General features: G+C 29.9%; 48 protein-coding genes, 1 pseudogene and 1 riboswitch (1 of these 50 running past the window's edge). Of the genes and pseudogenes, 20 read left to right on the top strand and 29 right to left on the bottom strand.

Features of this window, described 5'->3' with window-relative positions; translation table 11 throughout:
• Positions 1–256, bottom strand: partial view of a chorismate mutase gene (locus tag ACTF56_RS08540; RefSeq protein ID WP_438966476.1) — the 5' end (the start) only. It extends 827 nt beyond the left edge of the window; the window shows 256 of its 1,083 coding nt (coding positions 1–256); its start codon is at positions 254–256; its stop codon lies beyond the left edge, outside the window.
• A 216-nt stretch (positions 257–472) separates the two neighbouring features.
• Here ACTF56_RS08540 and ACTF56_RS08535 point away from each other — a divergent pair.
• Positions 473–1,117: pseudogene (locus ACTF56_RS08535) on the top strand (ATP-binding cassette domain-containing protein); the annotation flags it as partial.
• A gap of 54 nt (positions 1,118–1,171) precedes the next feature.
• Here ACTF56_RS08535 and ACTF56_RS08530 read toward each other — a convergent pair.
• The 5 genes from ACTF56_RS08530 to ACTF56_RS08510 all read right to left on the bottom strand — a co-directional run bounded on the left by ACTF56_RS08530 (position 1,172) and on the right by ACTF56_RS08510 (position 8,107).
• Positions 1,172–1,900 (bottom strand): head GIN domain-containing protein, encoded by a 729-nt coding sequence (locus ACTF56_RS08530; RefSeq protein WP_438966475.1) that lies wholly within the window; start codon positions 1,898–1,900, stop codon positions 1,172–1,174.
• 90 nt (positions 1,901–1,990) lie between these two features.
• Positions 1,991–3,061, bottom strand: a complete 1,071-nt coding sequence (locus tag ACTF56_RS08525) for an acyloxyacyl hydrolase (RefSeq protein ID WP_438966474.1) — start codon at positions 3,059–3,061, stop codon at positions 1,991–1,993.
• 208 nt (positions 3,062–3,269) lie between these two features.
• The gene (gene metF, locus ACTF56_RS08520) at positions 3,270–4,226 is read right to left on the bottom strand and encodes a methylenetetrahydrofolate reductase [NAD(P)H] (RefSeq protein WP_438966473.1); all 957 of its coding nucleotides are present in this window, start codon (positions 4,224–4,226) and stop codon (positions 3,270–3,272) included.
• A 98-nt stretch (positions 4,227–4,324) separates the two neighbouring features.
• Complete coding sequence (gene metH / locus ACTF56_RS08515) at positions 4,325–6,997, bottom strand: methionine synthase (protein WP_438966472.1); 2,673 nt, start codon at positions 6,995–6,997, stop codon at positions 4,325–4,327.
• A gap of 120 nt (positions 6,998–7,117) precedes the next feature.
• Positions 7,118–8,107 carry a homocysteine S-methyltransferase family protein gene (locus ACTF56_RS08510; RefSeq protein WP_438966471.1) on the bottom strand — a complete coding sequence of 330 codons (990 nt, stop codon included), beginning with the start codon at positions 8,105–8,107 and terminating at the stop codon, positions 7,118–7,120.
• A 79-nt stretch (positions 8,108–8,186) separates the two neighbouring features.
• Positions 8,187–8,323: riboswitch (SAM riboswitch) on the bottom strand.
• Positions 8,324–8,703: 380 nt separating this feature from the next.
• Here ACTF56_RS08510 and metK point away from each other — a divergent pair.
• Positions 8,704–9,954: a methionine adenosyltransferase gene (gene metK, locus ACTF56_RS08505; RefSeq protein ID WP_438966470.1), complete on the top strand. Its 1,251-nt coding sequence runs from the start codon at positions 8,704–8,706 to the stop codon at positions 9,952–9,954.
• Between the two features lie 85 nt (positions 9,955–10,039).
• On the opposite strand, the gene ACTF56_RS08500 is transcribed toward metK, so the two are convergent.
• The 3 genes from ACTF56_RS08500 to ACTF56_RS08490 all read right to left on the bottom strand — a co-directional run bounded on the left by ACTF56_RS08500 (position 10,040) and on the right by ACTF56_RS08490 (position 16,184).
• Positions 10,040–12,415, bottom strand: coding sequence for a hypothetical protein (locus tag ACTF56_RS08500; RefSeq protein ID WP_438966469.1), 2,376 nt, complete (start codon positions 12,413–12,415; stop codon positions 10,040–10,042).
• A 104-nt stretch (positions 12,416–12,519) separates the two neighbouring features.
• The gene (locus tag ACTF56_RS08495) at positions 12,520–15,255 is read right to left on the bottom strand and encodes a carboxypeptidase regulatory-like domain-containing protein (RefSeq protein WP_438966468.1); all 2,736 of its coding nucleotides are present in this window, start codon (positions 15,253–15,255) and stop codon (positions 12,520–12,522) included.
• A 2-nt stretch (positions 15,256–15,257) separates the two neighbouring features.
• Positions 15,258–16,184: a GLPGLI family protein gene (locus tag ACTF56_RS08490; RefSeq protein WP_438966467.1), complete on the bottom strand. Its 927-nt coding sequence runs from the start codon at positions 16,182–16,184 to the stop codon at positions 15,258–15,260.
• A gap of 119 nt (positions 16,185–16,303) precedes the next feature.
• Between ACTF56_RS08490 and ACTF56_RS08485 the strand changes: the two genes are divergently transcribed.
• From ACTF56_RS08485 to ACTF56_RS08475, 3 genes are all read left to right on the top strand, one after another.
• Positions 16,304–17,092 carry a hypothetical protein gene (locus ACTF56_RS08485; RefSeq protein WP_438966466.1) on the top strand — a complete coding sequence of 263 codons (789 nt, stop codon included), beginning with the start codon at positions 16,304–16,306 and terminating at the stop codon, positions 17,090–17,092.
• Between the two features lie 684 nt (positions 17,093–17,776).
• A complete protein-coding gene (locus ACTF56_RS08480; protein WP_438966465.1) occupies positions 17,777–18,391 on the top strand; it encodes a deoxynucleoside kinase in 615 nt (204 codons plus the stop codon).
• Positions 18,392–18,446: 55 nt separating this feature from the next.
• On the top strand, positions 18,447–19,037 hold the full coding sequence (locus tag ACTF56_RS08475) for a carboxymuconolactone decarboxylase family protein (RefSeq protein WP_438966464.1): 591 nt from the start codon (positions 18,447–18,449) through the stop codon (positions 19,035–19,037).
• Here ACTF56_RS08475 and ACTF56_RS08470 read toward each other — a convergent pair.
• The 8 genes from ACTF56_RS08470 to ACTF56_RS08435 all read right to left on the bottom strand — a co-directional run bounded on the left by ACTF56_RS08470 (position 19,034) and on the right by ACTF56_RS08435 (position 28,394).
• The gene (locus tag ACTF56_RS08470) at positions 19,034–21,499 is read right to left on the bottom strand and encodes a beta-mannosidase (RefSeq protein WP_438966463.1); all 2,466 of its coding nucleotides are present in this window, start codon (positions 21,497–21,499) and stop codon (positions 19,034–19,036) included. The two genes, ACTF56_RS08475 and ACTF56_RS08470, sit on opposite strands and share 4 nt — an antisense overlap.
• Positions 21,492–22,172: a copper homeostasis protein CutC gene (locus tag ACTF56_RS08465; RefSeq protein ID WP_438966462.1), complete on the bottom strand. Its 681-nt coding sequence runs from the start codon at positions 22,170–22,172 to the stop codon at positions 21,492–21,494. The genes ACTF56_RS08470 and ACTF56_RS08465 overlap by 8 nt, the downstream gene beginning before the upstream one ends.
• Before the next feature lie 68 nt (positions 22,173–22,240).
• Positions 22,241–23,233, bottom strand: coding sequence for an isoaspartyl peptidase/L-asparaginase (locus ACTF56_RS08460; RefSeq protein WP_438966461.1), 993 nt, complete (start codon positions 23,231–23,233; stop codon positions 22,241–22,243).
• A 1-nt stretch (position 23,234) separates the two neighbouring features.
• Positions 23,235–25,496 carry a beta-N-acetylhexosaminidase gene (locus tag ACTF56_RS08455; protein ID WP_438966460.1) on the bottom strand — a complete coding sequence of 754 codons (2,262 nt, stop codon included), beginning with the start codon at positions 25,494–25,496 and terminating at the stop codon, positions 23,235–23,237.
• A 267-nt stretch (positions 25,497–25,763) separates the two neighbouring features.
• Positions 25,764–26,240: a TlpA family protein disulfide reductase gene (locus tag ACTF56_RS08450; RefSeq protein ID WP_438966459.1), complete on the bottom strand. Its 477-nt coding sequence runs from the start codon at positions 26,238–26,240 to the stop codon at positions 25,764–25,766.
• The gene (locus tag ACTF56_RS08445; RefSeq protein ID WP_438966458.1) at positions 26,240–27,268 is read right to left on the bottom strand and encodes a hypothetical protein; all 1,029 of its coding nucleotides are present in this window, start codon (positions 27,266–27,268) and stop codon (positions 26,240–26,242) included. The genes ACTF56_RS08450 and ACTF56_RS08445 overlap by 1 nt, the downstream gene beginning before the upstream one ends.
• Positions 27,269–27,316: 48 nt before the next feature.
• Positions 27,317–27,610, bottom strand: a complete 294-nt coding sequence (locus ACTF56_RS08440; protein ID WP_438966457.1) for a hypothetical protein — start codon at positions 27,608–27,610, stop codon at positions 27,317–27,319.
• A gap of 520 nt (positions 27,611–28,130) precedes the next feature.
• A complete protein-coding gene (locus tag ACTF56_RS08435) occupies positions 28,131–28,394 on the bottom strand; it encodes a hypothetical protein (protein WP_438966456.1) in 264 nt (87 codons plus the stop codon).
• 104 nt (positions 28,395–28,498) lie between these two features.
• Between ACTF56_RS08435 and ACTF56_RS08430 the strand changes: the two genes are divergently transcribed.
• The 3 genes from ACTF56_RS08430 (at position 28,499) to ACTF56_RS08420 (ending at position 30,435) form a co-directional block, all read left to right on the top strand.
• Positions 28,499–28,819 (top strand): hypothetical protein, encoded by a 321-nt coding sequence (locus ACTF56_RS08430; RefSeq protein WP_438966455.1) that lies wholly within the window; start codon positions 28,499–28,501, stop codon positions 28,817–28,819.
• Positions 28,820–29,182: 363 nt separating this feature from the next.
• On the top strand, positions 29,183–29,398 hold the full coding sequence (locus ACTF56_RS08425; RefSeq protein WP_438966454.1) for a helix-turn-helix domain-containing protein: 216 nt from the start codon (positions 29,183–29,185) through the stop codon (positions 29,396–29,398).
• Positions 29,383–30,435, top strand: a complete 1,053-nt coding sequence (locus ACTF56_RS08420; RefSeq protein ID WP_438966453.1) for an HNH endonuclease — start codon at positions 29,383–29,385, stop codon at positions 30,433–30,435. Before ACTF56_RS08425 ends, ACTF56_RS08420 begins: the two co-directional genes overlap by 16 nt.
• Here ACTF56_RS08420 and ACTF56_RS08415 read toward each other — a convergent pair.
• The 5 genes from ACTF56_RS08415 to ACTF56_RS08395 all read right to left on the bottom strand — a co-directional run bounded on the left by ACTF56_RS08415 (position 30,432) and on the right by ACTF56_RS08395 (position 34,798).
• Positions 30,432–31,502, bottom strand: coding sequence for a DNA adenine methylase (locus tag ACTF56_RS08415; RefSeq protein WP_438966452.1), 1,071 nt, complete (start codon positions 31,500–31,502; stop codon positions 30,432–30,434). The two genes, ACTF56_RS08420 and ACTF56_RS08415, sit on opposite strands and share 4 nt — an antisense overlap.
• Positions 31,503–33,236, bottom strand: coding sequence for an N-6 DNA methylase (locus tag ACTF56_RS08410; RefSeq protein ID WP_438966451.1), 1,734 nt, complete (start codon positions 33,234–33,236; stop codon positions 31,503–31,505).
• A complete protein-coding gene (locus ACTF56_RS08405) occupies positions 33,233–33,523 on the bottom strand; it encodes a helix-turn-helix domain-containing protein (protein ID WP_438966450.1) in 291 nt (96 codons plus the stop codon). The genes ACTF56_RS08410 and ACTF56_RS08405 overlap by 4 nt, the downstream gene beginning before the upstream one ends.
• 295 nt (positions 33,524–33,818) lie before the next feature.
• Positions 33,819–34,226 carry a hypothetical protein gene (locus tag ACTF56_RS08400; RefSeq protein WP_438966449.1) on the bottom strand — a complete coding sequence of 136 codons (408 nt, stop codon included), beginning with the start codon at positions 34,224–34,226 and terminating at the stop codon, positions 33,819–33,821.
• A gap of 38 nt (positions 34,227–34,264) precedes the next feature.
• Positions 34,265–34,798 (bottom strand): YcxB family protein, encoded by a 534-nt coding sequence (locus ACTF56_RS08395; protein WP_438966448.1) that lies wholly within the window; start codon positions 34,796–34,798, stop codon positions 34,265–34,267.
• Between the two features lie 333 nt (positions 34,799–35,131).
• Here ACTF56_RS08395 and ACTF56_RS08390 point away from each other — a divergent pair, with 333 nt between their 5' ends.
• Complete coding sequence (locus ACTF56_RS08390) at positions 35,132–35,515, top strand: HU family DNA-binding protein (protein WP_438966447.1); 384 nt, start codon at positions 35,132–35,134, stop codon at positions 35,513–35,515.
• 119 nt (positions 35,516–35,634) lie between these two features.
• On the opposite strand, the gene ACTF56_RS08385 is transcribed toward ACTF56_RS08390, so the two are convergent.
• Both ACTF56_RS08385 and ACTF56_RS08380 read right to left on the bottom strand, forming a co-directional pair.
• Entirely contained in the window at positions 35,635–36,588 is a 954-nt protein-coding gene (locus tag ACTF56_RS08385) for a transketolase family protein (protein ID WP_438966446.1), read from the bottom strand.
• 59 nt (positions 36,589–36,647) lie between these two features.
• Positions 36,648–37,496 carry a transketolase gene (locus ACTF56_RS08380; protein WP_438966445.1) on the bottom strand — a complete coding sequence of 283 codons (849 nt, stop codon included), beginning with the start codon at positions 37,494–37,496 and terminating at the stop codon, positions 36,648–36,650.
• 191 nt (positions 37,497–37,687) lie between these two features.
• Between ACTF56_RS08380 and tgt the strand changes: the two genes are divergently transcribed.
• From tgt to ACTF56_RS08340, 8 genes are all read left to right on the top strand, one after another.
• Positions 37,688–38,818 (top strand): tRNA guanosine(34) transglycosylase Tgt, encoded by a 1,131-nt coding sequence (gene tgt / locus ACTF56_RS08375; protein WP_438966488.1) that lies wholly within the window; start codon positions 37,688–37,690, stop codon positions 38,816–38,818.
• 22 nt (positions 38,819–38,840) lie between these two features.
• Complete coding sequence (locus tag ACTF56_RS08370; RefSeq protein ID WP_438966444.1) at positions 38,841–39,932, top strand: LptF/LptG family permease; 1,092 nt, start codon at positions 38,841–38,843, stop codon at positions 39,930–39,932.
• Positions 39,919–40,806: a DMT family transporter gene (locus tag ACTF56_RS08365; protein ID WP_438966443.1), complete on the top strand. Its 888-nt coding sequence runs from the start codon at positions 39,919–39,921 to the stop codon at positions 40,804–40,806. The genes ACTF56_RS08370 and ACTF56_RS08365 overlap by 14 nt, the downstream gene beginning before the upstream one ends.
• 73 nt (positions 40,807–40,879) lie before the next feature.
• Positions 40,880–41,833, top strand: a complete 954-nt coding sequence (locus tag ACTF56_RS08360) for an acetyl-CoA carboxylase carboxyltransferase subunit alpha (protein WP_438966442.1) — start codon at positions 40,880–40,882, stop codon at positions 41,831–41,833.
• A 155-nt stretch (positions 41,834–41,988) separates the two neighbouring features.
• Positions 41,989–43,539, top strand: a complete 1,551-nt coding sequence (gene dnaB / locus ACTF56_RS08355) for a replicative DNA helicase (protein ID WP_438966441.1) — start codon at positions 41,989–41,991, stop codon at positions 43,537–43,539.
• Positions 43,540–43,644: 105 nt separating this feature from the next.
• Positions 43,645–43,971, top strand: a complete 327-nt coding sequence (locus tag ACTF56_RS08350; protein ID WP_438966440.1) for a hypothetical protein — start codon at positions 43,645–43,647, stop codon at positions 43,969–43,971.
• Between the two features lie 637 nt (positions 43,972–44,608).
• The gene (locus ACTF56_RS08345) at positions 44,609–45,394 is read left to right on the top strand and encodes a sensor histidine kinase (RefSeq protein WP_438966439.1); all 786 of its coding nucleotides are present in this window, start codon (positions 44,609–44,611) and stop codon (positions 45,392–45,394) included.
• Positions 45,395–45,396: 2 nt separating this feature from the next.
• The gene (locus ACTF56_RS08340; protein WP_438966438.1) at positions 45,397–46,083 is read left to right on the top strand and encodes a response regulator; all 687 of its coding nucleotides are present in this window, start codon (positions 45,397–45,399) and stop codon (positions 46,081–46,083) included.
• Here the strand turns inward: ACTF56_RS08340 and ACTF56_RS08335 are convergent, their stop codons facing one another.
• Positions 46,084–46,473 (bottom strand): hypothetical protein, encoded by a 390-nt coding sequence (locus ACTF56_RS08335; protein ID WP_438966437.1) that lies wholly within the window; start codon positions 46,471–46,473, stop codon positions 46,084–46,086. It abuts the gene before it with no gap.
• A gap of 206 nt (positions 46,474–46,679) precedes the next feature.
• On the opposite strand from ACTF56_RS08335, the gene ACTF56_RS08330 reads away from it, so the two are divergent.
• Entirely contained in the window at positions 46,680–47,873 is a 1,194-nt protein-coding gene (locus ACTF56_RS08330) for an asparagine synthetase B (RefSeq protein WP_438966487.1), read from the top strand.
• A 100-nt stretch (positions 47,874–47,973) separates the two neighbouring features.
• Here the strand turns inward: ACTF56_RS08330 and cphA are convergent, their stop codons facing one another.
• On the bottom strand, positions 47,974–50,598 hold the full coding sequence (cphA, locus tag ACTF56_RS08325; RefSeq protein ID WP_438966436.1) for a cyanophycin synthetase: 2,625 nt from the start codon (positions 50,596–50,598) through the stop codon (positions 47,974–47,976).
• A 370-nt stretch (positions 50,599–50,968) separates the two neighbouring features.
• Between cphA and ACTF56_RS08320 the strand changes: the two genes are divergently transcribed.
• Positions 50,969–51,841 (top strand): cyanophycinase, encoded by an 873-nt coding sequence (locus tag ACTF56_RS08320; protein ID WP_438966435.1) that lies wholly within the window; start codon positions 50,969–50,971, stop codon positions 51,839–51,841.
• Between the two features lie 74 nt (positions 51,842–51,915).
• Positions 51,916–52,758 (top strand): isoaspartyl peptidase/L-asparaginase, encoded by an 843-nt coding sequence (locus tag ACTF56_RS08315; RefSeq protein ID WP_438966434.1) that lies wholly within the window; start codon positions 51,916–51,918, stop codon positions 52,756–52,758.
• 69 nt (positions 52,759–52,827) lie between these two features.
• Here ACTF56_RS08315 and rlmF read toward each other — a convergent pair whose 3' ends face one another.
• From rlmF to ACTF56_RS08300, 3 genes are all read right to left on the bottom strand, one after another.
• Entirely contained in the window at positions 52,828–53,748 is a 921-nt protein-coding gene (gene rlmF / locus ACTF56_RS08310) for a 23S rRNA (adenine(1618)-N(6))-methyltransferase RlmF (protein ID WP_438966433.1), read from the bottom strand.
• A gap of 100 nt (positions 53,749–53,848) precedes the next feature.
• On the bottom strand, positions 53,849–56,683 hold the full coding sequence (locus ACTF56_RS08305; RefSeq protein ID WP_438966432.1) for a CHAT domain-containing protein: 2,835 nt from the start codon (positions 56,681–56,683) through the stop codon (positions 53,849–53,851).
• Positions 56,684–56,691: 8 nt separating this feature from the next.
• Positions 56,692–57,459: a hypothetical protein gene (locus ACTF56_RS08300; RefSeq protein ID WP_438966431.1), complete on the bottom strand. Its 768-nt coding sequence runs from the start codon at positions 57,457–57,459 to the stop codon at positions 56,692–56,694.
• Positions 57,460–57,671: the final 212 nt, after the last annotated feature.

Raw genomic sequence — 57,671 nt, 5'->3', positions numbered from 1 at the left:
CCATTAGCAAACCTGTTTCAGCTTTAGCTTTTTGCAACCATTTTAATCCAATTTCACCAACACCTTCAAATCCACCTGGACGAGTTCTTGGTTTCCAAATTCCAGCTCTAAAAATACTTACATCTGAATCTTTCAATTCGTGTGCAATTTTCAAAACTTGTTCTTCCGTTTCTGCACTGCATGGTCCAGCAATTACTAGAGGATGATCTAATTTAAAATCATCTAACCATGTTCTCATTTCTTTTTTATTTTCCATACGAGTAGTTTGTAAAGCTTGGATTTATGAAAGTCGAAATCATTTAAATTTAAATCGCTTTATAACTTTATTAAAGTGGTAAAATTATGAAAAACTTTAAGTAAAACATTTTCTAAAACTACATAAAAAAATAAAGTTTTGTTAATTTATTTTTTCATCATTTAACAAGCTCTAATTTCTTTAATAAATTATTACATTTGCTATAAATATAACAACATGTCAATAGAAGTTAAAAATATAACCAAAAATTATGGTGCTCAAAAAGCATTAGACAATGTTTCTTTTTCAGTTAAAAATGGAGAAATTGTAGGTTTCTTAGGTCCAAATGGTGCTGGAAAATCGACTTTGATGAAAATTTTGACGACTTATATTACATCAGATGAAGGAAGCGCTTCTGTAAATGGAAATGATGTAGTGACTTCTCAAAAAGAAGTTCAAAAATCTGTTGGTTATTTGCCAGAACATAATCCGTTGTATTTGGATTTATATGTTCGTGAATATTTGGCTTTTAATGCTGATGTTTATAAGGTTGATAAATCTCGAATTGAAGAAGTGATTCAGTTGACTGGTTTAACTCCTGAAAGTCATAAAAAAATAGGTCAATTATCAAAAGGTTACAGGCAGCGTGTTGGTTTAGCAACAGCTTTATTGCACAATCCAGAGGTTTTAATTTTGGATGAACCAACAACGGGTTTAGATCCAAATCAATTGGTGGAAATAAGACAAGTTATTAAGAATGTTGGTAAAGATAAAACGGTTTTTCTTTCTACACACATTATGCAAGAAGTAGAAGCCATTTGTGATAGAATTATTATTATCCATCATGGAAAAATTGTAGCTGACCAAAAAATTAGTGAAATTAAAGGAAGTTTGGAACAACTGTTTAGAGAGAAAACAAAATAATCAATTCTGAAATTAATCCAAAACCAACTGTCCGAGATATAACACTTGAATATCAATTATTGGTGGATTGTTTTTTAACACTACATTTCCTGTACTGTATATGGTTCCTGTAATTTTTTGTTGAGGATTTACTATTATATCGTTGGAGCTTCTTTGAAATACATGGACATTTTGAGCTACTAAATTTGTTCCATCAAAACGTACATCACCATTGTAAAAACCTACTGTTAATTCGGTTGTAGTTCCAGAAATGTTATAAAAACTTACACCATTGTCTTCAATACTTAAACTAGTGCAGTTCACATCTAAATGAAATTCTCCCGAAGCAGTGTCAGCAAATAAACCTGATTGTAAATGAAAATTATTAAAATTCAATTCGTTTTCTGAAAAAACATTGAATTGAGATGAAGAATATATTGTATGTAAATCATCCACGGAAATATAAATTTTTATAGGTTCATAGCTTTGAAAAGATTGCGAAGCATTTGTTGCATCTATAAAAAGTTGGTTATCAAGTACTGAAAAACTTACTTTATCAATCACATTTTTTCCTGCTATAATTTCAACTTTTGAAGTTATTTCATCAATTATGTGTAATTCAATTCCTTCTGAAATGTTGACCTTGTCAAAAAATCCAACTGAAATCTCCTTTGAAATTATCGCACCTGTAGATTCTAGCAACTGATTTTCATCGCAACTAATTAATACTAAAAGACTAAATACTATAATTAATTTTTTCATATGTAAATATTTATTGTTTTTTAAAGATCATATAGTATCGCTTTATTTTATTGGTGTTTGTTTGCAACAAACTTGTTGTTAATGGCGATTTCACAACTTCACTCCTATTCCAAATTCTATAGCTTCTGCTTTTCCACCATGAGTTTTTAACGAAACGGAACTAAAAACGGACTTATTCCAATGGTATTTTGTTCCTAATCTTTGATAAATTGGCCCTAAAAAATCAAAAGGTTCATACACATAATATCCTAATTGAGCCTCCAATGAAAATTTATTAATCAACAATTCGTACCCTGTAAAAAGTCCGACACGTTTAAAATCTGTTTCTGGATTTACATTTTCATTAGGAAAAGCCACAGCTTTATATTTGATGTATTCTTTCAAATAATACATAGCAAATAAATCAATTCCTAACTGCATTTTACTCTTTTTAGTGAATTGTTTATCTGCATAAAAACTCAACTCATAAAAAGGTTTTTGACCACTTCCAATGATATCACTTTCATTAATTCCTGTTCGAAAAGCAATGTTATATTTTATTGGAAAAGATACTTTTAAAGAATCAAAAGTGGCTTTAAATGTTTTGGAATCATCATTTACAACATAATTTAATCCCAATTGAAAAGACAAAGTATTTGTACTAATATTAGGTGATTTTAAATTGGCATTAGAATGATGAAAAAAAGAAAAACCAGTTTGAAATCCTATATTTCCAATAATTTGTTCTTTTCTATAATTCAATAAAAAATAAGTGGAAGGCATTAGTTTTGTACTATAAGCCAAATTTCTAAAATTCTCATTTTTATCGTATGGATTGGTATTGTAAGCAATTCCTTGACCCACACGAAATACTAAATTTCGCTTTAAAAAGTAAAAATTATAATGTCCGTAAACTCCATATAAATCCCCTAAAACTTGATTTTTATTTGCTTGATATTGCAATGAAAAACCATAATCTGGAAAATTAAAATTGGATTGCCATTCTTTTTCTCCATACGTTTTTTTATTAAAACTCAACAAAACCCCTTCTGGATGTTTGACAATTAAATGTTTTATGGATTGACTATGAGGTAAAATTTTTCCGTACAAATAGTCAACATCAACAGAAAATTGAGCATTTACTGTTGAAAAAATGAGTAAGAAAAATACAATTTGCTTCATATTGAGGGCAAATATAACAGATTTTTTTGGAGCAAATGGCTTGGTCTATATTTACTGTCCTTTTTCCTGCTGTCCATTCTATCTTTTTTTTCAAAAAAGGATGCCATTCCCATCAGGGCTAATAATTTTTGTATTGAAGTTCTAATCTGAATTTCATTTCCCAAAAGAATAAGACCTAACAGGTTTTAAAAACCTGTTAGGTCTATTGCTAAAAAACTTCTTTTGCAATAGCTTTTATATTTTCTGCTCTTCCCATCGAATAATAATGCAAACATGGAATTCCAGCTGCTACCAATTCTTTACTTTGTTGCAAACACCATTCAATTCCCACTTGTTTTACGGCGTCATTATCTTTAGCTTTCACAACAGCCATAATTAAATCATCTGGTAAATCTACCTTAAATCTGTGTGGAATTAAATTCAACTGTTTCTTAGTTGCAATGGGTTTCAATCCCGGAATAATTGGTACTGTAATTCCAGATTTTCTACATTTTTCTACAAATTCGAAGAATTTTTGATTGTCAAAAAACATTTGGGTAACAATATAATCAGCACCGTTTTTAATTTTTTGTTTTAAAAAATGAATATCGCTATCCATACTTGGTGCTTCCATATGCTTTTCTGGATAGCCTGCAACACCAATGCAAAAATCTGTACAAGAAGAATTCTGTAAATCTTCATCTAAGTAAATTCCGTTATTTAAATTCGAAATTTGTTTTACTAAATCTGAAGCAAATTCATTTCCTTCCTTTTCTGGTTTGAAATAGGTTTCGTTTTTCAAAGCATCACCACGAAGTGCTACAACATTATTGATTCCCAAAAAATCTAAATCAATTAGTAAATTTTCTGTGTCTTCTTGAGTGAATCCACCACATAAAATATGAGGAATAGCATCCACATCATATTTATTCTGAATTCCAGCACAAATTCCAACCGTTCCTGGTCGTTTTTTTACAATTTTCTTTTGCAATAAACCACTAGGTAATTCTTTGAATTCGTATTCTTCACGATGATAAGTTACATCAATAAATGGTGGATTAAATTCCATTAAAGGATCGATACTATCAAAAATAGATTGGATATTTTGTCCTTTTAAAGGTGGCAATATTTCGAAAGAGAACAAGGGTTTTCCGTTGGCTTTTTCTATATGTTGGGTTACTTTCATATTTATAAATTGTATATTGTATTGTTGTATATTGTATAATGTAATATTCTATTGAGTTATTTTCAATATACATTTTACAGTATACTATATACAGAAAATTAATCTGCTATATTTGGTGCGAGCCATTTTGTGGCAACTTCTGTTGAAATTCCTCTACGTTTGGCGTAATCTATTACTTGATCTTCTTTTATTTTCCCTAGTCCGAAATATTTACTTGCTGGATTGGCAAAATAATATCCTGAAACTGATGAAGCAGGCCACATGGCCATACTTTCCGTTAAGGTTACTCCTATTTCTTCTTCAACGTTTAATACTTTCCAAATCGTTGGTTTTTCTAAATGGTCTGGACAAGCAGGATAACCTGGTGCTGGACGAATTCCTTTATATTCTTCTTTAATTAATTCAAGGTTATTTAAATTTTCATCAGAAGCATATCCCCAAATTTCTTTTCGAACTTTTAGGTGTAAATATTCTGCAAAAGCTTCGGCTAATCTATCTGCTATTGCTTTTACCATGATGGAATTGTAGTCATCTAATTGCTCTTCATATTCTTTGGCTTTTTTATCTACTCCAAAACCTGTTGTGACACAAAAACATCCTATATAGTCTTGAATTTCTGAATCTTTTGGTGCTATAAAGTCCGCTAAAGCAATATTTGGTGCTCCAGCTGTTTTTTGAGATTGTTGTCTTAAAGTTAGTAGATGGAAGATGGAAGATGGAAGTTTAACTTCGATATCATCATCATTTACAGTATTTGCTGGAAAAATTCCGAGAATTCCTTTAGCAGTAAACCATTTTTCTGCAACTATTTTTTCTAACATGAATAAAGCATCATTGTATAAATTGGTGGCATCTGTTCCAACTACCTCATCAACTAATATTTTTGGAAACTTACCAAATAATTGCCACGATTGAAAAAACGGTGTCCAGTCGATAAAAGGAATTAATTCAGAAAGTTCGACATCGACAGTTTTTGTTCCAATGAAATTAGGCTTTAAAGGTTGGTAATTTGTCCAATCCAATTGCAATTTATTTTTTCGAGCTTGTTCAATGGTAAGATAATTTTTATCTCGACTTCTGTTCAAATACCCTTCACGAAGATTGTCGTATTCTTCACGGATTGCTTTTACGTAATTTTCTTTGGTTTCTTTTTGCAATAAGTTACTAGCCACTGTCACAGCTCTTGAAGCATCATTCACGTGAACTACAGTCTCTTTGTATTCTGGTGCAATTTTTACAGCTGTGTGTGCACGAGAAGTTGTTGCACCACCAATCATAATTGGAATTTTGATATTCAGTTTGTCCATTTCTTTGGCTAAATAAACCATTTCGTCTAATGATGGCGTGATTAGTCCACTTAGTCCAATTATATCTACTTTTTCACGAACAGCTGCTTCAATAATTTTTTCAGGTGGAACCATAACTCCTAAATCAATGATTTCGAAATTATTACAACCTAAAACTACTGCAACTATGTTTTTTCCAATATCATGTACATCACCTTTTACGGTTGCCATTAGGACTTTTCCAGCACTTGATGAGTTTCCTGTTTTCTCAGCTTCAATAAAAGGTAAAAGATAAGCTACTGCCTTTTTCATGACACGTGCTGACTTTACTACTTGTGGTAAAAACATTTTTCCGCTTCCGAATAAATCACCCACTACATTCATTCCTGCCATTAGATTAACTTCTATAACTTCTATGGCTTTAGCTGAATTTGAACGTGCTTCTTCAACATCAATTTCAATGAATTCATCGATTCCTTTAACTAATGAATGTGTTAATCTTTCTTGAATGGAACCATTTCTCCATTCTGCAATCGCTTTTTCATTTACTTTATAATCTCCTTTGTAACTCTCGGCTAAAGTCAAGAGTAATTCAGTTGCATCTTCCTTTCTATTTAATAATACATCTTCTACATGTTCTAAAAGAATAGGATCAATTTCATCATAAATTTCTAACATTTCAGGATTCACAATTCCCATTGTCATACCGTTTTGGATGGCATGATATAGAAAAGCAGAATGCATCGCTTCACGCACTTTATCATTTCCTCTGAAGGAGAATGAAACGTTACTTACACCACCAGAAACATTAGCATAAGGTAAATTCTCACGAATCCATTTTGTGGCTCTGAAAAAATCTAGTGCATTTAATTTATGTTCGTCCATTCCAGTTGCAACTGGAAAAATATTAGGATCAAAAATGATATCTTCTGCTGGAAAACCTACTTTTTCTACTAAAATATCATAGCTTTTTTTACAAATTTCGATTCGTCTTTCATAAGTATCGGCTTGACCATGTTCATCAAAAGCCATTACAATTACAGCTGCACCATATTTTTTTATCAACTTGGCATTATGAATAAATACTTCTTCTCCTTCTTTTAGGGAAATTGAATTCACAACTCCTTTTCCTTGGATGACTTTTAAACCAACTTCAATAATTTCCCATTTAGAACTATCAATCATAACAGGAACACGAGCAATATCTGGTTCAGCTGCAATTAGATTTAGGAATTTTGTCATGGCATAAACTCCATCTAACATTCCTTCATCCATATTTACATCGATGATTTGAGCTCCACCTTCTACTTGAGCACGAGCAATTTCAAGGGCTTCATCGTATTTTTCTTCTTTAATTAATCGAAGAAACTTACGTGAGCCTGTCACATTGGTTCGTTCACCTACATTTACAAAATTGGTTTCTGGAGTTATGATTAAAGGTTCTAATCCTGATAATTGAAGAAATTTATTGGCTTTATAACTCATCGCTTATTCTCTTGTAATGCTTATTGACTTCTTTGTAAAACAATTTAAAATCTGTTCTAAAATTTTGCCATTTATTTTGTAATCTTTTTTTGGTGTTTATTATTTTATTTTTCATTGTAATCAGACTTCTACGGTTATTCCTCTAGGTTTAAATTCATTTGCTACTTCGGCAATTAGTTTGATATGTTCTGGAGTAGTTCCACAACAACCACCAATAATATTTACTAAATTATCTTGTAAATATTCCCGAATTAAAGCCTGCATTTCTTCTGGAGTTTGATCGTATTGTCCGAAAGCATTCGGTAAACCAGCATTTGGATGAGCTGAAATATTTAATTGTGTATTATGAGCTAATCGTTTTAAATAAGGTTTCAATTGGTCTGCACCTAAAGCACAGTTAAATCCGATACTTAATAACGGAATGTGAGAAATGGAAATTAAAAAAGCTTCAACGGTTTGACCTGATAAAGTTCTTCCAGAAGCATCTGTAATTGTTCCTGAAACCATAATTGGAATGTCGATATTTCTTTCTTCTTTTACTTCTTCTATTGCAAAAAGAGCTGCTTTTGCATTTAAAGTATCGAAAATTGTTTCTACTAAAAGTACATCACAACCACCATCAATTAAAGCTTCAACTTGTTGTTTGTAGGCAATTCTTAAATCATCAAAAGTTACAGCTCTAAAACCTGGATCGTTTACATCTGGAGACATGGATGCTGTTCTGTTTGTTGGACCGATTGAACCGGCAACAAATCTTGGTTTATCTGTAAATTCATCAGCAACCTCACGAGCAATTTTAGCTGATTCGTAGTTTAATTCGTAAACCAAATCTTCTAAATGATAATCAGCCATTCCGATAGTTGTTCCTGAAAATGTATTGGTTTCTACAATATCAGCTCCAGCTTGAAAATATAAACGGTGGACTTGCTTAACAGCTTCTGGTTGTGTTATGGAAAGTAAATCGTTGTTTCCTTTTAAAGGATAAGGAAAATCTTTGAAACGTAAACCACGAAAATCTTCTTCTGAAAAATTATGGCGTTGTAACATTGTTCCCATTGCTCCATCTAGGACGAGGATTCTTTCTTTTATAGCTTCTTGTATTTTTGACATATCGTTTACTTAACCGCAAAATTTGTAATGGTTATTATCAATAATATGTTATCAAGAAATTGGAAAGAATTTCGTTGAGTTATCTTTTCTTTAAAATCTGATGAACAGATTCTGAAATAAATTCAGAATAAAGATAGAATGTAGCACCTTTCTCATTAAAGGAACAAGAGGTTGCCAAGCTTTCATTGAGTCTAATCTCTCCAGCTTTCGTGATAACAATCATTATTTTTATGAACAATGCAAAGATATAATTAAATTTATTGTAGTGAAATATTTTCTGTAATAATAATTATTTTATTAAATTTTAGTTTTATTTACCATAATTACCTAAATATTTAGTAATTTTTTCTATAAATATATTTATAATTCATTAAGTTTGATTACAAATAACATAAATTTTTAATTATAATTTTTTCAATTCAAATAGTCTTTATACATTTGCAAAAGAATTAGAGGAAAAATTTGACTGATTGCAACCTCATTAAAAAAATGCTAAAGCAGGAAACTTCCCCCTTTAGCCTTTGTGCGCAATTCAAAAAAAAAATCCCTAAGATTATTTCTAACCTATTGATTAAATTCGATATAAAAATAATAGTATGGCATATTTATTTACGTCTGAATCCGTAAGCGAAGGACATCCAGACAAAATTGCAGATCAAATTAGTGATGCATTAATTGACAACTTTTTAGCATTTGACGCTGATTCTAAAGTAGCCTGTGAAACTTTAGTAACAACCGGTCAAGTTATTTTGGCAGGTGAGGTTAAATCTAATACTTATTTAGACGTTCAACAAATTGCAAGAGATGTAATTAAAAAAATTGGTTACACCAAAAGCGAATACATGTTTGAAGCAAATTCATGTGGAATTTTATCTGCAATTCATGAACAATCTGCAGACATTAATCAAGGAGTTGATAGAGCTAGTAAAGAAGAGCAAGGTGCTGGTGACCAAGGAATGATGTTTGGTTACGCTACCAATGAAACTGAAAACTATATGCCTTTAGCTTTAGATTTATCTCATGCTTTATTAATCGAATTAGCTAATTTAAGAAGAGAGAATTCTGAAATTACCTACTTAAGACCTGATGCAAAATCTCAGGTTACTTTAGAATATTCTGACGACAATAAACCTGTTCGTATTGATGCTATTGTAATTTCGACACAACATGATGATTTTGCACCAGAAGCTGAAATGTTAGCTAAAATTAAGAGTGATTTGGTTTCTATTTTGATTCCAAGAATTAAAGCAAAATATCCGCAATACGCCCATTTGTTTAATGATGATATTACCTATCACATTAATCCAACTGGAAAATTTGTAATTGGTGGACCACATGGTGACACTGGTTTAACTGGTAGAAAAATTATTGTAGATACTTATGGTGGAAAAGGAGCTCACGGTGGTGGTGCTTTTTCTGGAAAAGATCCAAGTAAAGTTGACAGAAGTGCTGCTTATGCCACAAGACATATTGCCAAAAACTTAGTTGCAGCTGGTTTATGTGATGAAGTTTTAGTTCAGGTTTCTTATGCTATTGGAGTGGCAAAACCAACTTCAATCAATGTGGTTACTTATGGAACATCAAAGGTTGATATGACTGATGGAGCAATTAGTAAAGTGGTAGAAACAATTTTTGATATGCGTCCATATTTTATTGAACAACGTTTAAAATTAAGAAATCCTATTTATAGTGAAACCGCTGCTTACGGTCACATGGGAAGAACTCCAGAAACCGTTACAAAAACTTTTCAATTGCCAAATGGTGAACCAAAAACCGTTTCTGTTGAATTATTTACATGGGAAAAATTAGACTTTGTTGATAAAGTAAAAGCTGCTTTTGGATTGTAAAACATTAGATTCTGAAAAAAATTCAGATGATAAAAAAGTTTGTAAAAAAACCTAATTCGTAATTATGAATTAGGTTTTTTTTGTTTTAGTAAGTTCCGTTTTGCATTTTTTCTAACACATTTTTATATTCTTCAATATTGTAGTCATCTTCATTTTCTTGAGCAAATTTAATGGCTTTTTCTTCTGTTTCAATACCTTTTTGTTTTTGACCGTTTTTGTAGTATAATTGAGCTAAAGTATCTAAATAATAATGGTTATTTTTTTCAACTTTTAAACTAGTTTCACTCCATTTTATGGCTTTTTTAATTAATTCAGAATCTCTTTCATTTTCAACAACTGACCAAGCTATTGAGTTTGATGTTTGTGAAAAGAAAAATTTGAAAGATGTCCAATCATTCTGATAATCGTAAGAATCCACTTTAGAAAAGGCTTCGTCTAATGATTCAATTACATTTAAATTTGAATCAGTAATAATAGAATTGTAGTGTTTTTCAAATGAATCATATAATTCGTTTCTATCATTTAAAATATCAATATTAGTCAACAAAGCATCTAAATAATGGGTTGAAAATATATTGTTTTCAATTAAAATATTATTGTATTTTTTATAATAAGATAATGTTTTAAGAATATATTCGTTTGAAAAATTATAATTATTGTTTGTATTATTTCTAAAAACCTCTTCTAAAACATAATAAATACTTTTTTCATCATCATAATATTCTTTACCGTAATAATCGGCTACTTCTTCCATAGGAACAATAGAATCATTATACATTATTTCTTGAATTTCTACTTTTTTATTTATTACCTCATAGTATTTAAATAAATAATCAATACTCCTAAAATCAGTATTTTTTAATTCTTTGTTAAATTGACTGAACAATTTAATAGTGAAACCTTCATTTAATAGTTCTTTTTTTATGATTTTAACCAAATCATCATCGTAATCATTTTGTTTTATATAGTAATCTAAAACTTGAATCCATTTTTGTTCCAGAACTTCTTTTGTAGTTTTTAGTTTATATAAGTTTTCTATATCTTTAATTTCGTAATAAGAATAATCGTTATACGTTGAATATCTAGCACTATCCACAGCTATTTCAGTTGATTCTAAAACATATTCTTCATTTTGTTTATCCTCTATGGTTGTTTCAATTACTTTTGTAACTTCCTCAGCAGTTGCTTCTTCATCCGAAATTACTTCTACAGCAGCAAAACTATTAATATATGGAGTTTCTAATTTTAATGTGTTTTTTAAAAGCTCTTTAAGCTCTTTGGGTGTAATTTTTTTATTTTCAAACTTATTATCAATATCAGAATATACATTTGCTTTTGTAAGTTGCGTGTATAATTCATTATAATTTTCAAATAATTTATCATTTTCAGCGAGTGTACCTGTAGTATGATAAATTTTATTTCCTTTAGAGTTGACAATTGCAATTTGAGGGATATTTAACTTTTCATCAAATATTTTTTTATCCTTTGAAGTCGCTAAATAGAAATTATACTTATCATATTCTGGAACATATTCTTCATACATCTCATAGGATAAGTTTTTTTCATAATTTTGGATAAATTCATTAAAATCTCTAGTTTCATTTTTATTATTAGGATTATATGTAATTACTAAAAACTTGTTAGGACTTTTATTTAATGTATTTAATGCTTCTTTTAAAGAACCATCTACTACTAATTTAAATTTATACTTACTTTCTACTATTTCCTCTGGATAAGATAAATTATCTTCTTCTTGAATCTTAAAATCTTCTTCTATTTCATATATTATTGGAATTAATAAATTTTCTTCGTTATTATTAATTTCCTCATTTACAAATGAAAACAATTCTCTATTAGAGTTATTTATAGTGTTGTTGTATAAAGAAATACTTTTATCCTCTTTGGCTATACCCGTAAATTCTAACTTATTTATTTCTGCATAATTGTAATTAACTTCTATTTTGGAAATATTAGCATTTAATTGATATTTAGACACATAAGATTTCCCTTTGATATATTCCAACAAACAAAAATATTTTGCTTTGCCTATATTTAATGTTGCTTCATTTTCATTTCCAAAAGCATAATCATAATTTTTAGAGATGGATTGATAATTTACTTTTTCATCTAAAGTGTTTTGTAACCCATAATAAACATCTATTCCATACATATTAGTTCCATTAAAAACTAAAACAAGTGAATCTTTAGTAATAGTAGAATTATGTTGTATTACCTTAAAACTAGAAGAGGAACTTTTGTTATTAGAAAAATAAAGGGAATCATTTTTTGTAGAAATAGTTCCTTTTAAAAGAATCATTTCATACGTTTTATCTTCATTAACTTTTAATTGTATGCCTTTTTGTAAACCTTGAGAATTATAAATTCCTGGATCTATAGTATTATTTTGAGCAAATAATGAAATACAAAAAAACAGAAAGTAAATTGGAAATGTGTTTTTCATTTAAATTGAGTTTAATTTGAAGTAAAATTACAATTAATATTACTTGAAAATAAAAAAGCATCCAAAAAATATTGAATGCTCTTTTGTGTAAATTTCTATTAGATTTACAAATTATATTTCAATCCTAAAGTTATAAATCTTGGTTGCACTATGAATGAACTAAAAGTACTTGTTCCTCCTAATTGATTAAAACTATTAGTATTTAAAGCTTTTGTATTTAATAAGTTGGTTCCAGAAATTCTGTATTCCCACTTACTGCCTTTTTTAAGATAATTGATGCTTGCACTTAAAAATTCATAAGAGTTTTCAATAGTGTTGGATTTGTTAGTGTTTTCAAAAAAACTATAATCGGAAACTAACGAAAAAGCATCTAAAAAGTAATATTCTAAACCAACCGTTGGACTTTTAGTATAAACCACATCACTAAAATTGTCGTTTATAGAATAGTTGTAACGCACACTTAAATTAGGTACTTTTCTAAAGTTAGTAGATATTCCTGCGAAATAAGTTTGACTGAAAGATTCAATAGTTTGAATTTCTGAAGGATTATTATTAGGGTCATTATCGCCATCAGGATAAACACGAATGTTATTATTTTTGTTCCAGTTCAAATTAAATCCACCCGAAGCTTTGTAATATTTTAAAAAAGACCTACCATAATTAAAAGATCCGCTCAAAGTTTCGTCTGGAAAATTAGAATCTATGTTAACCGAAGTTGAAATTTGATTTACTCCAGTAATTAAAGCTCTTTGTTTGATGGCATCGATACGTTTGTTATAAGAGATATTTCCAAAAACTGTTTCGTTATTGAATAAATTAAATTTTGTGTATCGGATAGTATGTCTTTCAGAAAGAGAGTTTTCCAGAGTTCTGTTTCCGCTAAACAAACTATTGTAATTACTAAATACAAAACCTTCTGCCAGTCTGTTAACATCTGTAAAAGAATTGGTAATTGCGTAATTATAAGTTAATGAAACCGATTTCTTAATTTGATAATTTACAAAAACATCTGGTAAAAATCTTCCAAAATTCATTTTGTTTTCTGTACCTAATTGTGTGTCTTTTGTGTTGTAAGTGTGTACACTAAAACCAGGATTAAAAGTAAATTTACCTGTAATAAATTTGTAATGTAAACCAACGTATAAATCGTTAAATAAATAATCTACATTGTTGTTGTTTTCTGCACTTGTTAAATTATTACGCGTTCCATTATCCAATATTTGAAAAATAGAAGAATTAAAATTCTGATTTGACAAAGTATTTCCTAAAGTGATGTTGATGTTACTTTTTGGTGTAACCATGTAATAATAATCAAACTTGGAATCCAGTTTACTTGTTTTAACCAAACGCGATTGATTTACATCATTTCGAGTTTGACCAGCAGTATATCCGTTTAATATGAAAGGCTGATTGGCTAAATTGGCATTGTAAAAAGGATCTTCTTCTTGTAATAAGTGTTGCGTTTCAAAGGCAAAAACATGTTTATCGTTTAAGGTATAATAAAAGTTTAAGTTTTGATTGATGGAATAAGGATTTTGTTTTTTATTCGCATAAATATCACCCAAAAGCGAAGAATTTAAATTTTGATTTTCGACTTGATCAGAAATTTTTCCGTATACATCATAATCTACGTGCAACTTTGCAGAAGGCACATAACTGGAACTCAGTTTTACTATAGCCAAATTGCTTTCTTGACGCGTATTATCGGTTCTTGTTTCTGTTATTTGTTGTGTAGTTCCATCGGGCAAATTATCATTTCTATTGCTTAAACTATTTTCATTGGTGATGGTTGTGTTTCCAGAAAAAATTCCGAAACCACTAAGTGTCAATTTTTTTGTTGGATTGTAACTAAAATTTGCTGCTCCAAATTTAGTATCGATAGAAGCTGCTTGATCGTTATTATTTCCTAAAATTCCTAAATCATTAGAGGTAACGTTAAAACTAGAACCTCCTTTTCCTGAAATATTTCGAAATCCACCTGTAAGTTTAAAATAATCTCTTGCGGTAAGAGGCAATTCTCCAATATTATTTTTATTGGTAATAATATTTAAACTATATTTAGGACTGTAATAAAACAGTTTTGGATTGATCATATATCGATCTGCCTCACTGTTTTTAAATCCACCAGCCACATTTATGTCTCCAAACCAAAAGTTCTTTTTACCTTCTTTTAGTTTGATGTTTATGGCAATATTATCTTGATTGTTTTCCAAACCTTTTAAGTTGGAAACTTCGTTATAATTTCTAAGTACTTGAATTTTATCAATTGCATCAGCCGGAATGTTTTTGGTAGCCAATTTGGTATCGCCATCAAAAAAATCTTTTCCGTCGATCATTACTTTCTGAGCGGTTTTACCTTCAACTGTTATTTCGCCATCTTTACTGACTTCCATTCCAGGTAATTTTTTAAGCACATCTTCAAGTTTACGTTCTGTTCCGTTAGTAAACGAATCCGAATTGTATATAATAGTATCTCCAGAAATTGAAACAGGCATTTCATAAACCAATTCAATGGCATCTAATTGATTGCCTTCCTTTAACACAATCGGATAAAATGTTGCCTTATCTGTAGTTTGAATATTTTTTTCGTAAGATTGAAATCCAATAAAACTGACTTTTAAAGTATAAGGAGTGTTGGGTGCTAAATTTAAAAGGTATTTTCCAGCTTCATTAGTAATAGCATAGGCATCCATTGCTTTTGTTGTGTCGTTAATGGCCATAACGTTAGCCATTTCTAAAGCAACTCCTGTGGAATCTTTTACTGTACCTTCAAAACGAATATTTTGAGCAATTGAATTTAATGAGTATAAAAAGACTAATATGACTAATAATTTTCTCATATTTATTGTCTTGACATTCTAAAACCACCTCTTGAACCTCCCATTTCTCTCATTTCTTCCATTTTTTTGGTAACAATATCGTCGTATTCTTTTTGAGTTACTACTTTTCCAGTTTTAGGTGCTTTGATTTCTGCTTTTTCATTGCTATTCATGACAATTTTTGAACACAATAAAACCGTTGTTCCATCATTAACTTCTAAAATTAAACCTGGCAAACCCCAATACTTATCTGGACCTTGATTTATTGGAATTTCTGGACAATACCAAGCAGTTATTGTTTTCTCTTTAATTTGTTCAATATCATCCATAAAGTTGGTTTTCTTATTTGAATCAATTGAATCTTTGGTCTTTTTTGCTGCTTCTTTTTCTTCTTCCGTTAATTCCGTTTTTTTATCACCCTCTTTTGAATCATTATCTCTTCTTCTAAAGTTTCTAAAATCTGAAGCATCTGTAGCCACCACTGCAGTTGCTTTATAACAAGTATAATTTCCAATTTTCTTGGTTTCAGAACCCATTTGCCATTTAAAAACCGTTAAACTATCCTTTATCAAAAATTCTTTTCCAAAAAACTCTTTGTCTACAGAGTACATTTTCTCTTTTACATTTTTGTACTGAGTACCTCCACCGCCCATCATGGACATCATCATTCTACCTCTTCCGCCATCTTGACCAGGAGCATCTAGTTTTTCTTCTTCTTTATAGATGGAAGCTGCTTTATCAAAATTTAGAATAAATGTTTTCTCAAACATTTTTTTCATTCTTTCTTCAATATTTTTTTGCATTTCTGGAGTTATCTCACGATTTCCGCCAAAACCTTTCATCATTTCTGCGGTACTGGTTTTAGATTCATAAACTGCCATACCTTGAAACTCTTGAGCATTTACAAAAGAAATTAGGAAAAGTGCTGATGCAATAAGTATTTTTTTCATGTTTAAATTTTTTAGAACTGATGTTTAGACGAACAAATTTGAAAATTGTTTCACAAACTAGTTGATAATGTTATGTTAAAATACTACTTTAGACTAATCTTTTATTCGATGGTTTAAATATGAAATCAAAAATTGGTTGGTTTATTTTATTATTTTGCATTTATGGTCATGCTCAAAATGACATTTCTTTGAAGTTTAAAGATTCAATTGCAATGGATTTTACTTCTTTTTTAGGTTCAGATAATTTTGAAACCTATTATTTTAAGAATAATAATGCCTTAATTAAGCAAAATACCTCTCAAAAATTACAATACAAAAATGTGTCTCTTGGCACTATTGAATCCATTTGTTTGACAAATCCTTTGCAATTAGTTGTTTTTTACAAAGATTTTAATTCTTTAATTCTATTAGACAATCAGTTGAATGAAACCTTAAAAATTGATGGTAATTTATTAGAAATCCCTTTAAAAATTGAGGCTTTTGGTTTGGCCAGTCAAAATAAATTATGGATCTATGATGATTTTCTACAAAAAATAAATCTTTTTGATTTAAAGAATAATGAAATCAAGGTCATTTCTACACCATTGAATTCAAAAATAAAAAACTACTCAAGCGACTATAATTATTTTTATTGGATAGATGAAAAGTACAACTTTTACTCCATTTCTTTTTTTGGCACCATAAAAAAACTTGGAGTTATTCCTGCTTATGATAAAATTCAAATTATGAATGCCAACAAAATACTTTATTCAAAAGACAATACGTTGTTTTATTTTGATATTCAGAAAAAAGAAAATCATAAAATAGAAAAAGTAATCAATAGCAGTGATAATTTTTTTTGTAACAATAACGAAATATCAATATTTAATGAAAAAATTATATACAATTACTTTATGATTTTTATTTAAAGTGTATTCCTTTTCTTTTTAAAATTATAAATCAAAGTTCCAATTATAGGTATGTAAGTAACAAAAAACACCCATTCATTTTTTTGTTTTGTTGTTAGTGTTTCATTTTCATTAATATCTTTTATTGTTTTATAAGAAATATAAGCTATTACAGTACAAAAAAGTACTAATATTGAATAAACAAAAATTTTCATGGTTTCTTTAATTATTTATTTTTCTAAAAATTATTTTGTTAGTTTAGTATATATACTTTTTCTCAAAACATATTTTTATAGATTGAAAAAGCAATATTCTAAAACTCAACTTCTTTTATTTTTTGATAGTTGATGAACTTTAATTATTTAATTAGAATGATATTAATTTTTTTTTTGATATAAATTTATAATAATTTTAAATGAATTAATAAAATAAAAATTTAAAAATCAACCCAATAAATATCTGTAACTATTATTAGAATATCTGTAAAACGATTAATCATACAAAATTACAAATCACAAAAATGATTTATTAAATCCAAAAATTTTAAAAACCAATAAAGACATAAAATCTCTAAAGAGTAATTTTTTAATTCAAAGAAAATTATTTGAAAAGTGTTAAATAAATTAATTATTTTTGAACTTATTATATATTTTAAACTATTTTTACCATCAATCAAATTATTAATTACCTAATAGAATTACCATAATGCACGTAGCAATAGCAGGAAACATTGGAGCAGGAAAAACAACATTAACTAAGTTATTGGCTAAACATTTTAAATGGGAACCTCATTTTGAAGATGTTGAAGACAATCCGTATCTAGATGATTTTTATCATCAAATGGAGCGTTGGAGTTTTAACCTTCAAATTTTCTTCTTAAACAGTCGATTTAGACAAGTTTTACAAATTAGAGAAAGTGGTAAAAAAATTATTCAGGACCGAACGATTTACGAAGATGCCCATATTTTTGCACCCAATCTTCATGCTATGGGTTTAATGACCAATAGGGATTTCAATAATTATAGTTCTCTATTTGATTTGATGGAAGGATTAGTAGGACCACCTGATTTGTTAATCTATTTAAGAAGTTCAATTCCTAATTTAGTGAAACAAATTCACATGCGTGGAAGAGATTATGAAAACACCATTTCTATTGATTATTTGAGTCGATTAAACGAAAGATATGAAGCTTGGATTCAGAATTATGACAAAGGAAAACTATTAATTATTGATGTGGACAATATGGATTACGTAAATAATCCTGAAGATTTGGGAAACATTATCAACAGGATAGATGCAGAAATAAACGGATTATTTTAAAGTCTTCTCAAACCTCTTTATTGAGGTTTTTTTATATTACAAAATTTTAACAACTATGCCATTAGTAACACCACTTTCACCAGATCACGATAAAGAAACGCAAGAATTAGCTGAATTTTTTAATGAAACTTTAGGGTTTTGTCCTAATTCGGTTTTAACTATGCAACACCGAACAGCTATTTCTAAAGCTTTTATTAATTTGAATAAAGCAGTGATGGAAAATCATGGTCGCGTTACTTCTGCTTTGAAACGCATGATTGGTTGGGTTGCCAGTAATGCTGCAGGTTGTAGGTATTGTCAAGCACATACCATTAGAGCCGCTGAACGCTATGGAGCAAACCAAGAACAATTGGATAACATTTGGGAATACAAAACACATCCTGCTTTTTCTGAAGCTGAACGTGCAGCTTTAAATTTTGCTTTAGCCTCTTCTGTAATTCCAAATGCTGTAGATGAAACTATTAAATCAGATTTATACAAACATTGGAACGAAGGAGAAATTGTTGAGATGCTTGGAGTTATTTCACTTTTTGGCTATTTAAACCGTTGGAATGATTCCATGGGAACAACTATTGAAAATGGTGCCGTTGAAAGTGCAGAACAATATCTTGGAAAAACAGGTTGGGAAAAAGGAAAACATGTTTAATTTAAAGTATCAAACAAACTTATAATTTTAACATCTTCCGAAGGTTTTGATAAAGTAATTCTATAGACCTGATTTGGTAAAACGTCAAAATAATTAGCACTAAAATGTGTATTTTCAGTTGTTGACAAATACACATTTTTTGCTAAAACATCAGAAGTGATTTCAATAGTTAAATCATCTAATTTCTTAATTGAAATAGTTGGTTTTGTTAATTCTAAATCTTTTGGTTTGGCAAAATAAAACGCAGTTGAAGCTGATTTTTCAACTGAATTGAATTCAATTTTCAAAAGTGATTTTTTAAAATTAATTTCAGATATTTCTTTTTTTGAAAGCGTAAAATAAACTTCGCTTGAATTGGGTTTTACTTCTATTTTCAATGATTTTTCTAAAAGTAAATTTCCTTTAAAATCAATATTTTGAATTTTTAAATATCCTGAAATTGTTTTCAAATCATCATTTACAATAAATATTTTATAAGAATCTTTTTCTTCTTGTACTGAAATTAGTAAATTCTCATAACTTCTTTTCACTTGATAATGAAACGCTTTCCAATTGCCAAAATAATCCACAGAACTCCAAGAAGTGACTGGCCAACAATCGTTGAATTGCCAATATAAAGTCCCCATACAATAGGGTTTGGCTCTTCTGTGAGCTTCTATGGCAGTTTTCATTCCATCAGCTTGTAATAATTGTGAAACGTAAATGTAATCCTCTAAATCCTTTGGAACTACATAATCGCGTTCCATATATTCGTTTATAGTTTCATAACCCGTGGGATGTTTTTGATGGTTTTTAAAAGAATCCGAAGTTAAATTTAAATAGTCTTTACTGATTACCTTTTTCCATGTGTCTAAATTGGGCATACCTTGAAAACCATATTCACTCATGAATCTTCCTACTTTCTTTTCATAGATTTCAAAAGGTTCTTTTCCCCACCAAACTCCCCAATAATGGGAATCGCCTTGTGTCAGACTTTCTTTTCTTCCCCAACCTATTGATGGTGACGATGGCCAATAAATGTTTTTATTTTTAGGCAATAAACTGTCTAATGTTTTTGGAATCAATTGATGAAATACTTTTTCATAATCATTCCAAATTTTAGTGGAATCGGCTTTGGAATAGTTGTATTGTTTTTGCCAACCCCAATTTTTCCAACCTTCATCATTTTCGTTATTGCCACACCAAATGGCTACTGAGGGATGATTTTGCAAACGATTTACATTATCAATAACCTCTTGTTTTACATTCTCTAAAAATGCTTCATCACCAGGATACATAGCACAAGCAAACATGAAATCTTGCCAAACTAAAATGCCGTTTTTATCACATTCTTCATAAAAAGCATCATCTGCATAAATGCCTCCACCCCAAACGCGAAGCATATTCATGTTAGCATCCACAGCATCTTTTACTCTTACTTTGTAAATAGAATCTGAAACTCTTGTCATAAAACTATCATCTGGAATATAATTAGCCCCTTTCATAAAAACTGGAATTCCATTTAATTTGAAATAAAAACTCGTTCCAACTTTATCTTTCTCTTGAATTAATTCGATAGTTCGTAATCCAATTTTAAGGGTTTTATTATCTAAAATTTTTTCATTGGATTGCAATTTAAATTGAAAAACATATTGATGAGGAACCCCTAAACCATTGCACCACCATAAAATTGGATTCTTAATTTGTATTGGAATTTCAACAATATTTATTCCTTTTTTCAATTGAAAATCATAGGGTTTAGCTCCTAAATAAATTTGATATTTTCCTTTTTTTTGGACTTTTAGAGTGAATTCAAAATTAATTTTAGCTTCATCTTTATTGAGTTCTTTTTGCTCAAATTTTACATTTTCTATTTTAGCATCATTCCAAAAATGAAGCTTGACATTTTTCCAAATTCCTGCTGTTACAAATCTTGGACCCCAATCCCAACCGTATTGATATTGCGCTTTTCTGGTAAATACTTTTTCGTCTCCAGGCAAAGTATAACTCAATTTTTTTGCTTGATTTTTTCCTTCTTGAACGGCTGACTTAAATTTGATTACTAAATGATTTTCGCCTACCACTAAATGATTTTTTACTGAAATTTTCCAACTTCGAAACATGTTATTGGCTTCTAAAATTGGTTTTTCGTTTAAAAATACAGTTGCATAAGTATCTAATCCGTCCAATTGTAAATCAATATTTTTATTCTTTAATTCTGATTTTGAAACAACAAATGACGTTTTATAATTCCAATCTTCATTTTCAATCCATTGCAAATGCTTTTCATTAGCTCCATAAAAAGGATTTTTTATTAACTTATTAGCTAATAAATCGGTGTGAATTGTTCCTGGAACGGTTGCAGGAAACCAGTAATCTTTACTTTCTTGATTGAATTTCCAGATTTCTTTATTTAAACTGCGTTCAAAATTCTGACTCAAAAGAATCATTGGAAACAAGACTATGAAAAGAAATTTATGCATTCAGAATTGACTTTAATTTTTGGATTTCGATTGGATTTGCGATTTCAGTTGCATCCGTAATTGCAGATGAATGAAAGAAATTCGCTTTAGTTTTTTGTTTGATTTCATTAAGATTGGAAGAACGCAAACTTCCACCGGGCATAATATTTATTTTGTCAATTGCTTTTTCAACTAACCTTTCTAATTGATTGATTCCCTTATTAACATTTGGAGCGTTTCCTGAAGTTAAAATGGTTTGAAATCCACATTCTATTAGTTCTTCCAATGCTTCAAAAGGATTTACAACCTCATCAAAAGCTTTGTGAAATGTGCATGGAAAAGGATTTGCCAGTTCTACTAATTCTATATTCTTTACCAAATTAATTGTATTATCGCTATTTAAAATTCCGAAAACAAATCCGTTTACATTTAGTTTTTTAATTTCTGAAATTTGATTTTTCATTATTTTAAATTCTTCCTCAGAATAGACAAAATTTCCACCTCTTGGTCGAATCATGACATATAAATCGATGCTCAACTTTTTTCTTGCTTCTTTGATTAATTGTAATGAAGGAGTTATTCCTCCTAAATTCATTTCCACACAAAGTTCTACTCTATCTGCACCATTTTCTTGAGCAATTAAAGCAGATTCTAAATTAAAACAAGCGATTTCTAATTTATTATTTTGGAACATACGTTATTAATATTAGCAACGGATTACACAGATTAAATAATCTTTTAGAATTATAATCCTTTATAAAATTATTTTAAAAAGTAATCCGCATCCACTAATTTATTTCCTGAAGTATCATTGACTGCATAATTAAATCCACTTTGAATGCAATAAGCACCATATTCTCCTTTTTTATTCAAAGCAATGAAACCTACTTGAATGTCTTTGAGATTTTTGTTTCTATTTTTAGTCAACTTTACGATTCGAGCCACAGCTTCTTCACATGCTTTTTGTGGTGATTTTCCTTGACGCATTAATTCAACTACCAAATGACATCCCACAATTCGAATCACTTCTTCACCATGACCTGTTGCGGTTGCAGCACCAATTTCGTTATCCACATACAAACCAGCACCAATTATGGGTGAATCTCCAACTCGACCGTGCATTTTAAAAGCCATTCCACTAGTCGTACAAGCACCCGAAAGATTTCCGTGAGCATCTAAGGCAATCATTCCAATCGTATCGTGGTTTTCGATGTTGGCTTTTGGTAAATATTCACTCGTTTTTAACCATTCTTTCCATTCTTTTTCGGAAGCTTCAACCAATAAATTTTCTTTTTTAAATCCTTCCGATAAGGCAAATTGCAAAGCGCCATCACCCACTAACATAACATGAGGTGTTTTTTCCATGACAGCTCTTGCCACAGAAACTGGATGTTTAATATGTTCTAAAGCTGCTACCGAACCAATATTGGAAAACTCATCCATAATGCAAGAATCAAGCGTTACTTTTCCATCTCGGTCTGGTCTTCCTCCGTAACCTACACTTCTTTCATTTACATCACCTTCAGGAATTTTCACACCTGCTTCTACTGCATCTAAAGCTCTACCGTTGTTTTTGAGAATTTCCCAAGCAGCACCATTGGCTTGAACTCCAAAATTCCATGTGGAAATGACTATAGGTTTGTTGGTTTTCTTGTTTTCAACTGGAATTTCTTCTTCTTTTGTTTTGAACGAATTTAAGGCTAATGCGACAGAAGCAACAGCGGTGGTTTTTAAAAAATTTCTTCTATTACTCATATTAGTTTACGTTTATTTCATCAATAAAAAGCCAAGCTCCGTTCCCTTCACCAGGTTTTCCTTCTGGAATAATTCCGAAGTTTTTGACCGTTACTTTTATATATTTAGCTTGAACTTTATTGAAATGAATGTTTATATTTCCTTTTAAAAATTCAATTTCGTGTTCCGAAAGACTTTCTTGAATTTCGAAATTAGTTCCATCCAAAGAGGTTTCAATTAAAATTTCTGAAGGTAAATAAATCCAACTGGTTTGTCCGTCAAAAACATGAAATTTTACCTTTGAAATAGTTTCAATATTCTTAAAATCTATTGTTGCTACAACATCTTTTCCACTAAAACCCAACCAATCCTTTCCGAATTTTTGGGTATCTCCAAAAACTCCATTTACTAAGGTAAAGATATCACCATTAGAGAAATTTTTACTAGGTTGAAATTCTAAACTAATATCCTTAGCTGTTGATTTTGAAATAAAAAATTCTTGTTCAGCTCCATTTCCTTTTTTTGTTCCATTTTCGAAATAAGAAGCTTTTATTTTTTGTTTTTTGGTTATTAGAATTGATTCTGTGTATTTATTTGAATTCAAATTGGGTTCAGAACCATCGGTTGTGTATCGAATATCATTATTTTCTCTAGCGTTTAAAGTGAAATGAATACCCTCATTTTTTGGTTCAACTGCTGCTTTAATATCGTAAATGGCTTCGCTATAATTTATTCCTTTTTTATCAAAAATAGAAAGATGATGAATTAATCGGTTTTCAAAATTTTTATAATTTTCTGGGTTTGAAGTTCCCCAAAGCACCTCAGACAAAGCTGTCATTCTGGTCATCAGCATGTATTCAACATGTTCAGGAGTTGTGATATATTCTGTCCAAAGATTGGCTTGACCTCCTAAAATATATTTTGCTTCTTCTACTGTTAATTCAGCTGGAATTGGATTGTAGGAATATACTTTTTCAACCGTTGTATAACCTCCAATTGCAACAGGTTCGTTTTTTGGATCCGCTTGATAAAAATCAAAATAACAATGGGAAGTGGGTGACATTACTACATAATGATTTTGTTTGGCTGCTTCAATTCCTCCTTCAATTCCTCTCCAACTCATAACTGTAGCATTTGGAGCTAATCCACCTTCAAGAATTTCATCCCAACCAATAATTTTTCTTCCTTTTGAGTTGACAAATTTTTCAATTCTTTGGATGAAATAACTTTGCAATTCATGTGCGTCTTTTAATCCTTTTTCACGGATTAAATTTTGACAATGTTCACAAGATTTCCATCGTGTTTTAGGACATTCATCACCTCCAATATGAATGTATTCGGATGGAAATAAAGCCATAACTTCAGTCAAAACATCTTCTAAAAAAGCAAATGTTTGTTCTTTTGGACAAAATACATCGTCTAAAACACCCCAAATTTTTCCAACTTCAAATGGTCCATCTGTACAAGCATATTGAGGATAAGCTGCTAAAGCTGCAACTGCATGTCCGGGCATTTCGATTTCTGGAACCACATTGATATGTCGCTCTTTTGCATAGGCTACAACTTCTTTAATTTGTTCTTGTGTGTAAAAACCACCGTATTTTATGGAATCAAATTTTTGGTCTCTGTAATGTCCGACCATTGAGCCATTTCTCCACGCACCAACTTCTGTAAGTTTTGGATATTTTTTGATTTCAATTCTCCAACCTTGATCATCAGTTAAATGCCAATGAAACGTGTTTAATTTATAAGTGGCTAAATAATCGATATATTTTTTGACAAATTCAACTGAGAAAAAATGACGTGCACAATCGAGATGCATTCCTCTCCATTTAAATTTAGGCTTATCAAAAATGGCAACTGCATTTAATGTAATTTCATTAGATTTCTCATGAGGAATCATCTGCAACAAAGACTGAATTCCGTAAAAAACACATTGACTTGAAAAGGCTGAAATGTTAATTTTATTTTTTGAAACCTCTAAATTGTATTGCTCTTTGTCAAAATTTATGGTGTCAGGAACATTTAGAATTAATTGAATGTTATTTTTAGTATTATATTTTGAAGTAATTTTTAAGTCTAAACCTGTTTGAATTTTAATTTGTTCTTTTAGATATTTTGCTTCAAAAGAGTTTTCATTGGCTTGAATAGTGGTAGTACTATTTAATTCATAAAAACCCTGCTCGTAGTTTATTTTTAAAGGTTGAGGAATTAAATTAAATTGCTTTTGAGCGCTACTTAAATGGCTTAGAAAAAGTACTACAAATAGGTAATAAAATCGCATTAGTTAAATTTTGGAATATAAATGTATAAAAAAACCAAAACATTGTGCTGTGTTTTGGTTTTAATGTTCAAAATTTTTTATTTTTAGTCAACCTATTTTAGGACGATACAGTTTAAGCTATTGTGCACAACGTTGAAGCATATATTTCAGTAGCGGACAAATATACCAACTTTTTTGATTTAGTACTATATTTTACAAATACAAAACGGCTTTCGGCTAAAGCCAAAAACCGCTATTGAATATATGCATTGTTGTATGAAGCCATAATTAATATAAAGTTGAAATATCTCCAATTATATTTTTATTTCTCCCTCTTTTATCATAAGAAATAATTAATGGATATTGATAATAAAGACCAATTTTAAAATCTGAAGCAAAATCATTATTCTTGTCAATTAAAAGAGAAATGTTTTCTTTTTTTAACTCTTCGTAATTAATAAAATCTTTAATTTTTTCAATATCTAATTCTGATGTAATATATATTAAATTATAATTTTCTTTTAACTCAAATATTCGTTTATCTAATATTTCATTTTTACAACTATAACAATCAGTATTAAAATAAATTATTAACGTTTTCTTATAAGGATTGAAGTGCTTCTTTTCAACTTTTAAACCATTTATATTTTCATATTTAAAGTTTGGTATTATTTTATCGTCATTAATACCATAAAATTTATTGTAAAAATATAAAATGGTGATTAGTGCAAAAATTAAAACAGTTATAGATATTCTTTTTTTCATTATTCTATATTATAAGTTGAAAAATCAATTTTCTTTGAATTGTTTATATCTGATGAATCAACAATTGTTGTTTCTTTATAACAATTGTTTTCAAAAATACTACCTTTAAAAAAACCATCTAATATTTCTAGTTTACTAAAAAATTTATATTGAACCAATTCATAAATACCGTTCTCATCTTTTTTATTTATTAACTTTGAATTTTCACTAATTATTTTAAAATTAATTATCTCATCATTAAACATTAAATTTCTTTTACTATTATTTATAGTTTTGAATTCAAACTCATAAATGCCATAATCTATTGGGTCAACTATTAAAACGCCTTCGTATGGATATTCATTTCTTTTATTTTTTGGTTTAAATTGTATAATAAAAAACCCTTCTTCTTTCTTAATTGAATAATCGAAGTATTTTTGAAATTTGGTGATTAATTGAAGTTCAATTGAAAAATAAGGTAGATTACTATGTAAATAATCTATATTAAAAATAATTGATTTATTATTTAATTTATATATTGTATTGAATTTATCGGTGTTAAATTTTTTAATAATATTTGAATTTGAGTTTGTAAAAAAACCCAGACCTTTTTTAAAGTGAATTATTTTATTAAAAAAACAAAGAGTATCATTATTCATCTTTGATAAATTTTTAAAATGAAAATTATTAGGTATATTATAATTTTTTAGTTTACTAATCTTTTGATATACACTATCTAAAATACTTTTATTACTTAATTCAGATAATACAATTTCTTTCAAAATAATTCCTTCAATTTTTTTTATTTTTATTACTGGATTTTTTAAATTAATAATCGTATCATAATAGTTTTCTTTGACTAATAATATAGATTTTAAATTATCCAGCGTTTTAAAATTACCTAAACTGTCTGTTTTTCCAATAAGTTTATTTTTATAGAATAGTTCTACATCTATAACTGGTTTTAAATTAGAATAATCAATAACTTGAATTCTGTTTTCTTGTGATAAAACAGAAAATGACAAAAATAAAAAACAAATATATTTCATAATAACAATATTTAAGAAGTCGTCAAAAATGACGACTTCTTGTTAAAATTAATCCCAAATCCAGTCCCAATGTTCTCCACCATTACAAGGAAATTCCTTTAACTGAACTTCTTGTACAAATGTCCCAGCAGCTTCGCTATAATATGTAATAGTAACTTCTTTGGTGTAAGTACCCCAAGTATAAGATCCTAAACCAAAGTTAATTGTGTGACATTTTGCGATTGCAATACTAGAAATTAGTAAAGTCGCTACCAAGCTTAATGCTAATTTTTTAATTTTTGTAAAATTGAATGTTAATAAATTATTTTTTTTAAATGTTTTTAATCTTTGAGTAACATTCAAATCTCTCAATTTTTGGCCAAATAATATTTTGAATACGTGGTTTTTAACACGAAATTTTGTCAAATGGTTTCATACAACTTGTTTATAAGCGATACATTTTAGCGGTTAGCCACCCAATTTTGGGTGTATAAGTCTTATAAACGTCAGTTGTTTTATTTAGGGTTATAAACTCTAAAACAGGAGCAATAAAATCCTAAAAGATGTTTTAATAAGTGCCTAATTTCGATAGAAATATTTATTAACTACACATTTTTTTCAACCAATAAATAAATGTAGACGCATATAGAACAAGTGCTAAACAAGGGGGAATTCTAGGATAATAAAATAAGGGAGAATTTGTTTAAATTTTATAAACAGTACTGTTTAAAAAAAATATTTACTAATAACGTGTTTGCATATGGTTTGTTGCGTGGTTAAGCAAGTAATTAAGCAAATACAAACCGAATAGAAAATCCGCGAGGATTTTCGTAAGTAGGCTTGCACTAGCAATTAATTTTATACGGTGTTGGCATTTCGTTTTTTATTTCCATTCAACATTTAGCTTTTTCAATTCCGTTTTTAATTCAGGTATTGATTTTTCATCAATCAGAAGTGTATTGATTGTTAATTCAGTTTTTTCTGTTTTCAAGATAATATCTCCAGCAAAATGTTTAATTAATTTAATTTCGTCTAGATTTATTTTCTTCCCAAATGGATAGTTTTCTTTAATAATTCCGTTAATCAACCAAACAATTCCAAGTATCAGATTAATATTCAACTGTTTTTTCTTATAGGGTATTTTCATTTTTCAAATGTTTGCCAACGTCAGACTGTGAAAAAACCCCTCAATCTTCCTAACAAAAATAGTAAAAAATTTGTAAGAAAATCAGATTTTTTGTGTTTTTAAAGATGCAATATAACCAAGGAATTTCCAGCCATCAGCTACAAATGAGTAGTTTAGAAGATAAAATATCGGATGATTATTCTGTTCGGTTTATTGAAGTTTTTGTACATCATATCGATGTTGTAGATAACAAACATAATTTGGTAGTTGTCACGCGCAGTATCAACATACTTTGCGTACCCGATTTAATAGCCAAAATCAAGACATGGAACTCGCCTTACAAGAGAAAGGCTTGGCTTTTTGCAAAAACGACCTATATAAAGCTGTTTTTAGCTCAAATAACTTTTAGAACTACTCAAAATACATCAAAATTTAGCTTCGCTTAAATTGAAAGTATCGCGTTATTGAAATTGGTAATTTGGAAGAAAATAGGGTTTTTTCACAGCCTGACGTTCCCATGCTTGCCGTCTGTTGCTGCTGCAAGCACTGACCAAAACAGAACTACAACATTTCTTAGAAAGATAGAATTGTAGCCACCAGATTATTTACCACGAAGACCAAATAGCAAGCGCAAGCCCAGCAATAGCGGCAAACATGTGTTATGCCTTGTTGTTTAATGTTACCATAAATTTTTATTGAATAAATTCTATTCAAGACTATTTGAGTTTATATCACGGTAAGTTAAAATTTAAACATATGTAGACAATTGTCCGTTGTATAATTGTCTACATATGGTGAGATTTGTATTCATGAATATTAAAATCAATTTTGGAAATAAAGTAAAGGAATATAGACTTCAAAAAGGTCTTTCTCAAGAGGCTTTTGCTCATATAGCTGAACTTGATAGAACTTATATATCAAGTATTGAAAAAGGAGAAAGAAATGTTTCAATTGTTGTTATTGAAAAAATTGCAACAGCTTTAGATATAGAAATAATTAAACTTTTCGAATGGAAAAAAGAGTAGAAAGCATTGTCTATAGAAGAATGACCTATGCTGATTATAGACACATTAATAAAGTTGGAGGCGAGGAACAAGGTGGTGGTGGACAATCATATATAGATTTTCCAATTGCAAATATAAATTTACAAGAATGGTATTCTTTTTTAGGAAACCATACTACCACGGGTGCTGGTAATAGACCAAAATGGGATTTCAAAATAAATAGTTTGGGATTAACGATTAACGAAGATATTCGAATTTACCAGAGAAGACCAGCGTCAGTTAGTATTGCATCTCAAAAATTACCAGAGCACAGTAGCGGAGGAAAAAGAATAGCTTCTTGGCATCCTAATAATTCATTTCCTCTAGATTATAATCCTGATATTGACAATTTGGTTATTTATATAATTAAAACTATTGATGGAGAATATTGGGCTGGCTGGTTTTTGAAAAATGAAATACCCAAAAATTGGAATGTAAATGATGAATTAAAAGCTTTGTTTGAAGAAGAATCTGGTAAAATTGATGTTCAAACTAAAATTTTGTTTGATACAGAAAATAAGGATTGGCCTTTTTACTTTGATGCACAAACAATTATTAATCAAATTAAAAGTGATGATGATGTCGAAGAAGATTTATTAAATCAAGATACTTCTCCTGCATTGGCGAATTTAGAAAATGAGGATGTGGCACTTGAGGTTAAAGAAAGAATATTTAAAATAAGAAAAAGAAATAATAGGATTGTTAAGGAGTTAAAAAAATTATACGGTGGCAATTGCCAAATAACTGGAGAAACAATGACTTTTAAAAAGAGAAATGGAGAACTTTATTCGGAAGTTCACCATTTAATTCCTTTAGGTGAAAGCGGTTCAGATTCTTATGCAAATGCAATTGTTATATCACCGTTAATTCATAGAATGTTACATTATGCAGACGTATCAGGAATAGATTTAAATAATATCGTAGATAACAAACTAAAAATCAAAATTAATGGTGACGATTATGAAATAACTTGGTTACCACAACATCTCGAAACTGTGCAAAAATCTCTAGAAGATTAGTAATTCTTTTTAAGATGTATTAAATACTCGTGTAAAGTTGAATCTTTATTACTATTATTACTTTTGAATCGTTTGTATTCTATGTTCTTTTTTGAAACAATTCCATAGTTAGATAAAAAAGAAATTAAATCAGATATAGGAATTAAACCGTCTTCACTATAGCTAATTAAGAAATCTTGACAGTTAATATTTGTAATTATTTTATCAAAAGAGTCTCTGATTTTAACTTTCGAACAAAAATTTGAATATTGGTCTCTCCAAGGTCTTAATCCACTCTCTCCAATAGCTTCTGGTTCGTCTTCTCTTGCCAAAGTTTCTAAAATATGATAATTTGCAGCATATTGCCTTTTTATATATGGTGGATCAATATAACAAATATCTCCAGTTAATTTTGAAGCAATTTCTTCAGCATAACCTTTAAAAACTTGATGACCTTCTGTTGTGCCGATACTTGAAAATTTTGACTTGTATAAAACTATTGGTGACTCAGAACGTTTAACGAATTTTGACAAATAATGACCATAAGTACCAGCTATATTTGCGATGTCATTACTTGCCATAATAAGATCATGTAATAAAAGAGAATGTTCTAATTCTGTAATTAATTTTTTCTTATTTAGTACTTTTATTTCTTTTCTAATTCCATCTATTTTTGCTGCATTTTTAGCGGTAAAGTACTTTCTAGGTTTTGTTGAATTAATAGGTTTACCTTCAGGACTAAATTCATTATAAAAATATCCTTTTATTGGTTTAACATTATTTAAATATTCGATTATTAAATCATAATTATTTTTCTTTGAAGAAGGACCAACTAAATTGATAATTGAAGAAATATTTTTAAAATCAGGTTCTTTGTTTAAAAATAAATGTAGATTTAAATGATGATAAGAATAAGTCATAACATCATTTGCAACTACTTTAAAATTATTTTCTCGCAAAGCGAGTGACATAAGACCTGTACCAGCCATTAAATCAATTACTATTTTTGAATTCTTATTTATTCTACGAATTTCTGAAATTATAATATCCGTTAGTTTGTCTTTTGAACCTATATATCTATAACCCATTTATTGAAAAATTTCTTTTATATTACATTCTAATAATCTCTTAATCGGAATCAATTGGTCTGCCGAATGTAGAGATTCATAAATTCTTTCATAATCAGATATGTTTAGTCCGAAGAAATCAGCAATTGTTTTTTCGATGAATAAATCATTTTCTCTTGAAATGTTTTTTTTATTTGAATTAACTACTTCATTATCTATTAATTTTGTTATAGTTTTAATCTTTGACAATGTTTTTTCACAATCGAAATTTATATTTGGTATGGGTAAATTTACAAGCATTGATTGTGTTAAATAAGGATGACTTTTCCATTCATTTTCACCATATTTTTTTATAAGATAATATGTCATCAACCTAGAGTTTAGTACAGATAGAATAAATTCTAAAGTAATTATTGATTCGTATTTAGGCTTGATTTTTAATATATAAACAACCTGATTTGTAATAGAATTCTCGTAATCAATACTGGCTGTAATACCTATTCCAGTCTTTCTTACAAGTATTTTTTTTCCTTCATATATTTCTAAATTTTTATAGTTAATTCCCTTTTTTTGAGTATTAATCCAATTTTTTGATTTAGATGTATATCTATATAAATCTTCTCCAACTTTGATTTTCAAATTTCCAATACCATTATGATTTAATATTATTTTTTCTTTAAGAATATTACTGTCAAAAGGAGTATTGCATTTTTTGCATTTTGGTTCTTTTGAGCGAGGTTCTGGAGACCAATTTTTACATTTTTGACATTGCCAAACAATTCCTTTTTTTGAAATTTCGGCACCTCTTGTATTATTAACAAAAGTTTTCAATTTTATACTTCCTTGTTCAATTTTGTCAAATGTTTCTCTTGAATCTTCTCTTAAATCAATATCAAAAACAAAGTTTTCATTTTCAGAAAATCGAGTTTGTAATACTTTATGAGTTAGTTCCTTATCAATGTCTAATAGAGAAAGTTTATTTGTAATTACCTTTCTTTTGTCTATTGAGGACAACCTAAAACAATCAACTTTATGATTTTTTTCTGGAATTTTATTTTTACCTATTAATATTACACAGGCTCTATTTATCTCAGGGAATATTTTTTCACCTAACCGAGCAATGAAATTTATTGTAGTATTTTTAGACAATAAACATCTTAAAGAACTTTGTTCCTGACTGAAAATAGAATCTGGTAAGATTAAAGCATAAGTTCCATTTTGGTTAAGGTTTTTTAGAATTACTTCAATAAATAAATTATATATATCAAATTGACCTTTGGTTAATTTAAAATTTGAACTTAGAATTTGTGAGTTATAATTACTTAAATCTGCGCCCCAAGGCGGATTACTTAAAACAATATCAAATCCATTTTTTATTTTTAGTTTGTTTTTTAATTTATTCCACCCCAAAATTGAGTTTTTTTCAGGTTCAGGGAATAAACCATCGCAATTAATGAAAGTATGCTCAAAATCTTTTAAAATAGGCTTTGAAAATTTTATTATTGAATTATTTATTGCATTAATATCTATATCTATTCCAATAAATTTTGAAGTTACATTTTTAATATTTTTTTCAGCAAAGCTTCTCAATAAAATACTATCTCCACAAGCAGGGTCAAGTACTGAAATTTCTTTTGCATTTGAAGAATAATATTCAATTACTTTTTCAGATAAATAATCAGAAAGAAAATCAGGTGTATAAAATACTCCGTTTTTCTTTCTTTTTTCTGTGGAGTATAATTGTACTAAACTCATTTTTTTTCATATTTTATTTGTTCTTCAGCCACTCTCAATGCATTTAATCCTTCTTTTTCATCTTTAATAATATCATAAACTTTAGTCGCAATCCATAAAGCTTCTAATTCAGACAGAGAAGAATTGAAAGTCTCACTTATTGTTATTAAGTGCTCTCTTTTCAAGACTTTTTGATCACTTTCAACTTTACTTAAATAACCATCACCTATTTCGAGTAATGCCGCAAGTTGTCTTTGGAGCATTCCATTTGATTCTCTTAGCTCCTTTATTTTTTGTCCAAGTGTCATTTTACCATATTTAGACTTGACTAAATTTGGTCAAATATATATAAAAAAAATGTAAATACAATTTTTGAAGTTGTATTTTTTTGTTCTTTATAAAAAGTTTTGAGGTGAATAAAAAAAAGAATATTTCTAGTATCAAGCGTCTCTTTTACAATAAGGCATAACGTTTATGTGTATGAGCCGTTGCGTGTCTCGGCTCGAACCATTAAAAGTACAAAAATCCGCTGGGAAATCCGATAGGATTTTCCAGATGAGCGATGCCCAAGCAATGGTTTATACGCGGTGTTGGCAACAGTTATTATTTTAATATTTTTTCAATTGATTCAGAATCCACTTTTAGAGATTTCAAAATAAATTGAGCATATTCTTTATTTTCTTTTATGTATATATCGAAAGAATCTAACAAGCCAGTTGCAAATAATCTTTCGTTAATTGTCATTCCTTGTAAACCAATTTCGTTTGAGATTCCGTCATTTACTTTTTTCTGCAACTCAAACCATTCTAATTGTTTTTCAATCCGTTTAAGAATTTCTTCATCTTTATCATTATGAATATTCCTTATGTCAAAATTGGGATTTTTTGGGTCAGTTGTCTTTTGGAATTCATTAATTCCGAGATTAAATAACGCTTGTCCAAATCTTTGGTCAGGATGATTTTCTAAATAATTATGAATCAAATCAATTATAGTTTTATGTTCTTTTTTCATTGATTAATTCTAATTTTCATTCGATTAACGTACAGTTTTTATTTCCATTTCCAATCTAAATTTTCCGAAATTGGAATATTCAAGTCATTCCATTTCTTTTTTATCTGTTCTAAATTTTCAATTCCATTTTTAGAAACTATAAATGAGGAACCGTTTGAGAGTTTAATGAAAAAATTATTTTGTGTTTCGTCAATTTGTTCAATTTCCGATATTTTAGTTTTTCCTTCTCCTGTTTTGTCCTCCATAATTAGATATTCAGGCGTAAATTCCATTGTTTGTTTTTCTCCAATTTTGTTTGCGTAACTGTTTTTGACAATTTTCGAAAAGTGATTTCTTAATTTGGATTTATATAATTTATCGAAAAAAAATAAAGTTAATATCGCTACGATTCCGAGTATAATTGCAAACTCTACATTGTTTCTGTTGTACATATTTATACCAATAAATATAAATACAGCAACAAGAGCAAATTTCGTTGTATTCATTATTTTTCTCGTTTTCTTATTTTCAGATATCGAGAATAAATGGAAGTCTATAAAATCTTTTTCTTTTAATATGTATTCTAATTTCATTGGTAGGTTTTAATTGTTGCCAACTTGTTTATATGCGATACATCATAACGCTAATCTACCCATTTTTGGGTGTATATGCGTGACAAAAGTCAGTTTTAACTTTCTCAAAAATAACAAAAAAAACTTATTTATCATTCTAAGGACTTTTATTTTGATTTACTACTTTGTTATTTTGTTTTGGTAAGGTTTATTATTTAATTTTCCCTAGGGCATTTAAGCCATTTCCCTAGAGAAATATATACATTTCTCTAGGGAAAATTATAAATTTCTATACAGAAAATAAGATTATTAAACTTATAATTTATATTTTTGTTCTTTATAAATCAAAATACTATGGCTATAGATTTTAAGATGGTGCCTAAGCAAAATAATATTGCCTCGCCACCCGAAGTAAAATACTACCCTTGTGCAGTGAGTAAAGGTGAAGTAGATTTAGACCATGTTGCAGCAATAGTAGCCGGCAGATGTTCGTTGAGTGAAGCAGACTGCTATGGAGTGCTAATTGCCATGAGTCAAGTAATGGGAGAAGAATTGGCTAAGGGTAATATTGTAAAAATTGATAGATTAGGAACTTTTGCTCTGACAATTAAAGGAGTTGGTACTGATACTCCTGAAGCATTAAATAAAAACACTATTAAGAGTGCCAAAATGTTGTTTAAACCCGCAAGGAATTTAAAAAAAATATTGAATACTTTACAGTTCAAACGTATAAGATAAAAAAAATGCTGTTTTAAAGTCGTCCAAAGAAAACTTTTAAAACAGCATTTTTATATTTAATTGTAGTAGCACCTATTAAAGGTACTCCCTAAATTTATTACCACTAAAGGTTTTACTAATTATTTTCTAGCGATTACTTTTAAAGCTGCCGCTACAATAGCTTCGTGGTTTAATTTGTATTTTTCCATCAACTGCGCTGGCGTACCGCTTTCTCCAAAACTATCATTCACCGCTACAAATTCTTGCGGAACAGGAGTATTGGAAACTAAAGTTCTAGAAACACTTTCTCCTAAACCTCCTAAAATATTATGCTCTTCAGCCGTAACCACACATCCTGTTTTAGCAACAGAATTCAGTATAGCTTCTTCATCCAAAGGCTTGATGGTGTGAATATTGATTACCTCAGCGGAAATGCCTTGTGCTTCTAATTTTTCAGCAGCAATTAAAGCTTCCCATACTAGATGCCCAGTAGCTACAATGGTAACATCGGTTCCTTCGTTAAGCATCACTGCTTTTCCTATAATGAATGCTTCGTTTTCTGGTGTAAAGTTAGCTACGCTAGGTCTTCCAAAACGCAAATAAACGGGTCCATGATGATCGGCAATTGCTATTGTAGCTGCTTTGGTTTGGTTGTAATCGCAAGTGTTGATTACCGTCATTCCTGGTAACATTTTCATTAAACCAATATCTTCTAATATTTGGTGTGTTGCTCCATCTTCACCCAAAGTTAAACCTGCGTGAGAAGCACAAATTTTTACATTTTTATCGGAATAAGCCACCGATTGACGAATTTGATCGTAAACTCTTCCTGTAGAAAAGTTAGCAAAAGTTCCTGTAAACGGAATTTTTCCACCAATGGTTAAACCTGCTGCAATTCCAATCATGTTAGCTTCAGCAATTCCGATTTGAAAGAAACGTTCTGGGTGATTTGCTTTAAAGTCGTCCATTTTTAATGAACCAATTAAGTCTGCACAAAGTGCTACCACGTTTTCATTTTTTTGACCCAGTTCTGTTAAACCAGCTCCAAAACCTGAACGTGTATCTTTATTTCCTGTATTTGTATATTTTTTCATAAAGTCATTTTTTAAAAGTCTTAATTCTTAATACTTAATTCTTAATACTTTTATCTAAATTAATAATCTCCTAAAGTTTCAGGATTCTGAGCTAAAGCATTAGCCAATTGTTCGTCATTTGGAGCTTTTCCGTGCCAAGCATGGGTGTGCATCATAAAATCAACGCCATTACCCATTTCAGTGTATAATAAAACACAAACTGGTTTTCCTTTTCCTGTTTTACTTTTCGCTTCGGTCATACCTGCAATGATAGCTTCAATGTTGTTGCCTTCTTTAATTTCCAAAACTTCCCAATCAAAAGCTTCAAACTTAGCTTTTAAGCTTCCCATATTAAGAACTTCGTCTGTAGTTCCGTCAATTTGCTTTCCGTTAAGGTCAATTGTAGCAATAAGGTTGTCTACTTTTTTAGCAGAAGCATACATGATGGCTTCCCAGTTTTGGCCTTCTTGCATTTCACCATCACCGTGTAAAGTGTACACTAATTTAGAATCGTTGTTCAATTTTTTAGCTTGAGCTGCTCCAATGGCAACCGACAAACCTTGACCTAATGAACCAGAGGCAATTCTAACACCTGGCAAACCTTCGTGTGTTGTTGGATGTCCTTGCAATCTAGAATTTAGTAATCTAAAAGTGGCTAATTCTTTTACAGGAAAATAGCCGCTATGTGCTAAAACACTGTAAAAAACAGGAGAAATGTGACCGTTGGAAAGAAAGAAAACATCTTCATCCATTCCGTCCATATCAAAGCCTTCTTTTCGTTCCATTAGATTTTGATAAAGAGCTACTAAGAATTCTGTACAACCTAATGAACCGCCTGGGTGACCAGAGTTTACAGCATGTACCATTCTAAGAATGTCTCTTCTAACCTGTGTAGTTAAATCTTGTAGTTGTTGTGTGTTTGGTTTCATTAAAAAATATTTTTGACAAAAATACTTCATAAATTAAGTTTCCACAAACCTTTTAAAAGTAAGTTATTAAATTAATCCTCGAGTTATTCACAAAATTAAAATCCTAAAAGAAATCTAATTTTTATAAGTTAGTTATTTCAAGTGGTCTATTTAGATTATATTTGCCCACAAAATATTTGGATACCATTATTATGAAGTTTGATTTAATTACGAAAGATGCCCAAAGTCAGGCAAGAGCAGGAAAAATAACCACCGATCATGGAGTGATAGAAACACCCATTTTTATGCCTGTTGGAACGGTAGCTTCGGTAAAAGGAGTGCATCAACGTGAATTGAAAAACGATATTAATCCAGATATTATTTTAGGAAATACGTATCATTTATACCTTCGTCCACAAACCGAAATTTTAGAAAAAGCCGGTGGATTGCATAAATTTATGAATTGGGACAGGAACATATTAACCGATTCTGGCGGTTATCAAGTGTACTCCTTGTCTTCTAATAGAAAAATTAAAGAAGAAGGGGTGAAATTTAAATCTCATATTGATGGTTCTTATCATTTCTTTTCTCCAGAAAATGTAATGGAAATTCAACGAACTATCGGTGCAGATATCATCATGGCTTTTGATGAATGTACGCCCTATCCTTGTGATTATCGCTATGCCAAACGTTCCATGCACATGACGCATCGTTGGTTGGATAGATGCATCAATCACTTAGAACATTTACCTTTTAAATACGGTTACGAACAAACGTTTTTTCCTATTGTTCAAGGAAGTACTTATAAAGATTTACGTCAACAATCCGCAGAATATATTGCCAATGCTGGAGCACAAGGAAATGCTATTGGAGGATTATCTGTTGGTGAACCTGCAGAAGAAATGTATGCGATGACCGAAGTGGTAACGACAATTCTTCCAGAAGACAAGCCAAGATATTTAATGGGTGTAGGAACTCCAATTAATATTTTAGAAAATATAGCATTAGGAATTGACATGTTTGATTGTGTTATGCCTACTAGAAATGCACGAAATGGAATGTTATTTACGGCTCATGGTTCTATCAATATTAAGAATAAAAAATGGGAAGCCGACTTTTCTCCTATTGACGAAATGGGACATACTTTTGTGGATACAGAGTATACAAAAGCTTATCTTCGTCACTTGTTTGCTGCAAATGAATACTTAGGAAAGCAGATTGCAACCATTCATAATTTAGGTTTTTATATGTGGTTGGTTCGTGAAGCTAGACGACAAATAATTGCTGGAACTTTTAGAGCATGGAAAGATAAAATGGTGGTTCAAATGAGTCAACGCTTATAGTTTTATATTTAAAAATAATTTTATGTTAACAATTTTAGACAAATACATTTTAAAAAGATACCTGATCAATTTTTTGGTTATGCTTTTGATGTTTATTCCAATTGGAATTGTTATTGATGTGTCTGAAAAAGTCAACAAAATGATTGAAAAAAAGATACCCATAACAAAAATATTGGTCTATTATGGTGACTTTACCATTTATTTTGCCAACTTATTATTCCCCATATTTTTATTTTTATCTGTTATTTGGTTTACCTCAAAATTAGCTAACAATACAGAGATTATTGCCATTTTAAGTTCTGGTATTTCCTTCAACAGATTTTTAAGACCTTATATTATAGGCGCAACAATTGTATCGTTATTTGCCTTATTAATGGGCTTTTTCTTAGTACCTGCTGCAAGTAAAGGCTTCAATGATTTTAGATATGAATATTTGAAAGGCAACAGTCAAACTCGTGAAACCAGTGATATTTATCGTCAAATTAACCGTGAAAAAGATTTAAGAGAGTACATTTATGTAAGCAATTACAATTACGTTTCCAAAACCGGTTTTAATTTTACTTACGAAAATTGTACAGGAAATAAACTCAATTACAAAATCTCATCGGGAAGAATAAAATACAACGAAGAAAGTGAATCCTACACCCTTTTTAACTATCAAAAAAGAACCGTTGGAGCCTTGGATGATGTTATTGACAAACAAGAAAAAAAAATAATGAAGTTTAATTTCTTGCCGGATGATTTAACTCCAGTTGTATATGCTGCAGAAACCATGTCTATTGGTGAAATAAATACCTTCATAGACAAAGAAAAAGAACGAGGAAATGCTAACATCAATTCGTATTTGGTGGTTTTGTATAAAAAATACAGTTTACCCGTTTCTGCCTTTATTTTAACCATTATCGCAGTAGCGGTTTCTTCCATGAAAAGACGTGGTGGAATGGGTTTGAATTTAGCTATTGGAATTATCATTGCCTTTATTTTTATCTTTTTTGATAAAGTATTTGGAACCATTGCCGAAAAATCTAGCTTTTCACCTCTAATAGCGGTTTGGATACCAAATATTGTTTTTGGATTTTTAGCTGTATACCTTTTAAAAAATGCCAAACGATAAACTTAAAAATTATCTTCACCTTCATTTAATTGTATTTATTTGGGGTTTTACTGCCATTTTTGGAAAACTAATTTCATTAAAAGCCTTGGATTTAGTTTGGTATCGCATGCTCTTCGCTGTTCTTTTTGTAGTAGCTTACCTATTTATTAAAAGAGAAAAAATTAAGGTGCCGTTAAAGGTATTGTTCGGTTTTATTGTTTCGGGTATTATTATTGCCTTACATTGGTTTACCTTTTATCATGCTATAAAAGTGTCCAATATTTCAATAACACTTGTTTGCCTTTCTACAGGAGCTTTTTTTGCATCCATCATTGAACCCTTGTTTTATAAAAGAAAAATAATACTTTACGAAATCATTTTTGGCTTAGTAACCGTAATTGGTTTATCCATTATTTTCAATGTAGAAACTAAATATAAGTTGGGTTTTTTCTTAGCCATAACTTCTGCCTTTTTATCCGCTTTGTTTTCTGTAATAAACAGCAAATATGCCAAAGAATACAACCCCAATGTGATTTCATTTTATGAGCTTTCTAGCGGTGTTATTTTTTTAAGTATTCTTTTTTTATTTACTGGAAATTTTACAGCTGGTTTTTTTCAAATCACTTACCAAGATTTGTTATGGCTCTTGTTATTAGCTTCAATTTGTACGGCTTATGCTTTTTCAGCTTCCATCAAAGTAATGAAATTTTTAAGTGCGTTTACGGTAATGCTAACCATCAATTTGGAACCCATATATGGCATCATCTTAGCCCTACTCTTTTTTCAAGATTCTGAACACATGAACGCTTTATTTTATGTTGGAGCAGTATTAATTTTGATTACGGTAATTTCCAATGGAATCCTTAAAAATAGAAAAAAGTTAAAAACTAATTAAGTTTAGATTATTATATAGTTATTTAAAATTTTATATTTGTCCTAACTAAAACAAACTAAATAAATTGTATTCTATGGAATATTTAGATTTTGAATTACCCATTAAAGAACTTGAAGACCAATTAGATAAATGCTTGGTTATTGGTCAAGAATCCGATGTTGATGTAACCACAACTTGTGAACAAATCAACCAAAAACTAGAAGAAACTAAAAAAAATATCTATAAAAATCTTACGGCTTGGCAACGTGTTCAATTATCGCGTCATCCCAACAGGCCTTATACCATGGATCACATTAATGCCTTAACAGAAGGAACCTTTTTGGAACTTTTTGGAGATAGAGGTGTTAAAGACGATAAAGCCATGGTTGGTGGTTTAGGTAAAATTGGCGGTCAATCGTTCATGATTATTGGACAACAAAAAGGATACAACACCAAAACCAGACAGTATAGAAACTTCGGAATGGCCAATCCGGAAGGATATAGAAAAGCTTTACGATTGATGAAAATGGCCGAAAAATTTGGCATTCCAGTAGTTACTTTAGTAGATACTCCAGGGGCTTATCCAGGATTAGAAGCAGAAGAAAGAGGTCAAGGAGAAGCAATTGCCAGAAACATTTTTGAAATGTGTCGCTTACAAGTCCCAATAATTACTGTTATTGTTGGCGAAGGTGCTTCAGGTGGTGCTTTAGGAATAGGGGTTGGTGATAAAGTTTTTATGTTGGAAAATACTTGGTATTCCGTAATTTCACCAGAGTCATGTTCTTCTATTTTATGGAGAAGTTGGGAATACAAAGAGCAAGCCGCAGATGCTTTAAAATTGACTTCATATGACATGAAGAAAAACAAACTTATCGACGATATTATCCCAGAACCGCTTGGTGGTGCTCACTATGACAGAGAAACGACATTTGCAACTGTAAAACAATATATTTTGAATGCTCATAAGGAGCTAAAAGACTTATCAACAAAAGTTTTAGTTTCTAACAGAATGGATAAATACAGTAAAATGGGAGAATTTAAAGAATAGTCTTTTTTACATTTTCAATAAAATCCGTCTTTTTTTAGGAATGACGGATTTTTTTTGTGTTGTTAACAAGAATAAAAATTTATAAACATCAACTTAACAAGCAAACCTTAACAAAACATTTACTAATATTTTTATATTTAGAGTACTTTAGCATTATGGAAAATATCAGAAATATAAACCCAATAAAAGTTGATAAAACTACCATTATCAATTTAGAAAAAGGAAAATTACCACCACAAGCTCTTGATTTAGAGGAAGCGGTTCTGGGTGCAATGATGATTGACAAAAAAGGGGTTGATGAAGTAATTGACATTTTACAAGCCGATGCTTTTTACAAAGAAGCGCATAAACATATTTTTGAGGCTATAGTTGAATTATTTAACGATACACAACCCATAGATTTATTGACCGTTTCTGCACAATTAAGAAAAAATGCCAAGCTGGATTTAGCTGGTGGCGACTTTTATTTAATTCAATTGACTCAGAAAGTTTCTTCTTCTGCACATATTGAATTTCACTCTAGAATTATTTTACAAAAGTTCATTCAAAGAAGTTTAATAAAAATCTCAAGTGAAATTATTGAAGAATCTTATGATGAAACAACAGATGTTTTTGACTTATTAGACAAAGCAGAATCTAAACTTTATGAAGTAACTCAGGGAAACATCAAACGAAGCTCTGAAACAGCTCAAAGTTTAGTAATTCAAGCCAAAAAACGTATTGAAGAAATTGCAGGTAAAGAAGGTTTAAGTGGTGTTCCTACAGGATTTCACGCCTTAGACAAACTGACTTCTGGTTGGCAACCCTCCGATTTAATTATTGTTGCTGCTCGTCCAGGTATGGGTAAAACTGCTTTTACTTTATCGATGGCAAGAAACATGGCTATCGATTATGGAGCACCTGTTGCATTCTTTTCATTAGAAATGTCATCCGTTCAGTTAATTACGCGTTTAATTTCCTCTGAAACAGGATTGTCTTCAGAAAAATTAAGAACAGGAAAACTTGAAAAGCACGAATGGGAACAACTTTCTATCAAAGTTAAAAATTTAGAAAAAGCGCCTTTATATATTGATGATACGCCTTCCCTTTCCATTTTTGATTTAAGAGCAAAAGCAAGAAGGTTAGCTTCTCAATATGGAATAAAATTAATTGTAGTTGATTATTTGCAGCTAATGACCGCAGGTGGAAATGGAAAAGGTGGCGGAAATCGGGAACAAGAAATCTCAACAATTTCTCGAAACTTAAAAGCTTTAGCCAAAGAGTTATCGATTCCTGTTATTGCACTTTCTCAACTTTCACGTGCTGTTGAAACTCGTGGCTCTAGTAAAAGACCTTTACTTTCTGATCTTCGTGAATCTGGAGCAATTGAGCAGGATGCCGATATTGTATCATTCATCTATAGACCTGAATATTATAAAATTGATGAATGGGATGATGAAGAGCGCTCTCCAACTCAAGGTCAAGCCGAATTTATTGTTGCCAAACACAGAAATGGTGGTTTAGATAATGTACGTTTAAAGTTTGTGGGTAACCTTGGTAAATTTGATAATTTAGATGATTTTAGTTCTCCTTTTGCCGATTTACCCTCAAAAATGAATTTAGAAGACCAACTAAATCCGTTTGCAACACCTACTATTTTACCTTCAGCTAATGAGGCTTTTGGAAGCAGTGCAAATGACGACGACGATTCTGACGTACCGTTTTAAAAGCAAGATAAAACTAGGTTGAAAAACGTGTTTTTATCAATTTATATTCATTTTTGTGATTAATGTAGTAAGTTTGTTGAAATACTAATTCGAAACAAAACAATCATGGCTAAAAACACTATCACTTTAGAAACTGCTCAAGAATGGGCTGCAAGATGGAATCAATATGTAAATGATAAAAACAACGTTATAAATCTTAAAGCATTTTTAATTCCGGGTATCGATTTTACTCAAGTAATGGCTGAAGAAAATGTAGTTGATGTTAGAACTTATTTTGGAATTGATGCACAAAACAAGGAACATTTAATGGTAGTTGGTGTAGACCAAGAAGGAAATGACATGATCGATGAAAATCAAGGTTTGTTTATCTACGATTTTTCAGAACCATGCCCAACTTTATGCAACCAAAAGGCACCTTTTATCAGTAGATAATTTTGCAAAGTTTATTAATCTACATAGGCTATTTAGGTTTAGGTATTAATTTCCTGTTGTTTGTAGTGAAATTTTTAAAATTAACGCTACCCTACAAGATATTTACAGGCTATTTATTTACGATTATTGTAATTCAATTTTTCACGAGCTATTTATGACGAAGAGGAATGCACAACTTGTTCCTTTCTCATTTTTATTTTGTTCTTCAATGCTTGATATTGAGTGTTTTTTATTATAAAATTTTAAAATCTTCCTTTCAAAAAAAGGTGATTTTAATTAGTATACCACTAGTTTTAATTACCTTAGGAATTCAATACCTTTTAAAACCTGATTTATTTTCAAAATTTAATTTGTTTGAAATATTTATCACTTCCTTTATAATTATAATTTTTGCTCTCTTTCATTTGTATAATATTTTAAGTGAAAAAAAGGATTATTTTTATCTAAATTTAGGTATCTTATTTTATCTTTTTTGCAGTTCTGTGCTTTTCATGGCAGGCAATCTGATAGCCACTTTAACAGATAATTTTAGAGATGTAATTTGGAAAATAAATGCGGTTTTATATATTGTTTATCAATTATTTATATTTTTAGAATGGTATCGCATATTCATAAAAAAAAGTAAATCATAGGTACTATGTCAAATGATATTGAAATAATTACAGCAATTATATACGCATTTATTACATTTTTGATGCTGACAATAGCGGTTATAGTCTTCATATACTACTCTAGAAAAAAGATTACGAAAAAAGAATTAGAAAAAAAGGACTTAGAAATATCCTATCAAAAAAAAATAATTAATGCTGCCATAATTACTCAAGAAAAAGAGCGTAAAAGAATTGCTAGAGATTTACATGATGACATAAGTTCAAAACTAAACATAATTTCTTTAAACAGTCATTTACTTCAAAACAGCAATTTAAAAGAAGTTGAAATCAATCAAATTACAAACAATATTATTGAAACCTCATCAAAAATTTTGGATAGTACAAGACGTATTTCACACGATTTATTGCCTCCAATTTTAGAAGAATTTGGTATTGATAAAGCTTTGGAAGAATTAGCTAGTAATTACACCAACAACAATTTAAATGTAAATTACATCAATCCTTTTAAACAGGATATTTTTAATGAAATAGAAAAACACTTTCACTTGCATTTATTCAGAATATTTCAGGAACTGGTATCAAATTCAATTAAACACGGATTGGCTTCAAAAATTGAAATTTCCATCGAAAAAATAAAAAACATTCGAACGGCTAAATATTACGATAATGGATCTGGATTTAATAAAAACGACACCAAAACCAAATCAGGCTTAGGAATGAAAAACATTGAAAGTAGAATTGATTTTATTAATGCCCAATTAAAAATAAAAAGTCAAGTAAACGATGGCGTTTTAATTGAAATAATTTTTTAAACATGTCAAATCATATAAAAATAGCATTAACTGACGATGAATTACTTTTTAGAAAAGGTATTTTATTCATGCTGGAAAGAGAAGAAAATATTGAAGTGATTTTAGAAGCTTCAAATGGAGAACAATTGCTCAATTTTCTTGACGAAAACCCAAAAAATCTTCCAGATATTATTTTAATGGATTTAAAAATGCCTCTATTAAATGGTGTGGAAGCCACAAAAATAATTCAGAAAAAATACCCTGAAATTAAAATCATTGCTTTAACGAGTTATGATTCAAAACCTTTTATTTTAAACATGATTCAGGAAGGAGCTTCTTCGTATTTAGTTAAAAATGATTCTCCTAAAGACATGATAAACACGATTAATGAGGTGCATAAAAATGGTTTTCATTACAATGAATCAATCATGAAAATACTTCAGGAAGAAATACTTGAAAACAACAAAAAAGTAAAAAGTAAATTTGACGAGGACTATTTAACCAGCAGAGAAAAAGATGTTTTAATTTTGATTTGCAAACAATACAGTACTTTAGAAATTGCTGAAAAACTTTTTATAAGCCCAAGAACAGTTGATGGACACAGAAATAATCTTTTGCTTAAAACCGAATCTAAAAAAATTACAGGATTAGTAGTTTTTGCCATTCAAAACGGCATAATTACTATTGACCAAATTAACTCAAGACTTTAATTACAAAGGAACAAAACTACTGTGAGCGTTTTCCCAATTTATTGTAGTATGAATAAATGAGGCATCTTTATGATAAATAACTAGCGCTTTTCTTTCATTAGTTTTTGGATTGATATCTAACAAAATTCTAAAAATATAAACTTCTTTACCATTAACAGTAACCAATGTTGGAGGCATATCGCTTATAAACACAAAGTTTTTTGTTAAATCTAAAGAATACAATCTAATGTTTACAGCAGTATTATTAATTGTTTTTAAAAAAGCTTTACCATATCCTTCATTTACTTCATATTCAAATTGATAATTAAACTCATCACAAAATGATGTTCCTAAAAGAATGGTATCAAGAATTAAATTAAACTTAAATTTATTTAAAACTATATTGTTCATGACTAATTTTAATAATTTATACAAATTAAAGGTTTATTAAACATTTAAAAATACGTTAAACAACCCTTTTTTAATAAAAATTTGACATTTTGATTCTTTCTTTTTTTGTTATCTTTGACTAAAATCAATTCATCTTGAAAAAAATACTGCTTATATCCTTTTTATTAATTTCTTTTGTTGCAAAAGCATCATTTGTATTAGTTCCAATGGAAGCTGAAGGACAACAAAACCACTTAAAAGCTTATGGAATAACTTATTGGGCTTTAGAAAAAAACTATAAAGTCAATTGGTTGCTAAATTATCGTGGCGGTTCTTTTTTGTTTCCTGATTCAGAAGAAATTAGAAAAGAATGCCAAATTAGAGGTGTTACTTTTGAAATCTTATCTGATAGTGAAACTGCAACTATCTTAGAAGAAATTAGTAGTCCCTCGCAAAATCAAGAAACTGTTATTCTTGAAAAAGCTCCCAAAATTGCTGTATATACTCCAAAAGGAAAACAGCCTTGGGATGATGCAGTTACAATGGTATTAACCTATGCTGAAATACCTTATACAGAAATTTATGACGAAGAAGTTTTAAGCGATCAATTGATTTTATACGATTGGTTGCATTTACATCATGAAGATTTTACTGGACAATATGGTAAGTTTTTTTCTAACTATAAAAATGCCCCTTGGTATATAGAACAAAAAAAAGAAGCCGAAGCATTAGCTAATAAATTGGGATACAGTAAAGTTTCGGAAGAAAAAAGAGCCGTTGCTTTAAAGATAAGAGATTATGTTATTGGTGGTGGCTTTATGTTTGCTATGTGCTCTGCAACTGATAGTTTTGACATAGCACTCTCTGCAGAAAATACAGATATTTGTGAACCTATGTTTGATGGTGATGAAAGTGAAGCCAATTATCAATCAAAAATAGATTTCAATAACACCTTTGCTTTTAAAGATTATATTTTAGAAAGAAACCCAAATGTTTATGAATTTTCGGATATTGATACTACAACCGAACATGGAAAAGGGGCAATGGCTATGGAAAATGATTACTTTTCACTTATGGAATATTCTGCAAAATGGGATCCCATTCCAACCATGTTATGCCAAAATCATACAACTTTAGTTAAAGGGTTTATGGGACAAACCACTGCTTTTGATGCCTCTAAAGTAAAGTCTAATGTTCTAATTATGGGAGAATGTAAAATTAATGGAGAAGCGAGATACATTCATGGTACCAAAGGAAAAGGAATGTTTACCTTTTATGGAGGACATGATCCTGAAGATTATCAACATAGAGTTGGTGATGCGCCTACCGTTTTAGATTTACACCCAAATTCACCAGGATACAGATTGATTTTAAACAATGTATTATTTCCTGCAGCAAGAAAGAAAAAACAAAAGACCTAATTTTTTCTAATACTAAAAAATATTTCTTAAAACATAAAAACACCCCAAATAGCATCAAACTTTTGGGGTATATTCATTTAAGATTTAATTATTTTTTAAATTAAACATTCTGCTCCTCATTTTCTTTATCCAAATAATTTTGAACTATATCAATAGCATTAGCAACTACATCGCTTAAAGCTGTAATAAATGCACCTTCTTCTGCTGTATCAATAGCATGTTTAATGGCTTCAGTTTCTAAAGGAATAATTTCAAATGTGGTATTGCTATTGGCTTCTTTGATCCCGTCTAAAATTAAATCAATAATTTCCTGCTCTGTTCTTCCTCTTAAATATTTTTCTTGTCTAATGATGATATGATCGAACATTCTTCCGGCAATTAAACCACATTCTTTAATGTCTTCATCACGTCTGTCTCCAACACCTGCAATAATTCCGATTTTTTTGGAAGCTTCTACATTTTGAAGATAATCTTCAATACCACGATAACCAGCTGGATTATGAGCAAAATCAATTAACACTTTGAATTTTCTAAACTCAAAAATATTCATTCTACCAGGAGTTTGTGCCACACTTGGAATAAATGTTTTTAACGATAAACTAATGTCTTCTGTTTTAAAACCCCATAAATAACTCGCTAATGTAGCAGCTAAAACGTTGGCAATCATAAAACGAGCTTTTCCGTTCAAGGTTAAAGGAACATGAGTAGCTCTCTCTACTCTAATTTTCCATTCTCCTTTTTTGATGGTAATGAATCCGTTTTCATAAACAGCTACTGTTTTTCCTTCTTTACTTAATTTTTGAATCAACGGATTGTCTTCATTCAAACTAAAATAAGCTACATTACATTCTAAACTTTCTCCAATTTTAACACACTGTTCATCTTCAGCATTTAAGATAGCCCAACCCTCTTTTTTGACACTTTTTACGACTACACTTTTTACTCTAGCCAAATCATCCAAAGTGTGAATATCTGCCAAGCCTAAATGATCTTCCGCAACATTAGTGATAACAGCAATATCACAACGACTAAATCCTAATCCAGAACGTAAAATTCCACCACGAGCGGTTTCTAAAACAGCAAATTCTACGGTAGGATCTTTTAAAATATATTCGGCAGAAATTGGTCCAGTAGTATCCCCTTTTTCCATCATGTGGTTTTGAATGTAAATTCCGTCAGATGTAGTAAAACCTACTTTTTTACCATTATTTTTAACAATATGGGCTATCAATCGAGTTGTAGTGGTTTTTCCATTGGTTCCAGTTACAGCAATAATTGGAATACGACTTTCTTTTCCTGGTGGATATAACATGTCAATTACAGGAGCAGCAACATTTCTTGGCAAACCTTCTGAAGGAGCTAAGTGCATTCTAAATCCTGGAGCAGCATTTACCTCTAAAATACAACCTCCGTTTTCTTTTAAAGGTTGAGTTAGATTTTCGGCCATTATATCTACTCCACAAATATCTAGTCCAATTACTCTTGAAATTCGTTCACATAAAAATATATTTTCTGGATGCATCATATCTGTAACATCAACTGAAGTTCCTCCTGTACTTAAGTTCGCAGTAGATTTTAAATAAACAATTTCGTCTTTTGCAGGAACTGTTTCAACGGTATATCCATATTTTTCAAGTAAATCTTCTGAATCTCTGTCAATTTCAATTTCGGTCAAAACATTTTCATGTCCATAACCTCTTCTTGGATCTGAATTTGTGATGTCTATTAATTGTTGAATTGAATTTTTTCCATCACCAACCACATGAGCAGGAACTCTTTTGGCTGCTGCTACTAATTTATTGTCAATGATTAAAACCCTAAAATCAAAACCAGTCACGAATTTTTCTACTATTACTCTACGACTATATTTTTTAGCATAGGCTAAACCTTCGACTGCATCTTCCCAAGTCTTTACGTTGATTGAAGCTCCTTTTCCGTGATTTCCGTCTAAAGGTTTTATTACTATTGGATAACCAATTTTTTTAATAGTATCTTCTAAATCTTCTTCATCTACGCAAATATCACCATCTGCCACAGGAATGGAAGCCATGTTTAACATGCGTTTTGTTTGTTCTTTATCACAAGCTATATCTACGGCAATGTTACTTGTATTGCATGTAATTGTTGCTTGAAACCGCATTTGATTGACACCATAACCCAATTGCACTAATGAATTGGTTCCTAAACGAATCCAAGGTATATCTCTTGCAACGGCTTCATCTACAATACTTCCAGTACTAGGTCCTAATCGAACTCGTTCGCGAATTTCTCGCATTTTTTGAATGTCTGCTTCTAAATCATATTCCGTTCCAGCAATTAATGCCTCTGCAATTCTAACTGAAGATTCTGCAGCAAACAATCCTACATTCTCTTCGGTGTAACTAAAAACCACATTATAGGTTCCAGGAGTTTTGGTTTCTCTTGTTCGTCCAAAACCGGTATCCATCCCAGCTAGGGTTTGAATTTCTAAAGCAATATGTTCAATAACATGACCCATCCATGTGCCACGTTCTACACGCATAAAAAAACCACCTCTACAACCTTCTGAACAACGGTGTTCAATCATTGTGGGAAACATAGCTTCAATACGTTCACGGAAACCCGGAATTTTATCCGTTGGAGATTGTTCCATTTCTTCCAAATCCAATCGCATTTGGATTAATTTTTTGCGTTTTACACTCCAAAGGTTAGGACCTCGTAAGGCTTGAATTTTTAAAATCTTCATTATAGTTCGGTGTTTGTTGTAAATATTGTTTGCGTAATTGTTAAAAATAAGAATTTTTTGTTTTAATAATTCATTTTTTTTGACAGAAATTTAAAATTATTTTTCATTGAAATGAATACTTATGATTTTCAGATATTTAGAGACCATTTCAAAAAGGAAAGACCTTTCTAATCTAGCCCTGATGGGAGTGGCATCCCGATTTTTCGGGATAGAACGGACAGCAGGAAAAGGGATTGTTAATAAGCCAAGTGTTTTGCTCATAAATTAAAATAAAAAATAAGGATTGATGTTATGAATTTGTTATTTTTGCCTAATTAAATTGCATTTTAAAATGTGATGTTTTATTAATTGGGGGAAATAGTATCTATAAATGAACTGTAGAGGAAAATTAATTATTATTGGTGGAGCTGTAGATAAAGGCAGTTTTACAGAAAAGAATTTTGATGTAGATGTAGCTAAGAATCTTAATTTCTTTGAAAAAGGAATTTTGAAACGCATCATTGATGAGTCTAAGTACAAAGAAAATTCTAGAATAGAAATCATAACAACGGCTTCTAGCATTCCTAGAGAAGTTGGGCCAGAATATGTAAAAGCTTTACACTATTTAAATGCCAAAAATACCGATGTTTTATATATAGAAAAACGGGAACAAGCTAATGATGACGAAGTTTTAGCACGTTTAAAAGCGGCTGATGTGGTAATGTTTACTGGAGGTGATCAATTGCGTTTGACATCAATTTTAGGAGGAACTAAGTTTCACGATATGTTGATTAATAAGTATAAAAATGAAGATTTTGTGTACGCAGGAACATCGGCTGGAGCAGCAGCAGCTTCCAATAATATGATTTATCAAGGAAGTAGTAGCGAAGCCCTTTTAAAAGGTGAAGTGAAAATCACAAGTGGACTTTCGTTTATTGATAATGTGATTATTGATACGCATTTTGTAAAACGAGGTAGAATTGGTCGTTTGTTTCAAGCTGTAGTTGGAAATCCTAAATTATTAGGAATTGGACTTGGAGAAGATACTGGACTTTTAATCACCAATAATAATGAAATGGAAGCTATTGGTTCTGGACTAGTTATTTTGGTGGATGGAAGAGAAGTTAAAGATACTAATTTAACTGAAGTTGCTTTAGGTCAACCGATTTCAATCAATCATTTGGTTACACATGTGATGAGCATGCACGATACTTTTGATTTGAGTACTTATAAAATGAAAATTCATTCTTCACAATACGTTTAAAATGTTTATTGTTAATTGTTTGTTGTTAATTGTTGACGACAAACTATAAGCTATAAACCATAAACCATAAATCAATGAAACTAATAATCCACGGTGGTTTTTTTTCGGAATCATCTACTTCTAATGAGACAAAAGTGGCTAAACAAAATGCTTTATTGCGAATTGTGAAAGAAGCTTATGCTTATATGGAAAACCATTCGGCTTTAGAGACTGTGGTTTATGCTGTTTCTTTGTTGGAAGATGATGCATTATTTAATGCTGGAATTGGTTCTCAAATTCAGAGTGATGGAAAAATTAGAATGAGTGCCGCTTTGATGGATGGAACTACTGAGAAATTCAGTGGTGTTATTAATATTGAAGAGGTTAAAAATCCTATTCACGTTGCCGAAAAACTGATGCCTTTTGATGATAGAGTTTTAGGAGGAAGTGGTGCCACAAATTTTGCAAGAACTAATGGTTTTGAAGTTTTTTCAACGGAAATTCCACAAAGAAGAGCTGAATTTGAAGCCAAATTAGAAGCAACAGGAACTGGAACTGTAGGTTGTGTAGCTTTGGATAAAGAAGGAAAAATTGCTGTTGCGACTTCAACTGGTGGAAAAGGTTTTGAAATTCCAGGAAGAATATCTGATTCTGCAACTGTTGCTGGGAATTATGCCAATTCTTTTTGTGGTGTAAGTCTGACTGGTGTTGGTGAAGATATTGTAAGTGGTGGAGTTGCTACAAAAATAGTAACTCGAGTAACTGACGGATTTAGCTTAGAAAAAGCATTTGAAAAAACGTTCAACGAATTAAAAACTTACGATGGTTTTGCAGGTGCAATTGCCATAGACAAAAGCGGAAATATCTTCCACCAAGATTCGCACCCAAGTATGGTTTTTGCTAGTTTTGATGGGGAGAAGGAAGAGGTTTTTGGGTGATTTTTTGACACGAATTTCACGAATTAATTTGTGGAAATTTGTGAAATTCGTGTTTGGATTTTTTACTATTTACAAAACCTTCAATTCCTTAAAACTCCAAAAAACCAAACGAGATATTTTATTGCCTTGAGCTAAATCAATGGTTTTTACTTCAAAAGTGCCAACTTTTTTGAATAATTTGTAAATCTGTTTTAGGTTTTCTTTTTTGGAAACTAAAGTTGAAAACCATAAAGATTGTGTTTTAAAATGTACACTTTCATAAATCATATTGGTAATGAAAGCTAATTCTCCACCTTCACACCACAATTCGTTGTTGACACCACCAAAATTTAAAGTTGGTTTCGATGTAATTTCATTTTTTAGATTTTTGACTTTACGAATGGTTCCTTTTGTGGCTTCTTCTTTAGAACTGTGAAATGGAGGATTACACATAGTCATATCAAAGTATTCGCCTTCTTGGATAATGTTTTTGAAAATATTTCTTTTGGAAGATTGTATTCTTAGTTCCACCAAATCTTTTAAAGTTGTATTGGATTTTACAATTTTATCAGCCCACTTTATAGATTGACTATCAATTTCGGAACCCACAAATTGCCAACCGTATTCGCTCACACCAATTATAGGATATATTATATTAGAACCTGTTCCAACATCTAAAACTTTGATTTTTTTTCCAGTTGGGATTTCCCCATAAACTTCACTTAAAACATCTGCAATGTGATGGATATATTCAGCTCTTCCAGGAATTGGTGGACAAAGAAATCCTTGTGGAATATCCCAATAATCAATATTGTAATGTGTTTTTAATAATGCTTGATTTAAAGCCTTAACAGCTTTTGGATTAGAAAAGTCAACACTTTCGTTTCCGAATTTATTAATCGCAACAAAATCTTTTAAAGTAGGATTTGAAGTAATTAATTTTTCAAAATCGTAACCAGATTTATGTTTGTTTCTTGGGTGAAAACCTTTTTTTTCAGGAGTTGTGTTCAAAATGGGATTTGTTTTTGGTAAAGATAAAACTAATAAATAAAAAAATCCCAACCTTTTTGATTGGGAAAAAATAATATTTGTGAATTAGTTTACAACTTAATTATTCTCCGTAAAGTGTAAAAGCTGCCCAATAATTTGGATGGCTAATGTTAAATTCCGTATTGTATTTTCCAGTTATGAATTCCCTTTTTACTTCATTTACAGCTGTGCTATACGATTTGTTTTCATTGAAAATTTTTTGGTATAAATTAGTTGTAAATATCGAAGTTGCATAGTCGTTTACAGACCAAAGACTCGTTAAAGTGTTTTTAGCACCAGCTGAAAATAAGGCTGAATTTAATCCAATAACACCTTCCCCAGGAATTATTTGTCCTAGACCAGTTTGACAAGCACTTAACATTACAAAATCGGTTTTGAATTTTAGTTTTTCTAATTCTTTGACTACTAAAATTCCATCTTCACCATCAATTGGATGGGCTGGAACTGAAAAAGCAATTCCTGATAAATCAAAAACCCAACGATGCACAGAAGCATGGCTAGCCAAATGAATCACCCTATAATTATTGAGCTCACTTGATTTTGCCATTCGTTTGAATTCGTTTTCAGTCATTAATTTGTCCATTTTAACATCAGATTTTGGTATCATTTTTTGGATATTTTCTACTTCTTTTTTGGTTCCCTCAAGATATTTCATAGCTTCTTTTGAGAAAGTGGCAAAAGCGTCATTAAGTGGAAGATTTTTGTCAATTTTATCGGCAACTTCAAAATTTAAGGCTACTAAATCACTCAAATTTGTAAATTGTTTTCCATTACTAGCCATTTTTTCATATTTGGCATCACCAAAAGCGATGATGTTTTTTGGATAAGTAACTTTAGATTGATTTCTTAAATTGACTAACATACTTCCGTTTTGTATGTATGAAATGTCATATTTTTCAATTAAATATTTTTTATCATCAGTAACCAAAGTTTCAAAAGGAATAAGATTTAATTCTTGGTCTAAACTGAAAATTAATTTTGTTTTCCCTGCTAAAAAACCTTCTAATGGTTGAAATAAAGCTCTGTAAAAAATGTTTCCAAAAACTTTTGGTTCATTTGAAAAGTTTGGATGTTCTACAGTATTTGGATGTAGATGTTCGCGATAAACGTCAATAATTCTGCGAATATCACCATTTAATAACATACCATTAGAACCATTTTTTATCACTACGGGATTTTGATTATAAATGGGTATTCTATAATCTAGTTTGGCATTTTCTTTTTCTAATTGAATATATTGTTCTTTATATTTTACAGTTAGAATCGACATTAAATCACTTGTAAACAAAAAGGCTTGATTGATGTTCTTATTATCTACAATTACTGCCATAAACAAACCATCATCGGCAGCATTAGCTTTCATAAGGTAAATTAAGGCTTCATCATTTTTTAATGTTTTTTGAATCGAAGCAGCTGAATTAATTAAGGCATTGTTTTTTACCAAACTACTGAGATAAAAACTTTTATATCCTTCAATCGTTTCAACGGCTTTTGCATTATTTCTACCCATATAACTTCCTAACAAGTTGGAGCAAACTTTGTTGTAATAAATTAGGTTGTTTTTCTTTTCTTCAATGGATAAATCGTTGTAATTGTTTTCGATTATTTTTTTAGCTTTTTCTAAAGGTTCACTCATTTTATCATATTCACCTTTGGCTAAATGTTGCATAGCTATGTTGAAATATGTTGAATGATTTCCATCATCTTTTGTGATAATTTCCGTGTTTTGTCCAGAAGAGTTTAATAAAAGATTTTTAATGGTGTTTAAATTAGCTTCATGAACTGAATTAGCATAACCGTTTTGTTTTGCAAATGTTAAGCCTTCGTTTATAATTCGTAATCCTTCAGCATCATTATTATATTGATAAGAAGCTGCTAACCATTGATACAACTCAATTTTCGCGTAATGATTTTTCACTAATGGTAGAAAAACTTTTATTTGATCTCTCAATAAATTCCTTTCGTTGGTATTTCCCAAATCATATTCTGCTTTTAACAAATTGGTAAATAAAATCGTTCTTAGAGTATTGTTATAATTTGAAATTTTCGATTCAATAATTTTCGAAATTTCTTTGATATAAATTGGATTAACAGAAATAGCAACTAGAGATTTATAAACAACAAAAGCTTGAATTGCATTGATATATTTATTGGATAACACTAAATTATTCAATTTTTCAATCTCATTTTTGTACTTTGTTTTTTCAAAATGGAATGAACTTTTTTCAATAAAATAGTTGTAAAAAAGGTTGTTTAAAGAACCGTTTTCTGATTTGGTTTGAAGCTCTTTTAAAATATCTAATCCACTTTTGAAATCAGCATCAGTTTTGAATGTTTCAAATGAACTTATCTTTTTTTCATAATTTAGAAGTTCTTCTCTCTTTGATTTATTAGATGTGTACAAATTTTCAAAAGTCGCTATAGCTTTTAAATTTTCAACATTAATTCCAGAGTTATAGTTTTTGAAAGCTTCTTTAAATGTATTTAAAAAGTTTATGGTATAATTGTATTCAGTTCCTTCTTTGCAAGTAAGCGATAACATATTTATACCAGTATTTACTGAAGAAGTATTTTGAGCATACAACCCGTTTCGAATTAAAACCAAATAATGGTAATAATGCAAAGGGTCTAAAGCTATGGCATTATTTATTGCTAATACAGATTCATCGTATTTTGCTGTGTAAAAATAAGGTTCGGATAATTTTTGATACACTTCATAATCTAAAGGATAAATTTCTTCTAATGTTTTTGAAATTTCTAAAGCTTTTGCATAATTTTTTTGTGCTAAATAAGTTTCAACATCTTTATATAATGGATTATGCTTAGCATACTTTGCTTGTTGCGAAAAACTAAGTTGTAATACAAAGAATAGAATTATTAGAATTAATTTATTCATATTTAAAATTAAAAGTTATCTATCTTATTTTTTAAGTTTCCTTGTTCATCAAATGAAGCTACTATAAAAGAGTTTGTATCTTGTCGAACAGTTATACTGCTTTTTTGTTTGTTTATGTTTTTAAATTCGTAATAATCAACCACCATAAATTCTTCTATTAGTCCACTTTCTGAATCATTACTGTTATACATTCCTTTCACTTCTTCTTTATTATCAAAATCATAAATTTCAGAAGAACTATTAGGTATATTTATTATTTCACCTCTATTAAAAGCACCATTTTTAAAAAAGCCTAACAATAAAACTTCTTCACCATTTGCAATAAACCCGAAACCATTTTGACAATCACCTTGACAACCTTCTTTAATTTTATCTAAACTTAAAGAAAAGTTTGTGCGACTAACTTCTTTATCATTTTTGTAAGTTATCAAAACATATTTAGTCAAATCTTGAAACATTACAACATGTACACCTTCTTTTAAACCATTTTTAAAATTTCCATGTTGTTTCACACCTTCACCAATATAATATACACAAAAGCCAGTTGGAATATCATCTTTAAAATTAGAATAGAAAAAATGACCGTTTTTATCTTTTTTAAATCCAGCACCGTTTAATTTTTCATTTACAAAAATTCCTGCTTTGACAACAGAGTAATCACTATTTTTTAGAATTCCTTCGCCATTATTACAATTTCCAGAAATACAAGTCATTTCAGTTTGTGCAAATAATGAAACTGCAAAAAATAAAATGAACAGTGTGCTTAATTTTTTCATGTTTTGAGGTTTTAAGTTTATTACCCAAAATTATATTTTACTTAAAACACATTCAATAAGGCAATTGCCCTATTTTAAAAAAAAATCCCAACCTTTCGATTGGGATAATTTAAAATTATGTCTTGTCCTGAAAATGTTGACTAAATATTAAATAATATGTCAACAAAAAAGAAAATTTCAAAAATTCCGAGTTCCCCACAAATTTATAGTGA

The sequence above is a fragment of the Flavobacterium sp. genome (genome assembly GCF_965657075.1).
GTDB lineage: Bacteria > Bacteroidota > Bacteroidia > Flavobacteriales > Flavobacteriaceae > Flavobacterium.
Note: the sequence above shows the minus strand (reverse complement) of the source record. Positions and strands in the feature narration are given on the sequence as shown.

Excerpts from the sequence above, each read along its gene's own strand:
- ACTF56_RS08445 (WP_438966458.1), bottom strand. The coding sequence starts at position 27,268 with ATGAAATATATTTGTTTTTTATTTTTGTCATTTTCTGTTTTATCACAA.
- ACTF56_RS08475 (WP_438966464.1), top strand. The coding sequence starts at position 18,447 with ATGCCATTAGTAACACCACTTTCACCAGATCACGATAAAGAAACGCAA.
- ACTF56_RS08350 (WP_438966440.1), top strand. The coding sequence starts at position 43,645 with ATGGCTAAAAACACTATCACTTTAGAAACTGCTCAAGAATGGGCTGCA.
- ACTF56_RS08370 (WP_438966444.1), top strand. The coding sequence starts at position 38,841 with ATGTTAACAATTTTAGACAAATACATTTTAAAAAGATACCTGATCAAT.
- ACTF56_RS08365 (WP_438966443.1), top strand. The coding sequence starts at position 39,919 with ATGCCAAACGATAAACTTAAAAATTATCTTCACCTTCATTTAATTGTA.
- ACTF56_RS08495 (WP_438966468.1), bottom strand. The coding sequence starts at position 15,255 with ATGAGAAAATTATTAGTCATATTAGTCTTTTTATACTCATTAAATTCA.
- ACTF56_RS08345 (WP_438966439.1), top strand. The coding sequence starts at position 44,609 with ATGTCAAATGATATTGAAATAATTACAGCAATTATATACGCATTTATT.
- ACTF56_RS08395 (WP_438966448.1), bottom strand. The coding sequence starts at position 34,798 with ATGAAATTAGAATACATATTAAAAGAAAAAGATTTTATAGACTTCCAT.
- ACTF56_RS08320 (WP_438966435.1), top strand. The coding sequence starts at position 50,969 with ATGAACTGTAGAGGAAAATTAATTATTATTGGTGGAGCTGTAGATAAA.
- ACTF56_RS08530 (WP_438966475.1), bottom strand. The coding sequence starts at position 1,900 with ATGAAAAAATTAATTATAGTATTTAGTCTTTTAGTATTAATTAGTTGC.
- metF (WP_438966473.1), bottom strand. The coding sequence starts at position 4,226 with ATGAAAGTAACCCAACATATAGAAAAAGCCAACGGAAAACCCTTGTTC.
- ACTF56_RS08360 (WP_438966442.1), top strand. The coding sequence starts at position 40,880 with ATGGAATATTTAGATTTTGAATTACCCATTAAAGAACTTGAAGACCAA.
- ACTF56_RS08410 (WP_438966451.1), bottom strand. The coding sequence starts at position 33,236 with ATGAGTTTAGTACAATTATACTCCACAGAAAAAAGAAAGAAAAACGGA.
- ACTF56_RS08340 (WP_438966438.1), top strand. The coding sequence starts at position 45,397 with ATGTCAAATCATATAAAAATAGCATTAACTGACGATGAATTACTTTTT.
- ACTF56_RS08480 (WP_438966465.1), top strand. The coding sequence starts at position 17,777 with ATGCACGTAGCAATAGCAGGAAACATTGGAGCAGGAAAAACAACATTA.
- ACTF56_RS08335 (WP_438966437.1), bottom strand. The coding sequence starts at position 46,473 with ATGAACAATATAGTTTTAAATAAATTTAAGTTTAATTTAATTCTTGAT.
- ACTF56_RS08420 (WP_438966453.1), top strand. The coding sequence starts at position 29,383 with ATGGAAAAAAGAGTAGAAAGCATTGTCTATAGAAGAATGACCTATGCT.
- ACTF56_RS08425 (WP_438966454.1), top strand. The coding sequence starts at position 29,183 with ATGAATATTAAAATCAATTTTGGAAATAAAGTAAAGGAATATAGACTT.
- ACTF56_RS08415 (WP_438966452.1), bottom strand. The coding sequence starts at position 31,502 with ATGGGTTATAGATATATAGGTTCAAAAGACAAACTAACGGATATTATA.
- ACTF56_RS08315 (WP_438966434.1), top strand. The coding sequence starts at position 51,916 with ATGAAACTAATAATCCACGGTGGTTTTTTTTCGGAATCATCTACTTCT.
- ACTF56_RS08485 (WP_438966466.1), top strand. The coding sequence starts at position 16,304 with ATGAAATCAAAAATTGGTTGGTTTATTTTATTATTTTGCATTTATGGT.
- ACTF56_RS08430 (WP_438966455.1), top strand. The coding sequence starts at position 28,499 with ATGCAATATAACCAAGGAATTTCCAGCCATCAGCTACAAATGAGTAGT.
- ACTF56_RS08465 (WP_438966462.1), bottom strand. The coding sequence starts at position 22,172 with ATGTTCCAAAATAATAAATTAGAAATCGCTTGTTTTAATTTAGAATCT.
- ACTF56_RS08385 (WP_438966446.1), bottom strand. The coding sequence starts at position 36,588 with ATGAAAAAATATACAAATACAGGAAATAAAGATACACGTTCAGGTTTT.
- ACTF56_RS08390 (WP_438966447.1), top strand. The coding sequence starts at position 35,132 with ATGGCTATAGATTTTAAGATGGTGCCTAAGCAAAATAATATTGCCTCG.
- ACTF56_RS08460 (WP_438966461.1), bottom strand. The coding sequence starts at position 23,233 with ATGAGTAATAGAAGAAATTTTTTAAAAACCACCGCTGTTGCTTCTGTC.
- ACTF56_RS08380 (WP_438966445.1), bottom strand. The coding sequence starts at position 37,496 with ATGAAACCAAACACACAACAACTACAAGATTTAACTACACAGGTTAGA.
- ACTF56_RS08305 (WP_438966432.1), bottom strand. The coding sequence starts at position 56,683 with ATGAATAAATTAATTCTAATAATTCTATTCTTTGTATTACAACTTAGT.
- metH (WP_438966472.1), bottom strand. The coding sequence starts at position 6,997 with ATGAGTTATAAAGCCAATAAATTTCTTCAATTATCAGGATTAGAACCT.
- ACTF56_RS08525 (WP_438966474.1), bottom strand. The coding sequence starts at position 3,061 with ATGAAGCAAATTGTATTTTTCTTACTCATTTTTTCAACAGTAAATGCT.
- ACTF56_RS08510 (WP_438966471.1), bottom strand. The coding sequence starts at position 8,107 with ATGTCAAAAATACAAGAAGCTATAAAAGAAAGAATCCTCGTCCTAGAT.
- ACTF56_RS08330 (WP_438966487.1), top strand. The coding sequence starts at position 46,680 with ATGGAAGCTGAAGGACAACAAAACCACTTAAAAGCTTATGGAATAACT.
- tgt (WP_438966488.1), top strand. The coding sequence starts at position 37,688 with ATGAAGTTTGATTTAATTACGAAAGATGCCCAAAGTCAGGCAAGAGCA.
- ACTF56_RS08470 (WP_438966463.1), bottom strand. The coding sequence starts at position 21,499 with ATGCATAAATTTCTTTTCATAGTCTTGTTTCCAATGATTCTTTTGAGT.
- ACTF56_RS08490 (WP_438966467.1), bottom strand. The coding sequence starts at position 16,184 with ATGAAAAAAATACTTATTGCATCAGCACTTTTCCTAATTTCTTTTGTA.
- ACTF56_RS08400 (WP_438966449.1), bottom strand. The coding sequence starts at position 34,226 with ATGAAAAAAGAACATAAAACTATAATTGATTTGATTCATAATTATTTA.
- ACTF56_RS08455 (WP_438966460.1), bottom strand. The coding sequence starts at position 25,496 with ATGCGATTTTATTACCTATTTGTAGTACTTTTTCTAAGCCATTTAAGT.
- cphA (WP_438966436.1), bottom strand. The coding sequence starts at position 50,598 with ATGAAGATTTTAAAAATTCAAGCCTTACGAGGTCCTAACCTTTGGAGT.
- dnaB (WP_438966441.1), top strand. The coding sequence starts at position 41,989 with ATGGAAAATATCAGAAATATAAACCCAATAAAAGTTGATAAAACTACC.
- metK (WP_438966470.1), top strand. The coding sequence starts at position 8,704 with ATGGCATATTTATTTACGTCTGAATCCGTAAGCGAAGGACATCCAGAC.
- ACTF56_RS08405 (WP_438966450.1), bottom strand. The coding sequence starts at position 33,523 with ATGACACTTGGACAAAAAATAAAGGAGCTAAGAGAATCAAATGGAATG.
- ACTF56_RS08500 (WP_438966469.1), bottom strand. The coding sequence starts at position 12,415 with ATGAAAAACACATTTCCAATTTACTTTCTGTTTTTTTGTATTTCATTA.
- ACTF56_RS08450 (WP_438966459.1), bottom strand. The coding sequence starts at position 26,240 with ATGAAAAAAAGAATATCTATAACTGTTTTAATTTTTGCACTAATCACC.
- ACTF56_RS08300 (WP_438966431.1), bottom strand. The coding sequence starts at position 57,459 with ATGAAAAAATTAAGCACACTGTTCATTTTATTTTTTGCAGTTTCATTA.
- ACTF56_RS08435 (WP_438966456.1), bottom strand. The coding sequence starts at position 28,394 with ATGAAAATACCCTATAAGAAAAAACAGTTGAATATTAATCTGATACTT.